Raw genomic sequence first — 55,237 nt, 5'->3', positions numbered from 1 at the left:
TACGTACAAAACGTGGCCAGTTTTCTGTGCCGGGAATAATCTCTGCTAAATTTGAGATCATTTGGCAACCGTTACAAATTCCGAGAGTTAGCGTATCTTCACGCGCAAAGAAAGTTTGGAATTGCTCACGAAGTGCGGTATTAAATAAGATAGATTTCGCCCAGCCACCACCTGCACCAAGAACGTCACCATAAGAGAAACCACCACAAGCTACTAACGCATTGAAATCTTTCAGATTACAGCGAGCATGGTGTAAATCGCTCATATGCACATCAATAGCTTCAAAACCGGCTCGGTCAAAGGCGGCTGCCATTTCAACGTGACTGTTTACCCCTTGTTCACGTAAAATCGCAATACGCGGCTTTTTGCCAGTAGCAATATAAGGGGCAGCTATATCTTGATCAACATTGTAAGTTAAATAAGCAGAAAGACCTCTATCGTCAGGATTTTTCTTAGCTGCAAATTCTTGATCAGCACATTCAGGATTATCACGCAAGCGTTGCATTTGGTGAGTAAGTTCCGCCCAAATTGCACGTAACTCCGAACGTTTTTCGTCCAGTAACACTTTATTACCACGAGAAATGATAAATTCATCATTTTCGGTCACATAACCTAATTCTTTGGTTAAATGAATCAGCCCATGTTGACTTAATACGTCACGTACTGCATTAAGATCGCTTTCACGTACTTGAATCACTGCCCCTAATTCTTCGTTGAAAAGCACACTAAGATCGTTATCACCTAAAGTACTAATATGTGCTGACACACCACAATGTCCAGCAAATGCCATTTCCGCTAAAGTAACAATTAAACCGCCGTCTGAACGGTCGTGATAAGCTAACAGCTTACCATCTTGAACTAAGGTTTGCATCGCATTAAAGAAGTTTTTCAACAAATCAACATTGACGACGTCTGCTGGTTTGTCGCCTAATTGTTTATAAACTTGAGCCAGTGCCGTTGCTCCTAAGCGGTTTCGCCCTTCACCTAAATCAATTAATAACAAGCGAGTTACCCCTTGATCAGTGCGTAATTGTGGGGTCACGGTTTTACGCACATCTTCCACTCTAGCAAAGGCACTAATTACCAATGATAACGGTGCAGTCACAGATTTTTGTTCGCCGTTTTCTTGCCAAGTGGTTTTCATGGACATGGAATCTTTACCTACAGGAATGGTTAAGCCTAAGGCAGGACAAAGTTCTTCACCCACGGCTTTGACTGCTTGATATAGCCCTGCATCTTCGCCATGGTGTCCTGCCGCTGACATCCAGTTGGCAGAGAGTTTAATGCGTTTAATATCGCCAATGTTAGTTGCCGCAATGTTGGTAATACTTTCCGCTACCGCTAAACGTGCGGACGCTGCAAAATCTAATAACGCCACTGGAGCCCGTTCGCCAATGGTCATCGCTTCCCCGTGATAGCTGTCTAAAGATGCAGTCGTCACTGCCACATCCGATACAGGAATTTGCCACGGGCCAACCATTTGATCACGAGCCACCATGCCTGTCACCGAGCGGTCGCCAATAGTAATTAAGAAAGTTTTTTCTGCCACCACAGGTAAACGCAACACACGGTGTAAAGCATCTTTTAATGTAATGCCATGTTGAGAAACGGCTGGATTTTGCACCGCAGTTGACTGCACATCACGAGTCATTTTCGGGGTTTTGCCTAATAACACATTCATTGGCAAATCAATGGGTTTGTTGCCAAAATGACGGTCATTTAAGGTTAAATGCAATGCTTCAGTGGCTTCGCCGATTACCGCATAAGGGGCACGTTCACGCTGACATAATGCTTCAAATAACGGTAATTTTTCAGGCGACACCGCTAAGACATAGCGTTCTTGCGATTCGTTACACCAAATTTCTAACGGTGACATACCCCGTTCATCACTGAGAATTTTGCGTAATTCAAAATTACCGCCACGACCGCCATCGTGAACAAGCTCAGGCATGGCATTAGACAAACCGCCAGCGCCCACATCGTGAATAAATAAAATCGGGTTATCGTCACCCAACTGCCAACAACGGTCAATCACTTCTTGACAACGGCGTTCCATTTCAGGGTTATCCCGTTGTACGGAGGCAAAATCTAAATCTTCTTTGGATTTACCTGATGCCATAGAGGACGCCGCACCGCCACCCAAACCGATATTCATCGCAGGTCCACCCAACACAATCAATTTTGAGCCAACAGCAATTTCGCCTTTTTGTACGTGTTCAGCACGGATATTGCCGATTCCGCCTGCCAACATAATGGGTTTATGATAACCACGGACTTCTTCACCAGCAAAGCTGTTCACTTTTTCTTCATAGGTGCGGAAATAGCCCAACAAAGCAGGGCGACCAAATTCATTGTTAAATGCCGCACCGCCTAAAGGACCGTCAAGCATAATATCCAAGGCGGAGGCAATGCGATTCGGTTTGGATAACGGATTTTCCCAAGGTTGCTCAAAGCCCGGGATCACTAAGTTAGACACCGAAAAACCGACTAAACCTGCTTTTGGTTTCGCACCCCGTCCTGTTGCCCCTTCATCACGAATTTCACCACCCGAACCTGTTGCCGCCCCTGGAAATGGCGAGATAGCTGTTGGATGGTTGTGAGTTTCTACTTTCATCAAAATATGAGCATCTTCATTGTGATAGCGATATTGCCCGTCTTGATCGGGGAAGAAACGCCCCACTTTTGAGCCATTCATCACTGCGGCATTGTCTTTGTAAGCGGACAGCACATAATCAGGGGTTTTCTCAAAGGTATTTTTGATCATTTTAAACAAGGATTTTTCTTGTTTTTCACCGTCAATCACCCAATCCGCATTAAAGATTTTATGGCGACAATGTTCCGAGTTGGCTTGAGCAAACATATATAACTCAATATCTACAGGATTACGCCCAAGTGCGGTGAAATTTTCCACTAAATAATCCATTTCATCTTCCGCCAAGGCTAAACCTAAATTCACATTAGCTTGTTCTAATGCCTGGCGACCACTGCTTAAAATATCCACGGTAGTAAAAGCTTTCGGTTCTTGTTGGTAAAATAATTTTGATGCATGTACCAATTCACGCACCACATTTTCCATCATTCGGTCGTGAATATGATAAGTCAATGTTGCTTGTTCATCCTCTGTTAAAGCACGTTCAAATTCAAAATAAAATGCTAAACCACGTTCTAAACGCACCACCTTGTCTAAACCACAGTTATGAGCAATATCCGTAGCTTTTGATGACCAAGAAGAAATTGTACCAACACGAGGAATCACAACATAACATTCTCCTTGCGGTTCATGCTGTGCCAACGTTGGACCATAATGTAATAATTCTTCTAATTTTTGCATTTCTTCGGTATTTAATGCTGCTTTCAAATGAGCAAAATGTACATATTCCGCATAGCAAGAATTAACCGGTAAGCTAGTTTTTTGAAAACGAGTGGCTAATTGATTTAAACGAAATTCAGACAAGGCTGGTGAGCCACGGAAAATTTGGAACATGGTGTTTTCCTTTGAAAATAGTGGGATGAATAAAATAAAACGGAGGTTATTATAAAGGAAAAAAACCTATAACGAAAACGTTTGCGTAAGAAATTAAAAATAAAATACTTGAATTTACCATCTAACAGCAACAAATAAAAAAAGTGTTCATCAACTTAATGTATTATTGAGTTACCACACAAAACAAACATTGAAAAAATGAACACCTCATACAAACATCTTACCTTAACCGAATGAGAAAAATAATAGTTCTACATACTCAAAAGCTTACTCTTACTGAAAAACAACAATAGGTTAACGCTTCGCAATATAAGTCTTTATCCCACTTTTTAGTAACCATTTTGTCTATTAAGCCAAAACTTATCAGAAAACAAAAAAGCCGTAAGCTATTGATTAACTTACGACTTCTCTAGAATTAAGTGGCGGAGGAAGTGAGATTCGAACTCACGGAGGGCGTAAACCCTCGCCGGTTTTCAAGACTTAGTTGATGTAAATAAAATTAAACACAAAATAATTTAATTTCAACGACTTGTATTTTTACCCTAGCGTGTTTTTTGTTTAATATATCAACTAATTTTTCCTTTTTGGTTTTGTTTGGGGATTGTTTTGGGTATGGGGAATGTTGTTATTTTAGTAGGGAAGAAGACCGCTGAACTGCGGTCTCTCTATCAATCCTTACACCCACACCCCACCACGTCACTGCATTCAAATTCTTTGTTGCAGATGGTTTCGGTGATGCCTTGTTTGGTGACTTCCCATTTTATGCAGCTGCCAGCGGGAAAGGCTTTGGCTTTGGTGTTGTCTTGTCCGCGTTCAATTTTGACTTGGTTGCCGTAACTGATGACTTTGATGATTTCTGCACCCGTGCCGTCATTGATGACGAGATAGCTGTGATCTTCACCTAGGCGTTGTGCCAGTTCTTTGGCATCTAAAATTGGCAGTAATTTTTTGCTACTGCTGATTGCTTCGCTTAAGGTGGTTTGGTAACCGTTTAACCATTTGTAACTCATTTTAACACTCCAAACATTCTTGTGAATAAAAATAACCGTTTTCGCTACTACCCATATTACAGTTGCACCCAATGTGAATCGGCACGCAAAATGGCTTACAGCCGTCTATGCGGATAATTCCTTGATAGCGTCCTGAACGGGCTTTGTATAATGCGTCGTCCCACATAAACACCACGCTGGAATCGGTGAGTTCTAAGGACGGATAAACAATCGTATCGCTTCCGCCCACTCGGGTAATTTCAATGGTTGCACTGTCTGCTTGACTGCAATTGTCAATGTGAAAGGTGGTTTTTGCTACCTTTCTGTCAATTTTAATCGGTTTCATTTGTTCTCCCTGTGATTAATTGTTGTAAAATCCACTACCAAATAATGACGGGGTAGCGGTGTTTGCCCCTTGGAAACTTGCCATATTGGCTGTCCCCATTGCTCCCCCAATGTGGCTTAAATTTGCCACAGCATTTGACCAGCCGTCATAAGGGTTAATTTGGCTGGCAGCAGCTGCCGCTTGTTGAGCGGTGCGAATGGCGTTTAGGCTGTCACCCACTCGTCCTTGGAATAGGGCATTCCATTTGTAGGTTTCTTCTCGGTATTGGCTTTCCCGTTGGTGTTTGCGTTCTTCTTCCATGCGGATGGCTTGATTGGTGGCAAGCACGGTGGCTCTGGCTTCGGCGATTTGTAATTGGCGTAATGCCGTGCGTGTTGCCCCCACACAATGAATACGACTTTCCCGTTGCACTTTATCTCTCGCACGGGAGAACTCACTACGAGCGGTGGCAATAGCTCGGTTTTTCGCCGTGTCATAATCCACTTGATAACCTGCTTGTTCCCTTGCCCTGGCTTCGTTTAGCATGTTGATTTCAATCGGTCGGCTGTGGTCATACCAATGATTAAACAGTTTGTCGCTTTTGTCCTTTTGGTTATTCCAAATCGCGTCAAAACGATTTTGTGCTTGCTTAGCAGTGTCATGTTGTTTGTCGGCAAAATAAAAGGACGCTGCCTGTTGAATCAGGGCAATAATCATATTGGCGTTGGCGTTTTGTTGCACGGCTTCAAAATATTTGCACGCATAATCTGCCATAGCCAAGGCACGGGCTTTAGCACTGGCGTTGGTGAGTTTATCCCCGTCAGGAATTGCTTCTATTTTATCTTGTACGCTTTTGCAGTCTATATCCTTGCCGAAAAAGGCTTCACTAATGGAATCCATCATGCTGGTTTCTTCTGCCATGTTTCCCCCTTAAATGTAATCATGTAAATGTCGGTAATGAAAAAGCTCAATTAAATCTTCAAATTGTTCAATCAATTCTTGGGTAAATTGAGCTTTTAATCCGTTGTTCGGTAACATCAGATAAAATTCATACAAGGCTTGTTTATTGCTGTCTTTATCTGATTGGTCACGCAATTGTTCGATAATTTCGGTGTATTGATTTGCCATGGTTCTCCTGATTTTGGGTAACAAAAAACCGCCCTAGTGGTTTAGATTTGGGCGGTTGGGTTATTTTAAGTAATCTTTCGTTGGTAGTCTAAATGGTGGGTGAGCGGATAAATCGACAATACGAACCATGTTAACTAAACGTTGATAATGAAGCACATACTCTGATGTTCGTCTGCCATAAGGCTTTGTTAGATCATATTGAATAATACCAATATGATAATGCCATAAACGATATTTCCTTGCATATTCTATCTTGCTAACATAATTAGCATCATTAAAATTGACATCATTTGATGATTTATTTTTACCTTCCAAACCAATAAATCCGTTTGTTAAGATATGCTCAACAAAATGTGTAATTTTATCTTTGTCTGCTGTCGGAAGATTTTTAAATTCATGTTTGAATTGTGTTGCAAATTCTACTTGTAAATTAGCCATTTAATAACCACGCTTTAATTTCTTTTGCTGTTTTAATATGGCTAGGCAATGCAATAAATTCCCCTTCCACTCGTTCTTTCATTCTTTCCAAATCAAAGTTAAAGCCTGATTGTTCAGGATATAGTTCTTCAATTTTATCAATGGTATGTTCCATATTATCCAATAACGCCATGATTTTAGAACCGTCTTGAAAAACGGTTTTAGTTTCAGTAATTAATTCTCTGTGTTTAATAAATAACAGTTTTAATTGAATTGGATCGACATAATCCCAAACAGTAGGATTTTGCTGAACTTCATTTAAAAAACTCATTAATAATTGATTCACCGCTGAAATACGAAAGTGTATTTCTTGTATTGGTGTGTCATTGTTAGAATCAAACAAAGAGTGTGGCAATAAATTATCAATCGCTGATGACATGGATAAGGTTAATGGTGACATAGTTTCCCCCTTTTAAAGATTGAGTTATGTTAAGCCGAAAGATTAACCCTGTCAAATCTCACACAAAATCCACCGCAGTTTTATCCTGATTTTCATTCAAAAACCGCGGTGTTTTTTCCCTGTGTTTTTCCTACGTTTTTACTCTGCCGTATTCAACCCTTGCATTTTTCGCCAGCGGTTTAACATGACGCGTTGATATTCATCTGAATGTTGATGGTAATCTCGCAAGCGTTGCTCGTAGGCTTCTTGGCTGAGTCTTCCTGCTCGCAAGGCTTTTGTTAGTTGGGCTTTTTGGCTGCGGATTTGGGCGGAACGTTTTTTGTCAAGTTCATAGAAAGTGACAATGTCCTTGCGTTCGTCCGTAAGCCAACCATCTAACTTGCCCCGTTCTTTACGAGAGTTGTATTCCCTTGCCACATTTGCCGCTTCGTGAATGCTTTCATAATAACGGCTGGCGTTAGCAAATTGATTTGGCGTGCCAATGAGCTGATTGATAAACGGAATGCGAGTGTCTAAGCCGTGTTTTTCTCGATTCGGATTTTCAATAAACATCGTGCTTAACTCTTTCAGTGAGCCAACAAAACCGCTGTAACCGTCAAACACATTTTTCACCTGTTCAGGGTGCATATCCACGCCAATGGTGTCATGAATCCCCAAGGCTAGATCTTGCCAAAAATCCGCCGTGGTAGATTTAGCTTGTTCCGCTTTGAGCTTGTCTTTGTTGACATATTCCGTGGTGATGCTGTTACCAAAAGCATTACGGTTTAAGGTAATTTGTGCAATGGGTTGTAGTAGCGTTGGGGTAAAGGTTAACGCCGCTTTCTCCAACGGATATTTGCCTGCTGAAATTTCACTTGGGGCAATGGGGGCAATGGATTTTGTACTTTGCACAAACATATTCACCGCTGCTTCGGAAACGGAAATATCCGACACTGCCGCTTTGACCATATTGGTGGCAAAGTTCCACGCCAATTGTGGCATACCAAACCCCACGGGGATTTTTAGTATTTTCTCGCCCGGTAACGGAATCGGAATATAACGGGTAATATCCCCCTGTTTGTCCAGTTCGTTACCCCCTTCGTCATCGTCCCACAAGGCACGCAACATCATATACAACGGCATCATCACCGCCATATACCCTAGGAAACGTTTTTGCCCTTTTGGCGTAGACAAATATTTCATCATGTTACGTCCGCCCATTGCCGTTGGTTGTGCAAAGGCATACAAGGCTTTGAAAAATGGCATCACCGACCCTGTTTTGCGGAAGTTGGTGAGTTCCAAAGTAATCCCTGCCGCTTGTTTTGGGTCAACCCCGTGTTCAATCAAGGCTTGATAAGACGCTAGCGATGACACTGTGTCAAAGATTTTGTTATAGCCTGCAATGACTTCTCCTGCTTGCAACAGTTTCTTGCTCACAACGGAATTTTCTTTTTGCAGTTTTTTCACCAAATCTTTTTCGGTGGTTTCCAAATAGGTGCGGTAAGTGGATAACGCCCCTTGGGCTAACATGTCTTTCAGCAGTTTTTCGCTTGGCTGACTGTCTCGCAATGTTTGATTAAAACCAAAACGCTTGGTGGCTTGCCAAATGCCTTTGCTTGGATTGACCGCATTGTTTAAAAAGGTGCGGGCGATTTTATCCATTTGTTGACTATCAAGCAGATTACCGTTTTTATCAAAGACTTTTTGAATACGGATAAACTCGGATTTCTCCCATACATCACGCATCATGTTGACGGGGGCAAAAGTAATATTCCATTGCGTCACCCCACGGGCAAACCAGCCCAACGGCTTGGAAACTGCACGCATAAAGCTGTTCGATTGCTCCACATTTTCCCGTTGAATGGCTTGAATTACTGCGGGCGGTAAACCGTATTCAAAATACTCCCCGCCTTGTTTGCGAATCAACACATTGTCACTGGAACGGGTCGTTCCCCCTAATCGTTTCTTGCTCAAACCTAAGGTTTTTTCCAATTGCTCACGGGCAGATTTTTCTGCTAAATGATTGATTTGTACCAATTCATCAAGTTTTTCTTGGTAAATGTCATCAATGCGATTTTTAAATTCCGCCCAACCGGAGTAAGTAGTGGTTTTGCCAATGGCTCGCCAAGACGCATCAATGCCGTCTTCTGCTTCCGACATTTTGCGTCCTTTCAATTGACGATCTCGGGAAATATTCACCGCAGTTTGCCCCGCCCCACTAATCCCATCAAAGTCTTCCTGTGCATTCGGATCGCCCGTTAACGGCACATAATGGGGGTTCTTTTTAAACTCCCTATATTGCTCTTCGGTGTAACGCCCTGACGCATGATCTAACACTAAACGATGTTGATTTAGGCGATATAAATGCCGTACGGCTTCTTCCAAATCCACTCTGGAAATATGTTTTTCAATATTGTCCATAATGATTTTGGCGTTAGCATTTGACCAACCGCCTGCCGTGCCAATTTTAAATTCCACATCAGGGTCGATAGATTCCACATCATGTTTACGGCGACGATATGTGCGATTGGCTTTGCGATAGACTTTGTCGGCATCTTCCACTGCTTTAATTAAATCAGGATTGGTCGGATCTTTCGCCCACTCGTTTTGTGCAAGCGATCTTTCCGCTTTCGCTTCCAGCATGGCTTTACGCTCACGGGCTAGAATTTCATTATTCTTCTCAATGGCATAACGAGTCGAAGCCCAATACCCCACCAACCGTTTAATAGTCAGTTCGTCTTTATTGTATTTCTTGCTTAACGCCACCAATTTTGCCATTAATGGTTTCAAGAATTGCTGTTCAATTTCGCTGTTTAATGCGTCCCGTCTGCCTGTGGCCAGATACAAATCATGGCGTAACATTTCAATTTCATGTTCGCTATATCCATGATCTTTCAACCCGTCAATCCAGTCATTCACCGGTCGGAGTTGGTCAGCTACTTTCTCGTCCACCTTGCCAATTAGCGTATTCCAACGTTCTCTTAAGCCTGCGAAGTTACGCCCCCGCACATCATCAAACCACCCCGCTTCCTGTGTCGCTTGCCCCTTTTGTGCAAGGTTAGCGGCGGATTGACGGCGAGAATAGCGAATGTCATTGTTAGCATTATCTGCTTCTTGCTGATTATCTTCTTGCAAAATTTGCAATAAGCGTTTATCATCAATGGCAGAGAAAGGTGAATTGCTTTCGGAATTTGGAGTTGTTATCCCTAGAGTAGAAAGTAGTTCGCCTTTTTCAGACGAGCTATTAGGGTTCTCCGCAGTTGATACGCGAGAGGTAAATTCTAATAGCTCGTCATTAGGCGAGTTATTGTCAATCCGCGAACTTGTTATTCGTGAAGCTATTGCAATTAACTCGCCTTTTTCTATAGGCGTAAGTTTATGGTCATAATATTTCTCACCATTACTATCTGTCGCAATAACGGCTCTTACCGTATAATCTTTCTTCCCGATATTTAACCCTGCCACATAATAATCATACTCTCTAATTTCAGGATTTTTCGCTTTATCTTCATTAGGTAAAGTATCTAAATACACAGCATTCTCAATAATTTGCGGAATAGCAGCAATACTTTGTAAATGTTCAGGATTTTTAAAGTCGTGATGTAATACTTCCAAAATACTACTACGAGTTAAATTAACTTTTCCGCCTGTATCCTTATTTGTATAAACCCCACGCAAAGATTTACCATAATTCAACGCATTGCGTTTATACTGCTTCATATCCGAACTTGCTTCAATCTCTTTGCCTGAAATATGAATACTTTCACTTTCACGCAATTTCTCTAGGGTTTCGGTTTTTGGACGACGTGAAAACAACACATTCCCACCGCTATTTTCATCTAGCTCATTGGTTGCCTGTTTTACCGTTTCCGCACGGCTATTGGTGTCATTAGGATCATACTCATAGATTTTTAACCCTGCTTTTTCCAATACGTTGTAGGCATTTTTTGGCAAGTTTTCTGGCACCACTGCACCGAGAAAATCGCTAAATTGCGTTACGTCTTTGGCTTTGGCCTCGAAATATTCCGTTGGCATCGCTTTTAATTTTGCCAACATATCCGCTACGGCTTGACGATTTTGTGGGGTATTTTCCACTGAAGAATAGACAAAGGCTTGTTCAATACTTTCATCTACCGCATTGTGCAATAAATTATAAATCTCATTGCCAACGCCTAATTGCTCGCCCAATGTTGCTACGTCATTTTCCATTTGTTCAATGGCTTGTTCTGACGTTTCCTTATCTACTAAGCGACTTTTATTCTTTTGAATATCAGGGACAGATTTAAATTGCGGTGTTACTTTCGCACGCAAGCTACCTGTTCCATAATCAAAACTTTCGCCACCACGTAGATTTTGTTTGAGCTTTTTCACCACATTTTCTAATGAGTGTTCAACATAGCGAGTTTCCCCTGTTCTTGGGTTTTCGCCATTTTCCAACTGCTCACGAATATCTAAAGGCGCAACAATATCTTGAACATATTGATTAAACGCATTTTGATAATGATGTTGGGTGATTTGCTCATTTAAAGCCGCCTTTGTTCTGCCATAATCCACATCTGTTGTTGGGTCTAACCCTTTGACTAACCGTTTAATATCGCCATTCAAATAAAAGGCTCTATTTTCTGCTGACATATTAATAATGTCTTGCATTTCAGCGATTTTACGTTCAGTGCTTTTTCTCACAATTGGGCTTGTGGTATTGCCTTGTTTGGCTCGTGCTTCTTCTAGTTTGGCTAATCTTTCTTTAGCAAAATCACGCAGAAAATCATCTGAACGCAACGCATCAATACCACCATTTGACAAGGCTTTTTGTACAGATTGATAATCCGCAAATTCATTGTGAGCTTTCTCTTCGTAAACGATATTTGGCTCAATGCCTTTGCTTTGTAAAAATTCATACTGCACTTCGGCAGAATCAGCCAAGATATTACTTACGCCTTTTTGTTCTAAATTTCCTGTGAAGTTCCAATCAAATCCTTTATCATTCAACAATTTCGCAGTGTCTTCAAAACGTTGATATAACGCACGCTGATCTTTCGCATTGAGTTTATAACTTACTTGCGGATAACGTGGACTGTAAATATCTGAACCAAAGACGTTCGCTTTATTTTCACCTTTCGGATCGATATGGTTACGGTCACCAATTAAAGTGACTTCACCAAAATCAATATTGGATCCTTGTTTGGAAATGGCAAGCGATGCCATTGGCAAACCACCCATTTTATCTGCGTGCATTATATTTTCCGCACTGAGACTGTGCGTCACCATTAAATCACGTTGGTAATTTTCTTTTCGGGGGGCTTTGCGACTAAAGCGAATATCATCATTATCAGGGTTAAATTCACCGTTGTTGTCAGTGGCGGATTTGATTTGGTTAGGATTGAAAACGATAAACACTTCTCCACTTGCTGACTTATCATTAAAAGTGAAACCGTCATATCCATTTCGCTCTAAATTTGAATTGATATAATCCTGATTTTTAGCGTGTAAATCTGTTATATCAAAGAATTTGTTACTCCCATTGCTTTCAGAATAACCAAATTTATCCGCAAAAAAGTTATAGAAATGCTTACTTGTCGCTCTAAAACCAAGTTCCCTTGCATCTAATGGTTTAGTTGATTTAATGAATACCGCTTTAATATCACCAGTTTCACCCGTAACATCATCAAAAGCATAAGTTTTAGCAACGCTTTCAAATGGCGTAAACCAAAAACCTTGATTACCACCATACACTGATTGTCCGTATTTGAAAGTGTAGCCCAAATCTTGTGGTGTACCACGATAAACCACCAACGGCTCACCCGTTCTCGGATTGATTACCTTACTCGCATTTTTAGGATCGTTTTCCCAATCTCCAAACCAACGTTTAAATTCAGGCGTGCGGACTTGTTTCCATTGTTCAAAAGTCAGTTCCGTTTTGCCGTCTGCTTTGGCTTGGTTGTAGTTTTCTTCTGTAAGTTCAGGGTGAACTTTACTAGCAGAGTTCACCCCTGAATCAGATTTATTTTCAGATTGGTATTGACTTAAGTCGGTTTCGGTTTTAATATTCCGCTCAGAAAGGGATTGATTTTGAGATACATATGCGGGCAATTGAAGCCCAAAGGTATCTGCAAAATCAGTCCATTTTGGGGAGCTATTTTCAGATAACGGTGATCGCAATTGAAGCGTAAGGTTATCTAGAAATTTAGCTCCTTTTTCTTTATTCCAATATAATAAATCATTTTCTAATCCACGTTGGATCTGTGAATTATTTCGACCATATACGCTAGCAATATTGATTAACTCAATACCTTGTTGAGTTTGTTTTAAGTGCAATGCAGCTACTACTGGTTTATTAACGCCATTCACATTTTCAGTTAATTCTGTTAATACAACATAACCATTTTCTTGTGTGCTAGATTTCATCACTGCAACAGGATTATTAATTTGTTTTGGTAACTGCTTTAATGTTTCAGGTGTAACATTATGCTTATCTTGCATTACTTTTTTGAAAGTTGAGCCGTGAATAGTTACATCTGTATCAGGTAATCCAATCATCTTAAGCACATCAGGCGTTGTACCAACATTTACATAACCTTGAACATTTTCACCGTTCGCCACTGCGTCAACCGCTTTTGCAAAGTCCGAATTTGGATCTTCACTTAAACTATATCGCACTTCCCCGCTGCCACTTTCCCCTTGCGTATCGCTTCCAATCCCACCTTGGCGGATCCCAGCTAACACGTCAAATACTTCTTGCGTGGTCATTGCCATTGAGTTTGGATCTCGTTTGAGAATGGCGTTGACCACTCGGCGTAACACGTTGGCATATTTCCGCAAATATTGACCGAATCCGTCTTTCCATAATCTGCCGATTTTCACGTTATAACGGCTTTCCAGTTCCGCCCAATTGCCTGTTTCAACCGCCGCATTGATTTCTGCTACGGCTTCTTCGACAGCCACGGTGAACGGCACTTCGCCATATTCCGCCCGTTCTTGTTGAATGGTTTTGGCGATTCTTTCTACCACGGGATGTTTGCCCATTCGGGTCACAATATCTTCAAATCTTGCCCCTAATGTTACATCCACCCCACGATGTGCCAATTCGTGCCACGCTACCCACGCCAACCGTTCTTCACGGCTCATTACGTTGTTAGCAGTGATATTGTCGCTGTAAATGTAGATTTTTTGCGTGGTTGAGTCATACCAACCTTCCACATTGCCATCCAACAAACTCTCCGCCGTTTCCCCTTTCGGCGGTTGAACAGTGTTTCTGTCTACCACTTCAATATGGCTTGCGGTTTTTTCCCCTAAAATCCGTGATAGGGTTTGTTGGTCTTGAGTGGCTTGGGTGTTGACGGATTGTTGGCGTTGTTGTATATTATTTATGCCATCCGCTCCCACTTCAGCACGAGAAGGTGTAGGGCTGTTAGTGCGTAGGTCAGATGAACTCACACCCGTTCCCTGATTCACCGAATGGCTTTCAAATGCGGTTAATAACCACGCATTTTTTCCTTGTTCTTTTACGAGATGAACGACATTTCCATTATGCTCAATTCTAATATTTTCAGATTGTTCTTCTACACGATGTTCTGTAATATCCCCATTATTAATAACACTAGGCAATTCTTGAGTTAGAAAATTTTCCACTTGCTCACGGCTCATATTATCAGCTTGCATACGCTTATTAATAATATGCGAAACCCCCTTTGCTCCCTTGCTTTTGCCATTTGGGCGAATGCGTCCTACTGTTCCCCAAATAAAATCAATCCAGCCAACACCTTGGCGGAACATGGCATTTTCCACATCAGAATGCTGTTGAATCACCATGTTCATTGCTTGTGAGCCACGAGCAATATTTTCTTGGCCAGATTTAATTTCTGAACGTGAAAATAACGTAGTTTCAGGCTCTGCCACCTTAGCTTGTTCTAGCGTTCCCACTTTATCAAACGGGGTGTCGTCAAATAAATTACCTTGGTCAATATTGCCTTGGTTTTGAGCTTGTCTGTAATAGGTATCTAAAATCTCGCCAATGCGTTTTGCACTGCGGTGATTTTCATTAAAGATGGTTAACACACTCTTGGCTTCAGGGGATAACTCGCTGACAAAATCTTGCTGAGCAAGGTATTCATTAATATTTCTGCCTTGGCTTCTAAGCTGATTATAAACTTCAACGGCACGCACAATATCGGCGGAAATATCCACATCACCTAACCGCCCATTTGCCATATTCTGCTTGGCTTGTGCCACGGCGGGACTGACTTTTACTAACGCATTAAGAATGTTTTTCGCCCCTTGGTCGGTGCTTTCTACCGCACGAGTTAACACATCGGTGTCGCCATAAGCGGTGTAAAGCAAGGCATTGCGTAAACGTTGTACGCCCGTTTGGCTTAATTGCCCTTGGCCATCTAATAACGCATTACGCATATTCTCAGACTGATTAGCGATAAACTGGTTGATAAATTGACGATTGGCCACATTGTTAAGCTCGCCATTTTCACCCACATTGAACATACCTAAACTTGGCAAACGTTGTGCGTCCACTTTGGCTTGCTCAAGGTTGCTCATTTGCATTCCGCCTTGTTCATTGGAGCGAATAGCAGTTTGTGCAATATCCACATCATTGCTTAAACGGCGAACCAACACAGGGTTTTTCATATTGGCAAGTTGAGCGGTATCAATGCCAAATTTCCCCGCATTATTGATAAGATACTGGCGGTAACTGTCCCCTTTGCCTTGTTGGTAGGCTTGTTGAATCGCCATAGACCGCCCATTGCCTGCAATAATGGTGTTGCCATTTTGTGCCACTAAAGGCGCACCCATATCCATTGTCGGGCTTTCGCCCAATTTTCTTGGGTCAAGATTGGCTGCCATACGTTGAATTTGCGTTTGGCTCGTCACTCGGTTACGGTCACGGAATTGATTATCCGCTTTATCTTGCGTAGGCGTGAGTACATCGGCTTCCACCACTTCATATTGGAATGGTTGATACTGGTTATCGCCAATATCCACTTCATCGGTTTTTCCCATCAACCCCCATTCTCTAGGTATAATTTGGGCTTGCTCTGCACTTTGTTTTGCTGAAAAATCTGACGGATTTTGCACCGCAGTTTGGCTTTCTGTTGGCGTGGCTTGGTCGGTGACATGGTCGGTGTGTCCCACTTCTGCCAAATAGGCTGCCGCTAATTTGCCGTAGCGGGTGTTTTCCTGTGCCACTTGTTCAATTACGCCGTCTTGAATATCCGCTTTTAATTCATCAAATAAATCATCACGGTCGCTCTCATTTTCAATGTTAGCCAATACCCGTTCAAGGGCTTGTTCATTGAGTGCAACCGCAGAAACAGGCGGATTTTGCACCGCAGTTTGGGCTTGTGTTTGGTCTGTTGGCTGTGCTGGTTGGGTGGCTTGTGGTTCGGCAAGGGAATTAATCAATTCATCATCTTGATTAGTTTCTTGTTTGCCACTGTTCATCATGCGTTGCATACCATAAGCAACGCCACCACCTAAGCCACCACCTAACATACCGCCAAAGGCAGCCGCACCGAGATTGTCGGTGAGCGAATGAGCGTTATCTATGTCACTAATGGCTTTATTGGTGGTCACTTGTTGTGCCATTTCATCGGCAGTCTCAGTGACAAATTCACGTCCAAATCGTCCACCTGCGGAATTTAACGCACTGCCTGCCCGTCCCACTGGCAAGAAACCGCCTAGGCGTTCCAATGCGGCACTGCTTAAGCCGTTCATCAACACTTCGCCACCATGTTCTTTCAAGCTGGTTGCCAATGCCACACGGGCAGATTCAGGGCTGTGACCTTGAAAGAGATATTGCAAATACAACGGGCTTGCGTCTAACGCTTCTTGTGGCATTGCCATAATGTGGTCGTTGATTTCGTTGCGAGTTTCGCCTGCCCCTTGAACACCACCTAAAATCATCGGTGCGGCAGCTGCTAAACTTACCCCGCCTGTTGCTGGAGCAAGGTAAGCTGCCCCAATCCCCACAGCAATTCCAGGTAGCACACTTTCTGCCACATCGCCACCTGTGGTTAACGGATTTTCAAAAAAGTTGGCCAGACTCGCCGTAAAACCCGTCCCACCTAATTGTTTATCCAAGGCAAGACGTTGGGCGTTTTGCTCACGGTTATAGCGGTTTTCTTCGGTTTCGAGATTTTGCCAGTATTGCGTAGCTTCATCGCCCCATTGACGTAATGCCCCTTGCGGGTCAATTAATCCACCTACCGAACTCACCAAACGAGTGGCAGATTTAGGCACAACCAAAGCGGCATCTTTCACATTCCCCCAAAATCCTGCACTAGGTGGTATATCGTTTTGTGGTGCAACCTGCACGGTTGGCGGTGCGTAAAGTGATGCTAGACCAAAGGCGGTATCAGGTTGTGCCGTCATGGCATTAGGAGCGCCATATAAATCGGCAAAGGCTTGTTGCACATTGACGGCGGGCGGATTATTTGGATTTTGAAAAAGACGGATTAATTCATCGGTTGACTGGCTCATAAAAACTTCCTATTTCTTAATTAATAAAACAGTTAAAATCTCAGGTAAATGCCATTTTCAGTCGTTTTCATATCACCACCACCGAATAACACTTATCAATGGTGCAATGCTCAAGGCAAAAATACTTAATGCCGTTAAGATAATCGCCAGACCAATTGATACTCGAATAAAAGGACTTGCATTTGTTTCCATTTCTAACCCCTTTTTTAGCTGTATTTTTAATTTTGTTTTGCTATAATTAGTCATCACTTATTTCTCTGTATGTGAGTTCATTTCTGTTAAGGTACTTTTAATGGGAATGAAAAACCCCGAAAGCGGCTAACTTTCGGGGTTTATTTTTGCTAACAAATTTATCTAGGATAATAAGACGCAAAAGGATAATAAGGATAATTTATCGCGCTATTATTTTTAATTATCTGCTGTAATTGACCTGTTCTATTTTTTTTCTTCATCTTCTCGCTGTCTATCCGCAATGACATGATTCAACGACTGCATCACCTGCTCAGGGGAATGGGTTTGTAAAGCAGTCGCCAGTGTTTGAATGGCTTGCTGTTCATTTAAGCCCAAGGCTTGTTGCCATTGGGTCGCCACATTGCCAAAATTTTCCCCGTAATGTTGCGTAAGTTGAGCGAGATTGCCATATTGTGCCGTTGGCTGTGCTTGTGGCTGTGGCTGTGCTTGAGCCTGAATAGGTGGTTGCGTATAACCTGTAATAATTGGCTCGGCATTTTGGGGTGGATTAAGGTCAGTAAAATAACCATTAAAACGAGAAAAATAACTACCAATATACTCCCCGTCATTGGGGTGTCTTGCATAGAGTGCTTTGGTGTGCTGATTAAATCGTTCAGGGTCAAAGGTGGTTATCTTATTGCCGGTGTTCGGATCGTAACTTTCCACAAAGGAATTTTTATATACGTCCGCCAATTCCGCATCCAAGTTTTTATAATGTGCTGCTTGAGCCTGTTGCTGATTGCCATAAAGCTGAGCGATTAATGCGGGGCTAAATTGTTTAGCAATCTCAGGGTTGAGCAGATACGCATAATCTGGGTTTTGCCCCGCAAGAATGGCTTGTTGTTGCACTTGGTTTAACTGGGCTTGGTCGTTGAGACCACTTAACGCCAGTTGGTTTTGTCGGGTGTTTAAGCCCAACTGGGACAAGCTGTTATCAATAGTGGCTTGTTGAGTGGCGTTACGAGTAGTGGTGTTCCAACCATATTGATTAATCAAATCCTGATTTTGTGCATTTAACGCATTCACTCGCCCGTTTTGCGTAGCGTAATTTTCTGCCAGTTTCCGCATGTTGTCTTCTGCCGTGGTGCGGTTATTTTGCGTAGCGGTGAATTGATTGGCAATATCAAAGGCTTGCTTCCATGCGTTTTGGTCAAATTCGGTAGGCTGGGCGTACATTGCCATGTTTCGTCCAATATCAGCGATTGCCATAATGTTCTCCTGTTGTAATTTAGACGGGTTATTGGGTTTTGTGGTTAGGCTTGATCATAAATACTTTTGACTAAATCCCCGATATAATCAGGCATGCCATTATTGGCTTGTGGGGTCACCCCAAAAGCAGCCGCCAGTTGGCTTTGATATTTCTGCCGATTGCTGGGCGTAGGGTTTTCCACTTCTTGGCTCAAAGGTTCAAGTGTGCCGTTAAGCTGATTGAAGTAATGACTAAAAGGGTTATTTTGTGCCGTTTGATTCCCTTGGGGATTGAATGCGGCGTAGATGTTGTTGTTAAGCGGATTATTTCCCTTTTTTACGGGGGAATCATAAGGATTGTCATATTGTGTAGGTAAAGGAATATTCGGTGCTTGCCCTTCGCCTACGCCTAAAAACATTTCACGCTCACGGTTTCGCCGATTGATTAAGCCTTGATTGTCTTTATCTCCTACTTTCCGCCATGCCATAAATTGCTCGGCGGCACCGTCCATATCCCCCGCATTCAGTTTTTTAACTAGCGTTGAATTAGAGAAAGCAGTTGGTCCAATATTGTAAGCAAGACTGACTAAAGCATCATACTGGTTTTGAGATAACGGTACATTCACATTATTTCTCACCGCATTTTCAAATTCAGGTAAACGAGATTTAAATAATTCTTCTGCTTGTTGTTCGGTGATTTCCATACCTTGCCTAACGGGAATATTCCCCACTTTGCCTGTATGACCGTAACCAATCGTCCATTTTCCTGCATCATCTAAATAGGCTTTTGTTCGCAATGCTTCATAACCTTTTAGGGCATTGATACCTTGCTCACTTATATTCCATTGATTTTCATTCATATTGACTCCATAAAAAAACACCCACAACGTGAATGTTATGGGTGTTTATTTTTCGTTAATGATTAATCCGCTTGCGTGTAAGGCGTAATAGGATAAGTTGAAAATAACCGTTCCAGTTCTTTTTCAAGTAATTGACAATCTTTATCGCCGTGAACAGTGATTTTATTTCGCTCTGTATCATTTATATTTTTTAAATCTAAATAATACTCCACCACATCATCACCATAAAAAATCGTCGTGGCATTTTCTTCACCAAAACTATCTGCTAATAAAGGATAATACAAAGATTGATAATATTTAAATAAACCGTTTTTTTCTGTATCATTCCGCCAGCTTTCTAAAATATTATTGCGTTCATCAAGGGAACTTGCATGCCATAAGTCAGGAAAAAAACAAGCAGTAATATTATTGCCTTTGACCACATAATCGTTGAGCTGTTTCTTGGTAATATCGCCTAGATTTGCCACACTCGGCAAGGCGATAAATAGGCTTAGAAGTAAGGAGAGTTTTTTCATTTTGATTCCAATTTCAGTTAGCAATAAGTACATTTTATGCTAACTCAATTAGAAATCAAATGAATTTCACAAACTCGCCAAAATCGTCTCCACATAGTCATCAAAGGCGTTGTCATGATTGGTTAAATCAATAAAACGGTGAATATATGGCTTGGTGACAAATAGCGGATTATCCAACAATAACACCATCACACAACCTTTAATCTGATTGTCTTCTCGGGCAGTGAACACCTTAATTTGAGTATAAGGGGTTTGTCCCGCCCACACTTGAAAAAAGTGTTGCCAATTTGACCGCAGTTGAGCGGTTTGGTCAAAGTTTTCGCCAATATAACTAAACAACTCACTTAATAACTGTTGTGAACTGGCAATATCACTGATATGTTCGGTTTGGTATTTCATTGTGTTTCCTATGAAAAAACCGCCATGGGGCGGTTAAGAAAATCTCGTGGATAACGGGTTGTTCGGATCTAACATTTTCGGAAAGGGAATATGTTTGGGCGAATACGCCAGTAATAAAATTTCCTGTGCGGTGATTTTTTGATAATGGATCACCGCTGATGATTTCAAGCCTTTTATGTTCCATTCTAAATTATAGGTATAACATTCAGGTTCACTTTCGGCATACTCGCCACTGTGGTAATGCCACGCATTATGTTGTTGATATAGCACTGTTTCAGGGATAATGTTGCCTTGGTTATCTTGCCACGATGTTTTGTTTTTGCCAACAAGGAGATTATCCGCTCTGACAGACGCAATAAAATCCGCTAACATGTCGACTTGAACATCATCAAAATAAGGAAAATCCCGAAATTCTAATGTATTCATCAAGCCGTTTTCAAACTGTTTGGAAAGGTGAACAATCATACGGTTCTCCGTAAACTAAACAATTTTTCACGGATTTCTTCCCTTGTTACACCTTGTTCAAAGGTTAAACCAATATTTTCTTTCCCCATTCTGGATAAAACAACATTATCCATTTCCTGTTTATATTTAGCGTATTCAAATAATTGCGTAAAGGCATTTAGCACTTTCTCAAAACTGGCTAATCTTTCAAGCAATATAGGGTGTTCATCGGTATATTGTCTCGTGGTAAACAGCAACCCTGCTGCTTCTCGCAACATACTCATCATTTCCTGCTTGTTAAATGTTTCAAGCAAACTCGGTTGCTGATAGGCTAACAGATAAAACGCTGACAACGTATGCTCTGCCATAAAAATACGGTTTGCCAATTCGCTCAAGGCTTTTTCTGTAGCAACATCTTCCATCTCATCTGATTGTGCTTTAGCCGAATCTACGACATTTTGCGCAATACTTATTTTACTTTGAGTATATATCGGCTGTGCAGAAATGGCGGCACTAATGGCAATGCTGACTAATGAAAGTAAGTTCATCTTTCTTCTCCTTTCTTCAATTTACCCATTGTGGCATAAAATCAGATGAAGTCAACCTATTCCCCCCCTAACTCTGCCACGCTACTGGCAATATGATATTCCCACACTTCCCCTTGTCCGCTGATTTCTACATCAAAAAACAAGGTGGCATAACCCGCTTTTAAGCGATGCGGTCGAGTGTCGTTGACAATTCTGTCACTTAATACCACAGGCTCTTGCACCATTTCATCTCGGTGGCGTTTGTAGGCAATATGGGTTACTCGGTTTGATTGATATTCTTGCACCAGTTTATAGGCTGTCATTGCCGTGTAACCGGGCAAGGCATTTAACCGCCCACGCCATTTAAAATGCTTCCAACTATTGCCGGCGTTCCATTGATAAATGCCGTCATCAAGGGCGAAAAATAACTGGTCTTGGTCGCTACGATACACCGCTTTCGGGCGAATGGATAAGGTGGTCAAGGCTTCAATTTGCACATCATCATGAATCGAATCAGGCACTTTAAAGCGAATGCCGATTTTATCGGTGAAACCAAAATAATACCCGTCATGCACCACGCCTGACATCTGCCACGGGGCAAGGGCTTGCCATTGGTCTTGAGTGAATAGGGCAGTGGTTATCACTTTGGCTGAATTGCCTGCCAGCATCACTAAACCGTCTTTAGTGGCATAAAAACACGCTCCATTATAAAGGCAAGCGGATTGATAGGATATGATTGGCAACGGCTCTTCTACAATGGAAATTGAACGGCAACCCTGCGATTGACAAGGGCTTTCCATTTCAATCATGGCAGGGTATTCGTCTGTTAAAATATAACCGACTTTCTCGCCACATAAAAAGCGAATCGGTCTTCCGTTGAAATTGCCGTAGCGGTAGGATTCGGGGAACGCATGGGGTTTCAGTGGTTCACTGAGCCATAATTCCGTTCCCACTAACCCGCCTAATTGCCCGTTGCCACAATATTGCAAATCTCGCATATTGTCTGCTGGCGGTGCGTATTCTTCAGTCAAGCATTCTTCGCCGTACACGCTGTGAGCCTGATGAACATAGCTTGTTGTGCCAACATCCACTTCATCGACCAACAAAAAATGAGCGTCATACTCCGCTTTCGGATCGCCATAATCCAAGGGGGTGACCGCACAATATAACCGCACTTTGGCGATAGAATAGGTGGGGAAATCTGCCCCAATCCCACTAATCACTACATTCTGATCGTTGTGAACATAAATAGGTTCACTGGGTAAACTGGGGGCGGATTCAAAACCCAATTCATCAACTAAGGTATAAATATACTGGCGTAACTCTTGATTAAAATCTTGGCTTAACGTGCCTAAAAATTGGGCGTTCGGGGTGGGAATTTCCACGGGAAAACCCAATCTCTGCCAGCGGTCATCACACGCATTTTGTCGCTGTTGAATCACAGGATAATCGCCAACCCCACTTGCCACCAGATAACCGCAATCTGTTTCCATGGGTGAAAAATTGGCGTGGCAATTCTCACTTGCAAGATAACAACATTTATCCACAAAAATCACCTTGCCTGTTTTATCACTGACTTTCTTATCCTTCCGCCATGGTCGCAATGTACCACGGCTTAAGTCCACATCTTCCGCCACTTGTGCCATGGCTTGATGTAAATTATTCGGGCGTTGTCTCGGAGCAATACCACCAAATTGGGTGAGTTTTAGACTAGGCATGTTAGATCCTTTTGAAAATTATCTATAATCATTCTTGATTATGGTTGCGTTTGTGTTATTATAATCTTATACGATTACAGCCTATATTCATTATGTTTACCTTACATCTCATTAAACAAGCTCAAAAAGAAATTTTGAAAATGCCTACGGCATTAAGGGAATCCACTTTTGAAGCCTTGAAACAACTTGAACAACAAGGCAATCAATTAAAAGAACCCCATGTTAGAGATATGGGGGACGGTTTAAAAGAGTTGCGTGCGTCATCAAAAGACGGAATTTCTCGTAGTTTTTTCTTTTTTCATATCGGTAAACAAATTTATGTAATCCACGCACTCCATAAAAAAACACAAAAAACACCAAAGCAAGATTTAGATCTTGCCAAACAACGAATGAAAGCGATTAAGGAGCAATTTAATGCAAAATGAAACCTACGAATTTGTGACCCTTGCCGAACTTGAACAAGAATTAATGCAAGATCCTGAATTTGTTGAATTACGCAAAGTGCGTGAAGTGCAACAAAAAATGATTAATGAACTCAAACAGTATCGTTTAACTAAACATCTTTCACAAAGTGAAATTGCAAAACGTACTGGCATGAAAGTTCAAAACATCAGCCGTCTTGAACGTGGGCTAGTCCGCCCAAGTTTTGAAACAGTAACTCGCTATGCTCAAGCCTTGGGCGGTGAAATTATGTTTCAACCAAGTGCGTAATTTTATTTATACTCTGCCCTATCCAACTCAAAATGCGGACCATCTTTAAAGGATGTCCAATCACCGCCCCAAACAATCGGCACATTCAGCTGTTTCGCCGCTTGTTTGACGGTGTCGGCGAGCTGTTTAAACTCGCTCCATTTGTCCCAGTTCACAGGATACGGCACTAAATCCACCGCATGCCCTGTTAAATGTCGGCTGTTTAGGGTTTTGCTTGCCCCTTTTGCCACTAATTCTTTTTGCCGTTCCAAGGTGCGTAAGCCTTCAATTACGCTAAAATCTTGTTTGGCCAAGGTTAAAGCAAGGCGAACCACCTTAACTAAATCAGGGTGAACTCCTGTTAAATGCTTTTCACTGCGTTGACTAAATTTAAATGTCATTCTCACTCCTTAATTTGCCATAAAAAAAACGACTGCATCACACAGCCGTTTTTGATTTTCGGTTAACTTATTTGTATTTTTTGTGAATTTGTTGAGCGTAATGTTTGGCAATAATACGGATTTGGTCAACCCCTAAAAACGCCACCCCCGCCCCAAAGGCAACGGACAGTTTGGTCGGCATATTAAAATATTCAAATACGCTTTCACTTGCCACCGCAATCAAGCCACAAATCACCGCTTCTACATAGCGTTTTAACCAGGGATGATCTTTACCAATATAATAAATCCGCAAATACGCCATAACAAATGCCATAAAAAAACTGTAAATGGCATTGATATGTTCTTTGCTATAATTTAACACTAATTCAACAACGGTATATTCTTTGTCTGCCATTGTTCATCTCCTAAGGTGTTTCCTTGACACTACCGCATTCTTCACACCTTGTTGCCAATTCCACAATTTCTCGCTCAATCACTCGTTCAGTCGGGCGTGGCACGCTAATTTGTTGGCTTAAACCGCTTTCATTATCAGACAGACAGCCACAAGGCGTTTTGCATTTTTCTATCACTTTGCAATAATCAGACATGTTAGATTCTCCCTTTAAACGCCAAACTAGACGGGGCATTCGTTGCAAAATGACTTTGCACATCAATTTTGCCTTGGGCGATACCTTGTTTGAACCGTTGCTCATAAACCACTGCCAATTGCGGGTCGGCAAAGTCATATTGTCGCATAAACAACAACTGGCTTAACGCCCCATTGACCACTACATCATGATAACGGTCAAATAACAGTTTATCCACATCGCATGCCGTTTGTGTCGGCTGAGCGAAATAATGCACCTGCAATTGATTCTCGCCGTCAAATTTAGGGGGCTTGCTGAGAATGATTTTATCATTTGGCTCAAAGGTAAAATGCTTGTGGCAAAAGCCGTGACGTGGTGAATGAAAATGTTCAAAAAAACAACGGCATTTTTCACCGCGGTTACCCAAATGCACCGACTGCACCACATGCACTTGCTCATTATCGCCTTGTTCAAGGTAATAATCTCGCACGCCCACTTGTACATCTAAACGCAATTCCCGTTTTAACAATCGGCTTTGCTGGCAAAAGGTTTGTGCTGACTGGCGTAAATATTCCAACGCCACATCATCGGGAACACCTTTTGCTATCAGTGTCACTCGGGGTAAAAACTCAGTGAGTGAAATAAATTCCACATCTCGCCCGTCATTATCACAAATCCACCCCGTCATCGGTTGATTGCCCCCTTTGGGTTTTAAGCAAGGGTGAGAACTAAAGCTAATGGGTTTGGCGGGGCTTTCGCATGGACAACTCATTTTTTACCCCCTGTATTTTTGCTTGCTTGTGCGTTGGCTTGTTGAGTAAATGCCACTCGCACTTGCTCTTGTAACAAGGTGCGATCTAAAAATTGCTTATAATATTGAGCGGATTTTTGTTGCGATGTAGCACTTTCTGTTTCCATAGCAAATAAGCGATACAGCACATAATCCACCAAGTTCGCATAGTTTTCCGTGATATTTTCATCAAGGGTGTCGCCTAGTTTAACTTTGTCAGGCTTTACCGCACAGGTCATTCGGGCGTAAATGTTTTCATCAGGGCTAACAGGTGGTTTCACGCTGAATTGATTATCCGTGCCGTTAACCTTGCTATAACTGCGTGTGTCGCTTTGACGATTAGCACAATTGCGTTTACCAAATGCCGTTTGGGCGGTGTCGTCTACTTCTTTCAGCTCTGCAATAAAATTGCCGTGAGCGTCCGTGATGGCATCGACCGAATACAACAAATCACAACAACAAGGCTGTTGCAAATCGCTCTCATCCAGTCTTGTCACCACGGTTTTGATAAACTTAGCGGGATTGAGTTTAAACATTTCTGCCACCGCTTCATTGAGATAATCCACAATCAGCGGATCTTCAATGCGGTCAGCGTCAATGTCGTTATAATCAAAACGAACACGCAGAATAAAATCTGCAATATTCATCAGCTAATTTCCTGTTCAATGTCGTTGCTATTGGCTTTGCTTCTGCGACTTGGTTTCGCCACAGACGGCTCACGGTGAATAATTTCTTTCTTTTCATTTTTGGAAAGTAATTCTGCCGTTAAACTATTTTGCACATCAAATTTCATGCCATTAATGGCGGAAACAAAGGTGTGTTTTTGTGGAATAGGTTGTGTCATGGTCATTGTCCTTGTAAAAAAAACGCCCTAGCCAGTGATTGACTAGGGCATCGGGTTACATCATAAAACCGTCTTGTTCAAAGCGGCGACCAATCAATAGCACCAAATCATTTAACTTGGTGAGATCTTTTGGCAAGGCTTTAATTTCAAGTTCAATCACGTCCACTTTTGGATTGTAACCTTGGGTTGGTTGAACCGTCCATTGGGTGCGTTCTTCCACTTGAGCGGTTTTGGCAGAATCAAAGTAACCCGCTTGGCTGACCACTTCAATTTCGCCCGCTTCAGAATAAGTGGCTTCGGTCACCATACCTGATAAATCCGTGCCATTCACACTGGTCAAGTCAAATTGAAAACCCGCCACAGGCTGGCGGAAGTCAAAGAAAACGGCTTTCACATTGGCGTGGTTTGGATGTAGGAAAACCCGCAATTTATCGCCTACTTCTAAATCTTCTACCGTTTTGCCATAGCGTTTGAGTAGCACTTTTAAAAGCTGTTTCCATTCCACCTTGTCACGATAGCCATAACCGCCGTCTGCGCGGTTATCAGGCTGAACCTTAACAGGTAACAGGTTTTCATCTACCACCCCGCAATCACGGCAAGGCTTGCCAAATTCAGTGGCATAACCGCCACGGAATAAATTATAAATCGCCATAATTAATCTCCTACTACAACAGCCGCAACGGCAATGGATTTATTGCTTAAGGCAGCCACATCAAAACGGTAATTCCCCACAAGGTAAATATCGTTTAACACGGTTTGCCATTCGAGATAGTCTAAACGACTTGGGGCAGCAATGTTTTCAGGATCGACCATTAACACATATTCCACCACTTTACCGTCTGCACGGCGATAACGTGGCATATGTAATGATGAGTAGATTTCCATTCCTAACATCGGGTGAACCATTCCCGTTACAATCGGGTTATCCGGTAAGCAGCACCCTGCACCAAGATGAGACTGCTCCGCACGCAAACGAGAATAAAACGCAGGACTTGCCACGATTTTTAACGCATTGCCACCACAGGTTACGCCGCCTTCTTGTAAGGCTTGCTCCATATTTTGCAATACATCCATGGCTCGCACGCCATTGGCTTTACTCACCACCACTGGGTTTTCTGTATCGCCAAGATTGATATTGCCACTTAATGCCCCTGCTCTCACGCCACGCAATAACGGGTGAGCAGACGCGGCTAACACAGTAAAGCCGTAACGCTCAGTTAAATCACGCAACGCACGCCCTACCGCAGTTTCATACCCGTCTTGAAACACTTCCCAGTTGTGACACATCAGTGTGGCTTCTTCACGAGAGAATTTCCGTTTCATCGGCACAGACTGGCATAAACGAATTTCACCACTACGGAAGGGATTATCAGGCTCCCAGGTTTCACCATTCCATGCACCGTCGTGGAAATCGCCCACTTCAATGTTGTCAATAATGGTGTAATGTGCCACAGGGGCGCAGTTTAGCCCTAACTCCACGATATTATGTTTTGGGTTGACAATTCGGGATAATGCGGAGCAGTTGTGCATTTCAGAAATCACAATCTGCGTGGCATAATCGGGAATATACAGCCCTTCGCTTGCACCGCCCAAATCGGCGGCTCGCATATTCTTAGCCATAAAGACTCCTTTTATTGTTTAAATTTTGCCAAGAATTTTCTCAGCTCAGCGGTTTTCCCTTGACGGGCTAACATTTCCGCTTGTACTTGATCTTTCTCGGTCATCTCTTTGGGAATAATTGCCTTTGCCTTAGCGGGTGCATTTTTTTGTGGTGCCACCGTCACAGGCATAGGCGCTTTGGTTTGGGATTGTTGATACTCATCTAACAAATTGCGAATCGCTGGAATCAAGCGAACGTCTTTTTCACCCCCCGCTTTAGCGATTAAATCAAGCCCCGTTACTCCCGTCCAATCGGTTTTACTGCGTGCAAATTCCATAAAAGCAGAATCGCCAAGTAATCCTTGCACTTCAGGAATTTCACGCTGAATTTCCGCATACCAAATCCGCTCACGCTCGGAAACCGTTGGCTGGGCTGGTGCTTTCGGTACGGACGTGTTGGGTTGGGTTTCTGTTTCTGTTTTCGGGGAAACAGGTGATGATTGCTGTTGAGTTTGTTGCTGAGCAAGTTGTGCTTTGAGCTTGAAATACAAATCAGGATTCACAATTTTTATTTCACCCAAATCGTCATCAGATAAGCCAGTCGGGTCTGGTTGATTTGGGGTTGGTGTGGTTGGCTGAGTGTGTTTTTCTTCCAATTCTCGCAAGCGTTTTTCTGCTCGCTCTCGGGCTTCGGCTTCTTCAATTAAACGGGCGTTGAGCTGTTGCCGTTCTGCCTGTTCTTTTTTCAATCGTCCTTTCCACGCATTGACATCGTTGTCATCTTTCACTGATTTTTCATCTTCGCCTGTAGAATGTGGCGCAGCAGGCGTTTTTGGCTCAAACTGCGGTTCTTTTTCAGGGGATTTTTCAGTGGTCTGTGACGGTTCGTTTGTCGGGTTGTCTTCCGTGGTTTCAGGGGCAATCTCCGTTGTGGATTCGGTTTGTTGTTCTTTTGCTAAACCATTGCCAGCTTGCTTTTCACGGGCTTTTATTAGCTCATCACGCAAGTAGTGGGGAATGTATTTACCAAAAGACTGAGTATCTTGTTGTTCCATTTGTCTTTCCTTAAAAGAGTGGAATAAAAAACTGCGGTGAAAAACACATCATTTTTTCACCGCAGTCCTATTGAGCGTTAAACCTTACACTAATGGTAAGATTTTCGTTGTCGTTTCAGGTTTATCAGGGCGGAAAATTAAGCCTGTGAGCTCAGCGATAGCGTGAGCGGCATGTTGATATTCCTTACGCATCGCATCATCAAGCTCCATACGAGCTTTACTGTTTAAATAAAGCCATTGCGCATACAGAAAATTTTCCAGTTCCTGTTTGATTTGTTCATTATGGGAAAGGCTAAAACGCAGTTCGGTCAGCTCATCATTAGGCTGATTAGGCGAACACATTCGCACCCACAATGGGGAATCTGTGGCTTTCATTAGCGTCCGCAACCTTTGCAACCGCCTTTCGCCGCACGACTGGCAGATGGCATTACGCCACCGCTAATTTCCTTGGCGACTTTATCGGTGCGGTCGGCAAAACGTACGCCACTGTTACCGTCACTGGGTTTTTGCACGTTGTCACGTCCTTTTAATGGGGTATAGCTCATCGCTTTCTCCTTATTTTTTAGGTTTAAAAAACGACTGAAACTAAATGTCGCAGTCGCAGAGTTGGTTTTTCGGGATGATTGGGTCATCGTAATGGTCAATAATTACCAAGTTTGTGCCGTGATATTCAAAGTAGTAAGTGCCTGCATCATCAATATGAATCGCAGGCTCATCAGCGGTTAACACCACCGCTTGTTTACGCTTTTTATACGGCATATGTTCCACATTCGCCAACACAGACGGCTCAATAGGAAATGGGCAACACTCATCAGATAACGCCCAATGGCGATTACCCAATGACTGCACCCGTGCAATATGCACCGTCACCGTTTCACTGCCACTCAATCCCCACGCAATCACGCGCAATGGATAGCGTTTAACTTCCACATTGCTGGATGTGGGGAATAATTCGTTTAGATTGAAATGCGGTTGAGACGGTTGTGCGTGGCGAATAAGGGTTGTGTGAGTTTGGATTGGCATGATTTGTCCTTATTGCATCTTTAAGTTAAGCGTTAATAAATCCAAGTGCCAACTTGCCAGTTTGAAATAGTTGGTGTAATCATCTCGACTAACTTCGCATTGCCATTTTCCACATATAAACGAGCGATTTTTTTTAACATAGGATAGGCTAAAATTTCCTGAGCTTCAGCAGAATCTAAATAACCACTAGGAGTGTCATCCAATACTTCACCTAAGTCAAAATCTGCAAAACCGGTAGTTTGATTGAACCCCATTACAAACTCAGACTGAGAATATTTTAATTCCCCGTTTGTTTTCCCAATTAGCGTAAATGTAGTCGTTGCATTAGTTGTATTACTAAAATTTACAACAAACAAGGAATAGTACCCATTTGGCATACCTGTTAATGTATTAGACGAAATATTATCCATTTCACCGTAGTATTTAGATACACCTGGAACAACTTGTTTATCTTCCACATCCAATATTGCTGAATGAGCGGTATGGGTTGGACTTGAGAATCCAATCGAAGCGCCTGGATTAAATTCGGGTACTAACCATAAATCAAGAATTGTTGCACCACTTTCACCTTTCCATTTAATATTCGCAATAAATTCCGCGTTAGTATTACCACCATAATCACCCACAGCTTGAATATTATCAGTAATTTCAGCAGGAATATCTGGCTCAGGCATTGGCGTTGGTTCAGGTGTTGGTTCCGGTGTTGGTTCCGGTGTTGGTGTACTATTACGACATTCTTCTAACTGAGCGTTCAGAGAACTAATTTGTGAATTGGCGTTTGCCAATTGAGACGATAACCCTGCGTTCTCTGCTTCCAGACTATCGTTTTTAGACTTTAGGGCGGTTAGTCTCGCATCAATTGCGTCAATATCGGCACAAGTGGCAAGGCAATCCCCTTGCATAACAGCGTTATTACTGCTGTCACGTCCTAACTTCATTTTAGTGCCATTCCCCGCCAACACATCAGCTAAATAATTATCTTGTGCCGTGTCTTTTTGTTGCAAGGCACTAATTTGATTGTCATGTTGCGTGTCTTTTTGTTGCAAGGCACTAATTTGATTGTCATGTTGCGTGTCTTTTTGTTGAAGTGCACTAATTTGATTGTCATGTGCCGTGTCTTTTTGTTGCAGGGCACTAATTTGATTGTCATGTGCCGTGTCTTTATTTTTCAACGCAGCAATCTCTTCATCTTGTGCTTTATCTTTAGCGGAATTTGCTGTCACTAATTGATTAATCAGCGTTTCGGTTTTTTCGTCTTGTTCAGTTTGTGAATTTTCAAACTGAGTGCATGTTACAAATGCCATAATACTCTCCTAAATTTTTGTGCCAATAAACACGGCTGTGTTATCATCATCGCCGTCAACACGAGTAAGGGTGAATTTTGTGCGATGATTACCAGGGACATTGATTTCAAAGGTGCAACCGTCCACCACATTAATAGTGGTTTGCCCAAATCTTTCTCTATAACGAACAAGATATTGCATACCCAATCCCACCTGATTCCTATCAAGAATGTCGATTGAAGCAAGAAGATTGTTAACCCAAATTGCATTAGGCTCAACAGTTGTGACTGAATTAGCAGCAGTGTATTCATGAGTTTTATTTTCATCAAAAAACACAAAAGACGCTTTAAAAGCGTTAAGGGTTTGTATCACCACTAAACCGCTAATCGTCCAGCTTGGCTCTACTACCGGTGGTTGTGCTGGCGTATTCGCTTGCATGGCTTCTTCACAATCCATCAAGTCTTTTTCCACCGCTTGCAGCTGTCGTTCTATAAACCTGATTTGTATCTCTTTGTGTTCAAGCTGAACTTGAACTGCGGTTAAATTTTCCGTTGTTTGTGAAAGTTGCTGTTCGGTTTCTGCTAGCGTTTGTTGTGTCTGTGCCAGTTCCTGCTCCACCGCTGAACAATCTGCGGTTTGTTGACAGCTCAATGCTTTCAATTTTTCTGCATAGTAAGGTTTTATTGCCATAATTAGCACCCCGTTTTAATAAGCTCTGGGGCAGTGGCGGAATGGTTAACCGCATAACCAATCACCCCATTTTCACATTCTGCAACCGGCACAGTATGTCCATCGTCTGCATTCGGATACGCATAACCATGAATATTGCCTTGACAGTCAATAATCGGCACTGTGGCATCAGGATCTCGGGTCTCGTTCGGATGAAACAAATAACCAATTTGTCTATCACCATTATGACAACCATCTCCACAACCTAACTCCAAATCAATCACAATCGGCACACTGGCGGAATAACCACAACGCTTATCGGTACGCGTCCAGCGTACATTTCCGCAATTGCTGATTTCTTCCACTTCCACAAAATGCTGATTACACCGCTCTGTCCCTGTGGTTTCCCATGTTTTATCGAGACAAAAACCGCAAGGCTCAATACCCAGCTCAACATCGCTAAATTCACGACCGCTTACCGCTTCCACTTCCACCACTAAATCCGCTTGGCTTCCATGCACCACCGGCATATAATTGCCCGCATAAGGAATAATAATGGTGTTACGGTCAGGGGTGAGACTGGGTACGCATGTGCCAATTTGATATTCAATCGCTGAACTCAATTCGCCTTTAGTTGGACTAATTAACGCACAACCATTACGCTCAAAGCGGGGCTGTGAACTGCAATAATGCACCCGTTGAAAGGTGATGATGTTTTCGTTAGTTAAACCATAAGCGGTCACTCGTACAGCCCCCTGTACTGAAAAACCTTGTGTATCCACCATATCAGGGGAAATCACGGTTAATACATTGGGATTACAACTCATTATTTGCCCCCATATAAATTATCAAACAACACTGACACTAAATCGTGAAACTTGCTGTAGTCTTGCCCTTTGCGTGGTGTAAATACAATCGGTTGTTGCCACCACAACACTTTAAGTCCACCGGCATAACCACCGTCTGTAAAGGTGAGTACCTTAGTGGATTCGTTAAATTTCACATCACAGGTATTCGCTTGAACACGCTGCACCACACCATAACCATATCGGTCGTGCCAAACTTGGTCGCCCTGTTTGACTTCATCTAAATCAATTTTCATTTACATTATCCTTAAACTCCGTCCGTCTAATCCGCTCGTTTGACTTGCCAATTGAGCATTATTCAGGTCAGACTGCACGCCACGACTTGGCATATAGCGGTCAGTGTCAATCCCTGCGGATTTTAAATAATCTCGTACCATATCTGTGACCAGCTGTTGTGGTACAAGCCCTTGTTGTACAAATTGACTGGCTTGCGGGACAAGTCCTGCCAATTCTTTTGCTTTTTCCAACTCAGCTTTCAGCCCTAAAAGCCCCGTTGGGATAATTTCTGCGTCCGCTTTTACGCTGTCATCATCGCCCAGTAAATTATGGGCGTATATCAACGTAATCGCTGGACGGATAAAATATTCATCAATATTAAACGCACAATCTTCCAACCCTAACACGGCGTTATCGGTCATCATCGCCAATCCACCCAGTGTTTGTCCCGCCCCTTGTAATCCTGCATTACCATTTAAAAATGACGGTAAACCGCATTCATCATCGGCAAGACGAATCTCATTGGTCATAAAGTTAAATAACTGCGGAAAGGTCAGTTGGATATTATGTTGCGTGATTCCCCGTCCGTTATTTTCTCGGCTAGGATTAGAGAAAATGCGGACATAAGGCTCAAAGGTGATTTTACTTGGGTCATTGAATTTATCCGCATCAATTTCCAACATCGGACCTGCCGCATAAAAAGCATTAAGCAACATGGAATATTGCGTGCGATTAATGGATTGCTGGCGGTCATAAATCATCATTCCCACGGAAATACCATAAGGCTCACCGGCAATGCGTTTGTAACTGGCGGAAAAGTAAGTGCGTTCCCCTTTTGGGTGTGCCACAATTTGACAACGAATCACACGGTTGTCGCACACTTCAATATCGGCGTTAAAAAAATCATGGCATTCACTGTCTTTCAGTTTCACGCCGTAATCGATTAAATCCTGCCCTTGAATCAACATCTGACAACGCAAGGTATGAATTTCATCTTCCACTAAGAAATAATCCAACACCCCTTTATCTTCCACATCTAGCCCTAACCAGTTAGCATCGCCATTCTCAATAATGGCTTTTAACACATCATCGTGATAACCTAATTCTTCCTTGCCAATAAATGACGACAATTGGGCTTTAGTGCGCTTGGTCAGCTCAATAAAATAACTGCCGTCTTGAGCATTGGTGCTATCAGGGGCAAAAAACGCATTCACTGGATTAATCCGCCGAAAAGTCGGGCGAATCACCGTGACTTTTTCAAACTTATTTTTATTCCACTGATAATCCACCACCGCTTCATTGTCATAACCCACCACCATAACGGGGAATAAGGCAATATCAAATAAGGCTTCACTTAGCACTTGGGTGAAATGACCTTCCACTAATTGGTCTTTAATCAACTTCACCATTTTAGCCGTAGCATCTGTGGCAATGTGCAACTCTTCTTGACGTAATAATTCTTTCGCTTCTTTGCTTTGTTGCTCAATGAACCTTACCACTTCAGGCAATAAAAAACCGTCTTCCCCCATAATGGCTTCAGGCGGTATCCCTACTTCAATGAGCTTACTTAATAATTGCCCTTTAACCCTTTCTAGCCCTTGTTCTTGTTTGTTCTCGGGTAACTCCACAATAGGCGTAGGGGAGATATTAAACGGCGGATTGGCAGGATTAGCGTATTTAGACCGCATATAACTGCCGACCGCATTAACTTTAATTTGGGTTAATCCAAAATAAGAACGCATATTCGGACGACCAATTAATTCTTCAGGGTCGTGAATCTTATGATAAGCATCATCAAGCCGTCTAAACCAATCATCTACGGTTTTTCCTTGCACCAACAAAGATGAGCGGTGACTTTTCGCTTGACGAAAATATTCCGTCACTTGCTCTGCCAGTGAATCGTGAACATCTTCTAATTCATCTTCATCATTCGGCAAATCAATTTGTTCTTTGTGTGTTGCCATTGGACATCCTTAAAAGAAAAACCGCACCTTTAAAAGTGCGGTTCAATTATATTTTATCAAAAATCAAAAAAATTACTTGGGCAATATTACTTTGTGCAATATAATAGTTTTCATCAGCAAGGTGCTGAGACAAGAAACCCCACCTTGTGGAAAGTGGGGCAATCTGAAGTAGGTGAAGTGATGAATAGAACTTTAGCGATCATCATTATCCTGTTAGTCGGATTGTTGGTAAGCCTGCCAGCTTACTAGACTAACTCAAAGGGGGATATGTAGCAGTCTCCCCCTGCGACTTCAATCTTAACCAATTCGTACTTTAAAAGCAAGGATTTATTATGGCAAATGCAATAACCGAACACAGTAAAAAATTGCGAGCCAAAACCGCTCACGAGTGGAATAAAAAAATGCTTGAGCAAGGCAAGGTTCAACGTATCAGTTTACAACTTGCCACTGACACTGCACAAGAATTTGACGCCATCTGTGCGGAATTAGGCGTTGCTCGTCCGCAAGCAATTAAAACCTTGTGTGAACTGTATCGTGCTACACATTCCCGTTAATCATACTGCCCCCATAAGTCGGAGCTTTGCGTAAGCCTTGGTAGTCTTCGTCTTGCTCCGACCTTGGTATCACATAATTTAATGCAAAAGTAAATGACAAGGCATCCGCCAAATCAGGCGAATGAGCCATTTCTTTTTTGCTCTGCATTTTCAGCCGTCTGGAACTGTCGTATTCTGCTGACAACATCAGCAAATCGCTTTCGAAAATATCGTTATCGGGAATATCTGCCCCATTTTCGAGCCATTGGTTCATTCTGTCCCACATTTCCGCCCGCTTGTTAACATAGGCATCAGGTTCATCGGCTTTACGGCTTGCCTTAATGTCCATCACTCGGTCTGAATAACCCAACTCCACCAAGCGGGAATAAACGCCCAAGCCTAGACCTACGGCATCTACAAACATCATGTCGACCTTGTATTCATGAATCACATCAACACAACGTCCCACAATCGCCATTAAATCAGGCTGTTTAAACCGCCACGCTTTCAGCACTTTCTGCCCTTGACGTAACACAATCGCTGTACTGTCTTTACCACCAGCAGCGGGGTCAACACCACATACAATCGCTCCGTAAGGTTTAAATTCTGCCTTGCGGGCTTCTCGTACGGCGACCGAATTAATAAACGCATTTTCGCTGGATTGAAAGGCTTCTTCAGGGGTAATCGGGTATTGCTCACGAAACAAGGCAAGCCGTTCTTCAGGTGAACCCTTAAACTCTCGCATTTTAGCTTGTCGCCACGCTAACTGCTCATCGTCAATGCCATACAAGACTTGATAATCCCGTTCTTCAGAACTAAACTCCACCCCCGTTGCACTTTGACGATATTCTTTCATCGCCGTCCACGGATAAAACACGGGTGTGTATTCATTTTCACCCCGTATGGCTTGTTCCCACGTTTGATGAAAATATTCACCTATGCCGTTTGCGGTAGATTCAAGAAAAATCATGGAGCCGTCACCACTGGGTACAGTTTGCATTACTCCAGCGGTCATCTCCGCTTGGTTTTTACTGCGTGACACTTCCGACCAATGCAAACATTGAATGGTCGAACCGTGTCCCACATTTTTACTACCTGCCGTGGCGGTTTTAAACGCACTATCCACATCGGTGAAGGCTAATTCATTGGTGCTATTGCGGTGAGCTTTCGGCTTAAATTCATCAGGGGCGTTATCATGGTAACGCTTAATCATCTCGAACAGCTCTTTAGTCGCACTGTCTAAATGCGTCAACACAAGGGCTTTCGTCCCCCTGTGGTAAATCGCCCACCAATAATACAACGCCCCAATAAAGGTGGATAACCCCATTTGCCGAGCTTTCAATACAATAAATCTTGCTCGATGTTGCATCTGCATTTGGTCGTAGAACTTATCCAACAAATCTAACTGCACCGAATTTAATACAAAGGGAATCACCCCTTGATTTTTGGTACGGATTTTCAAACAGTAATAGGCAAAAGCCTGAAAGTTACGCCGAAATTCATCACGCAGACGATCGACCTGTTCCGAGTTCGCCATTGTCAATACTCTCCAACCATTGGGAAAAATCCGTCGTCGTGCCTGTGGCTTGGTTTTCGGTACTGGCTCCTAATGCCAACCGATATACCTTTTGCAAATCAACCAATGAACTAGTGAGCGATTTCATATCCCCAGCTTTCTCACAAGTAGAAATCTTGATAATAATATCAGATTGAGCAATACGAATAGCCTTTAACGTTGTTGTTTCAAACTCAGATAATTCATCCGCACGGTTTTCAATAGATTTCTCAATGGATTTTGCTTCCAATTTACTTCCAATCTGCTTCCTTTCATTTTCCCATTGTTCACGCATCACTTTTTTAGAAAACGTGCTATACGGAATATCAAAGGCTTCGGCAAAATCACGAGTAGACAAAGAAGACTTTACAAATTCAAGTTTAATTGCAACCCAATCATAAGATTTCTTCGCCATAACCTACCCCAACCAATACCCAACGATACTACCTAACAGCAACCCTGCCATAATCCGATACCCCAAACAACATTGACAATTCGTTCCATATGCAAACAACAACGCTAACTGCTTCCCTTGTTTAAAGAGAAACGGCAATTCTTCCACCGGCTTTTCACATACCCACGCAATCTTTTGTTCCGCAAATGGATCTTCTTCCACTTCATCATAGCCCACATAGACTAATTCCGAACTCATCGACCTTGCTTTGGCTTTCGCTTCTCGCACTGTTTCCGCTAGAATCGCTAAGGTTTCTGTTTCACCGTGAAAAGGGTAAGTGAAATAACAATTCAACATTATTTTCGCTCTCTCTGAATTAAAAAAGGCGACCTTTCAATCACCTAAAACAAACTGCGGTTCTGTGCATCGTCATTTTGAGCAGTTGGTTTTTATTCGTTGCAATAAAAAACCCCAAGCATTGCTGCTCAGGGCTGTAAATTCTTTCGTGCATTTTAAATGTACGAAACCGCACTATAAGTGAAATGATACAGTTTATGTCTAGACAAATCAAGCATTTTTGTATATTAAACAGCCATTCGATTCACTTTTTCTTGAATTGCCGCTCCCACAAAGGCATTTAACGACATATCGCCAGCGGCTATCACCGCCATACGGTGTAATTCTTCACTAATCCGCACATTGAATACACCTTTAAAAGGCTTGTCAGGCGTTTTGCCTAATTCCGCACAATCACTCAAATACAAATCCACAGACGTACGAAATTCTTTTTCTAATTCAGGTAAAGTTTCCGCTTCATATGTGACCAAATCCCGAATATATGCTAATTTACCAAACAATACATTATTTTCTAAATCAGGCTCAATTGTGCCAACATAGCCTTTATAGTTTAACAACGTCATAATATACCTACCTGTTTTAAGGATTCTTTCACTGATTTTAATACACCGCCTTTAATATAATTTTCAGGGTGTGGCTTGTGCAACAAGATAATATGGTCAAGTTTTGTGTTAAAAAATCGAACTCGAGAACCTGCCATTTCTTGCTTCTCATATCCTTGTTGAGCAAGCAAAGTGACTAAATCCATCCAAACAAACGTACTTTTAGCCCCTGCCAGTTTCTCTAATAATTTTTCAGCTTTTCCCATAAACTCAACCTATATTATATTTAGTATCAATTATAGTTACATTTTTCTATTTTGCAACTATTTTTGCTACCATTATGCTAACATAATGCACTGATTTTGACTAAGCATTAACTTCAACGATGTTTCTGCTACTCTCATCAAATTAAAATAATGTGCTTTACTCACCCCAAATCTTGTTAAAATCCCCCTTTGCGTCACCACCTTATACTTATTCCGCAAATCATACACAGGCAACCGATACGCATAAGTCGCCATAAACAAATCATACAGCTCAGGCGTAACTTTTTTCATTACACAAACACAACGGTCAATTTCCATCGCCAACTCGTCCTTAATCGGTACCACTCGCTTTGATTTCATCACGGGCGGAACAGGAATACTTACCGACAAGCTCGGATATTCCGTACCTAATCTCGGTGTCGCCCAATATCCCCATTGAATACAAACATCTTTAAAACTCACATCAACCCCTTACACTTCACCTTATACACCCGAATCAATTTCTTAATCTCAGGAATCGTCAACTTCAACGGCTTATGGTCTTTTCTTTCCAACCATTCCACCCGCTCTAGCCCAATTTTCCGCACTAAATTAATCCGATATTCCGTAATATTCCCACTTAAATGTGTATTGCAAGGCTGACATTGCTTATGGCAATTGTCTTCATTAAACCGTAATTCAGGGCAAGCCTTGGTGGTGCGATAATGCCCTGCGTGCCATTGCCCCTGATGAAACCGTCCGCACGAAATACAGGGTAAATCCTTATCCCTTAAACGAATAAATTGATTGAAGACTTTCTGCAAATCTTTCAACCAATCTTGACGGCTTTTCAAATTCTCCCGAACTTGCTTAATCTTGGCTCGTTCTGCTTTCTCTCGTGCTTTCCGCTGCTTAATTTTCTCTTTTTCTGCTTGCTCCTTAGCAAACTGCATCGCACAAGCCACCGAACAGACTTTCGCAAAGCTACTGCGTGGCACAAAGTCCAGTCCGCAAATCTTGCATTTTTTACACCGCACTTTTTTCATTATTTCCCCTTAAAAGACAACCAACCCCATTTAAGAGACAATCATTTCAATAACAAAAACAAATCTTTACAATAAGCCAACCCATTTAAGAGACAACCACCATTTTCGTAACGTCACGAAAATGATCTATCGCCACCGTTCAGGCAACCATTTCCAATCATTAAACCGCACGCCATTTTCAACGCCCCAACTCGTCAGATATTCAATCAAACTCGCCATACGGCTAACGCTCATTTGTGCTGAACTTTCCCGAATATTGACAAATTCCCCCTCTAACCCTGCCACAATCTCAAAGCCCTGTTTAGTCGCTTGTGCGTGAGCGGAAATAAATAACACTTTCCATTGCTCCATACTGAGCTTTCTACCGTGAAATTCGCACTGATTCGCCACGTCTTGGCACATGGCATGGAACTTAGCATTCTGTTCAAGGTTACGAGTAATCGGCTTAATCTGCACCACTAACGGCTTTTTCTCATCAATTGGCAAAGTGCGAATAAACTCGATTAAATTGCACCGCACTTTTTCCGATTTAAGCTCAACGTATTTCATCGCTTAATCTCTCATTCCAAGCCAAAATATAAACGCCATAGTGGCGAAATAACCAATAGTAACTATTGCAGCATCAGACATTAATTCACCCTTACCCCTTTAAACATCGCTCTCATATTCGCAATGTGTTGGCTAACTTGTTCTTTGCTCGCAGGAATAATCACTTTTTCTGGCAAGGCTGGTTGTGGTTTGGGTACTTTCCAGCCTGCATCCAATCGTTTTGCCGTACGGTTTAATTCCTGCTGAATTTCTGACCGCAAGTCCTTATCCGTCCACTGGTTCGCACGCTCTTTGCAATACAACCCTGTAATCAAATACCGCTCTAAATCACTGTCAAATTTAAACCGGTCAATTTCTTCCATACCGTACGCCATAAACGCCACAATGCGTTGATATAGCTGGTCTTCCGTGGCTAATCCGTGCGGATTGTAGTTTTTCTTACACCACGCAATAAACTCACCCACACTCGGCAAATAACCGTTTGGCTTCGCTCTCGCTTCACGCATCCCGCATTTCACCATCTCAAAATTATTCACGCCCTGTTCCTGAAAACCCAAAATCCATTGCTGCTTAATGCGTTTGAGTTGAACAGAATCGATATTCAACAACACCGGACAACTGGCGATTAAATTTTTAAATAACTCATCCACCATACCTGCTACGTCATCATGAAAAACCTTGCCAACAGTGCTTGTTGTGGTAGCGTTTGAAACTTGATTATTCATGGTTAAAACACCCCTTCCCAATCTTCCGGACGATTCCACTGCATCGCATTTTTCTCCGTAAACGACATCTTCCGCTCCACTTCACCAAACTGAATTTGTGATTGCCGTTTCATTTCCAGCTGATCCCATTTTTCACGCAACTTGTGCGGACTTAAAATATTCGATTTCCAAAAGCCATCACGGTTCGCCCACTGGAATAATTCGCAAATTTCACGGTGCGACCGCCTGTCAATCTCTCGAATCAGGCGAACCTCATTCGCCCAGCGATTGATATTCGGGTATTTTATTTTCGGGTTGAGTTTTTGCAGTTGGCTAAACATCCATTCCGCTGTCGTCAAATCATCGTTAGAAAATTTTTCAAGTTTTCGCTTCGGCGACTTCGTCTGAACTTGTTCGGACGAAGAAGATATTGATTGGTTAATTATTGGTTCAAAAGAGTTATTGGTTCTGGGTACAGATTCTGACCCATCTAAGGGTACAGTTTCTGACCCATAGGGTACAGATTCTGACCCATCTAAGGGTACAGTTTCTGACCCATCTAAGGGTACAGTTTCTGACCCACTTGATTTAACACTTGAATTTTTAGTGATTTTGGTTTTAGTCAGAATTTTTTCCATGTTTAATTTATACAAATTTGAAGTATTTATGCCACTCTCTTTTTTGCGTTTAATGACCAAAATAAATCCTAATTCTTGTAATTTTGTTAACGCCAGTCTTATCGTTGTTTTAGATTTAATGGAACATTTATCTTGTAAATAGGCTAAAGACGGGAAACATTCTCCAGTTTCATCATTCGCATTATCCGCAAGGCGTAAAAGGATTAATTTTGTTGTTGAGTCGGGAAGATCTAAATCCCATACATGACCAAGTAGTTTAGAACTCATTTTCATTCTCCTGAATAAAAGTTTCCAACGTTGTTTTAAACGTAGTCCAATTTCTCGCTGTTTTTGCAAATTCCTTTAGTTCTTCTACGTCAAAACCAAGAGAAGTCGCTTTTTTCATAAGTTGCATGACATAACCAAAATTTACATACATTCGATTTTTCAAAATCCCTCGAATGTAACAAAGTTCTCTGTCAATTTCAGGCATGCGATTAACACTACAAATCTTCGGAATTAAATTAAAAAAATCATTGCTTTTTTCTTCATGAGATTTATCTTTTCCGAATCCAAAAACACTCTCAAATGCGGAATCAATGGCGTTCAAAATTTCTTCAAGAGAGAATTTCTTCAACCATGATTTAATCGTTTTTTCCCCATTCACATTAACTTCATGGGGTTCTATTAATTCGTTTACTTTCTTTGTAATAACCATAACAAGATCTTGATCTAAATTGGCGAGGCTTTCTCGCCATTGCAGCATCATTTCAAGTTGCTCGCGTTTTTCATTCAGCTCTTGTAATTGTTTTCTTTGCTTTTCAATAACGGAATTATCCGTTAGTAAAATATCCTTTTTACCTAAATTGCAATCTGAACAAGATGTAATCAAATTCATCAAATCATCAGATCCGCCCTTGCTGACAGGATTTATATGATCGACGTGTAAAACCACATCAGGTGCAGACTTACCGCAGTACTGACATTTAAAACCATCTCTTTTAAAAATCTCAAAACGGATTTTCTTAGATAATGGTTTTCTAGCAGTTTTTACGTCTTTTATCGGCATTTCACTTGCCTTTTTGTTTTTTTTAGTGGATAATCTACCCATACTTATTACTCCTTTATGGATTAAGTAACTAACCACCGCCCAACGGTGGTTTTTTATTTGCTAAACAAGTACCAACCAAGTAACATAAACGCTACCAAGTAAATGTAAAAAAACTGATCGCTGAGATAAAATCTTTTCAGCCGGTTTAAAAATTCTTTCACTGGAGTATTCATTCATTTTCCAAATATTTCTCATGCAAACGGCTATCCAAGCCATTTAACGCCAATAACAACAGCTCAAATTCCTTACGTTCAACGGCAATGTGCGTGGCTTTATCCACCAGCCCAAAACCATTCGCCGCAATGAAATTCAAGGCGGTTGTTAATTTCTCACCATTCTCACCTGTCAAACGGCAAAGCGTGGACGGGTCGCAGTCCATACGATCTGCCACATCTACTTGCTTTTGTGAGCGGTATTTTGTCATCAAAGGATCGGCAAGCTCCCTTGCAGATCTTGTTAACGTATTGCGTGCCATTGCATTTGCCTTTGGGTAAATTAGGTTTCAACAGGGAAAATATCTTCAAACGTGCAATTAACGCCGCATTGATTAAATACCGCAATAATCTTGCGTGCGGTATCTAATTTAGGGGTACGCCGTCCAGTTTCATAATGACCTAATGCCCCTTGTGTAATAGCAACACGTTTAGATAATTCCTGTTGGGTTAAATTGGCAGATTGTCTAAATTCTAAAATCTTGTTCATTTTTTAACTCCGTTAATATTAACCAAATAATACTATATGTAAATTTAAAGATCAACATAAATATACTATTAGTATTTTGCATATTTAATACTTTGCGTAATAATCAACATCTAAAATAAGGTAGGTGAATTATGAAAAAACCGTGGAATGACTACGTTCGTGAATTAATGGCAATCTCTGGCAAAAATCAAAACGATATAGCGGATGCAATGGGGAAAACCCAAGGGGCAATCGGTCACTGGCTAACAGGGAGAAGAACCCCAAACTTTGATGATGTTGCCCAAATATTAAAAATCTTAGGTGCGGAGAAAGTTATATTAAACAAAGACGGTACCGTTGAAGATTTTGATGTCAATGTAACGCCTGTTAGATTGCGTTCCCATAAAGTCCCCCTAATCAGCTACGTCCAAGCAGGCATGTGGACGGATATTAATTTACTGCAAGACAGCGAAGATTTTGAATATATCCTCACGGATTTAGACGTATCCGAAAATGCCTTTGCCCTGAAAATCAAAGGCGACAGCATGGAGCCTGATTTTATCGAAGGAGATGTGATTATCGTCGATCCAAAAATCCAACCTCACGCCGGTGAATTTGTAGTGGCTGTTAATGGTGATTATGAAGCAACCTTTAAAAAATACCGTCCGTTACAAGACTACGATAATTACGGTAATCGGCACTTTGAATTAGTGCCCCTCAACCCCGACTACGATAAACTCACCACCTTAAAACAGGCTATTCGCATTGTGGGAACCATGGTAGAACACCGCATTTATCGGCGGAAACGGTAGGGGAAATATGGCAACTATCAATGAATTAATCATTCCACAATGGGAAATTGATAATATTATGCAACAAAAAAAGATTGTCAATTTCAATCATGCCATATGGAGTAAAAAGCAATTTAATCAGCCAGAGCCAGCTTGGTTAAAATTGGCTTTACCTGTTTTTGATGAAAATCAACTCCCTATTACCCATTTAAAATTACAATGGCAATATCGCCCAGCAAGAAGAGCAGAGTTAATCCCTGAAATGAATTTTATGGCAATGTATAAAAACCGCCGATTATTTGCCGTAGATCAGGGGCAAAATATCGCTCACCACAACGCATTTACCGATGTTTTGCCTACACCGCCCACACGCATTGAAGGCTGTCACTATCACTTATTACACGAAAAACACAACCAAGAAACAGGTTATCCCATAGAAAAAAAGATTGAAAAAACAGATGACTTTTTCTTTTTTTCGGAGTATTTTTTAGAACAATTTAATTGTTCTTATACGGGGAAAATACCCCACCCAATTTATAGCAATAATGGACAAATGGAGTTAAGTTTATGATATGCAATAGTGTTTTATCGCATTTAGGCTATGATTGCCAACCGTTATCAAGCGGATTGGTAAGAATTAATACGCCATTTTTCCAAGATGATGGTGATGTTATTGGCGTGTATATTGAACAATTAGGTGATGATAAATTTTTAATTACTGATGATGCAAAAACCTTGATGAACTTAGAAAGTCGTGGCGTATCGCTTTCTCAAAAACGGTTTAACCACATTAAACAAAATTTATCATACAGGGGAATTGAACTCAATCAACGGGCGGAAATCAACAGCATAAGCAATTCAGCGACACTTGCTCAACAGTTACAAAAAGTAATCCAAAGCTCAATTATCACAGGTGGAATGGCTTCAGATTGGTTTAGTCTGCCTGAAGATAAATTTGAAAAAGAAGTGAAAGGTTTATTTCGCCAAAATAAAGGTAAATTCAGCCAACAACTTACTTTTGATAATAAATTCACAGGGTTAAGCGGTCATCTTGTTAATATTCCTATTTTGTTACAGGGGGCAAATAAACCTAATAAACAAATTTTTACAGTCAGTGTAAAAGCTCAAGGAAACTGGAATAGTGCCTATAGCGTATTAGGTAAAATGACGGATTTAACCGACCCAACAAACAACGCTCAAAATACGCAACAATTTGTCATTATTGACGACCACAATGTAGGCGACCAATTTAACAATCTTGTCTTACTTTTTAACGCACAAGCTCAAGTTTTACCATATCAAAAACAGAATATTTGGTTAAACAAGCTCGCAGCATAATCCAAACCGTCTCAACTCAAGGGGCGGTTAAACCCCATATTTCCCCGCCAAATACCGCACCCCGTCACTCACCAGCTCCGTTTGTGATTTGCCCGTTTTACTGCTTAATTGCTCCAGTAATTCAATCACCGATGAATGCAGTTTAAAGGATTTCAACTTCACCCCACGCTTTAAATCGCTTCTCTCTTGAATTTCTTTTTTCGTCATCGCCATAATAAAACCCTTGCTTTTTTCACCGCAGTTTATTAATATTTAGGAACTGCCTAGCGATAATTGCAGTTACCGCTAGGACTTGAAAGTTATCTAGTAAACTGGCACAGCCAACATTAACAAGATAACTAGGATTAAGATTTTAACGCACATAATCCAGTTCCTTTTGTAAGCCCCACTCTGAACAGCGTGGGGTTTGCTGTTTCTAGCTCCTTGCTAGATGTGATTATTATAGTATGTACTACACCATAAAGCAAGCAATTTATACAAATTTTCCAATAAAAAAGCCCTGAATTAACAGGGCTTGAATAATATTCACAGGGTTATTTTATTCTAATTTTCTATCCTAATTCCACTACTAAATCAGGGTGTTTATTAAGTAGTTTCAATAATGCTACTGCTGCTCCACTTGGATTACGCTGTCCTTGCTCCCACGATTTTAACGTATGTACAGAAATCCCCAACCGCTCAGCAAATTTACGCTGTGAAAGTCCTGTACGATTACGAGTTTCTGTCACGGGGGAAGTTTCAACATAAGTAATTCGCCCGTGCTTGCCTTGTTTTGCATCCATTAAGGCTTCGGTTAAACTTTCACGAATAACCACCGCATCCGGATCGTCCGCAATCACCGCATTAACCATCGCTTCAATATCCCAATTTTTCGTTTTGGCTTGAATTTTTTCTTGAATATCACTCATATTACACCGCCTTTAATTTTTTTATCTCTGATTGAGAAACATTTTCCTGCTGATTTTTGGCATACAAGTCCAATAACAACACTACACCGTCATCGAGCAAGTTAAAATAAATAATCCGCAACCCACCACGCTTACCCCGTCCAGAGCCTTGCCAGCGAACCTTACGCAAACCGTGAGAATTAGGGATAACATCGCCGACTAGCGGATCGCTCGCAAGATAGCTAAAAAATGCCGACCGTTCCTGTTCGTCCCAAATATTATCCGCTTTTTTCTTAAAGCGTTCCTGCTCAATAATCGTGTACATTATTTTCTCAATGATTAATAAGAATAAATGTATTATATGGATACAATGTATTATATTCAAGCATTTTTTATGGGTTATCCCCCCAAAATCCCCACCGCACTTTTCCAAAATTATCTCCTTTCAGTCACATCCTTGCTCAAAAAACAAGCAATCAAACAAATTCCCTAAAAATTTATTTCTTTTAAAATCAATAAAATAAAAATACAATATGTAATTTTATAAAATAAATAATACTTTTAGTATTTACAATCTTGATTACATTTTGTATTATACCACATCAAAACAAAACACCCTAACAATCAGAGCAGGCGGACGAAAGGAAGTCGAGAGATAAGCAGAGATGATTGTTAGCACCAACAGATGAAAAGGAAAAAAATGGAAATTAACAACGCCCAAGAATTAAAAGCCCTCATGATTACCGAAGTGCTTGAATATTACGCAGAAAAAACAGGGAAAGCCCTTGAATTTTTAGCAGACCTGCTTGAAACAAGTAGCGAATTTAGAGATTTAATCATGGGTGAAGTGGAATTTATTGCATTAAAACTTTTATAAGGCGTATCTAAACGCCTTCCCCCGAAAGGGATTGCTCTTTAACAATTTAATTCAGAACTTGCTATCAATGCCGAATGATTGCCCTTACTGGCAACAGGAGATAAGGTTAGTAAAAGCTCTCTCTGAGTGTAAGGTAACAGAGAGAAACGTGGAAGCCCATAAAGACCCACCGCCTTAACAGACCATGTGAAAGCCATGCCCGATTCATTTATTGGGGTTGTCCGATAGTAAGTTCAGGCGAAATCTGGGCGTGTACAGTAAGACACAAGAAAGTAACCGAAGAAAAATACAGGCTCTGGGGATTAGCCAAAAAATCCCCATTCAAAACCGCATTTATTGCTTTTTATCAACCAACTTAATGCAGATAAAGTGCGGTGTCAGTAAGTGCGGTTTTGAATAACATCTCAATGGTCGGAAAGAGATAAAATACCACCATCCGTCACTACTAATGACATACCCCACGCAAGTGGGGATTTTTTTCAAGAATCGTTTCTGATTTTTTCCAACAGAAACGCATAGAATTTAGGCGTGACGATATAAGACTGGAACACAGGATTGAACATTTTTAATTGAACAAGCCCTTTAGATAACAGGCTCGAACGGATTTTAACATTCGGAATCTCCGCAGGAGCAGAGCCGTAACTCACTAAATCCATTAACACTTTCCGTTCATCATCCGTTAAGGCTTGATAAATCCCTTCATACTGTTTGAAAGCACGCCAACGGTTAAAGCGTGGATAAATATAATCATCAATTTGTTTTCCAGCAAGAAAAAGCGAAGTGGATACAACAAACACGCACAAACCATACACAAAAAAAGGCTCTTCTCTCGGAGCAATCCATTGTAAAAATGTAGTGTACGGCACAAGAATATAAATCAACAAAACAATCGCAAGATAAAAAAACATAGCAATAAATGACACCTTTTTAGAGATAAGTTCTACGACTTTAAAGATAAAGTCCCACATATTGAAACTCCTTTGTTGAGTGAATGAATTTTGACACTTCTATTCTACTCTAACACCGAAAAGGCGCAAAGGAGTTTCAATATGGGGGCTTGACATCCCCCCCACTCCGCCCTATAATACCCCCACTTTCAATAGAAAGTCAGGATTGGCGTCCTGAAATTGTCAAGGCGGAGAAACACAGCACGCCTAAAGCGTGTTTTTTTATATCCGCAAAACAGCAAATCTACCTTTTCCATAAATTTATGGAAAAGTCCAATGATGAGCTGAATGGGAGATCGAAAGATCGCCGTGATCCTTGACTACGGTACGCCAATCTCGTTCAGTTCATCACCTATAAATTGGCGTTTATTCGTGATGAAGTTTAAAAACAAGTCAAGGAATAAACAAAATGACAAATGCAAATTTAATCCCTGTCTTCAACGGACAAATTGAAAATCAACCTATTCAACTTTGCAACGCACGAGAACTTCACACTTTCGTTGAAAGCAAACAAGATTATTCAGACTGGATAAAAAACCGCATCACCGAATACGGCTTTATCGAAAACGAAGACTACATCATCACAACCGTTCGCACCAACGGACGACCACGCAAAGAGTATCACATCACCCTTGAAATGGGCAAAGAACTTGGAATGGTCGAACGCAACGCCAAAGGCAGACAAATCCGCCAATATTTCATCGCGTGCGAAAAACAAGCCAAAGGCGAACAAACCGCGGTGAAAATCGCCCCACTTTCCAAACAGCACCAACAAAACATCAAAGAGTTAGTGATGGGCAGAGCCAAAAGCCTACCGAAAGACCAACAAGCGAGAGCCACCATCACCCAATGGTCAGCACTCAAAACCCATTTCGGCAAAAGCTACAAAGACATCAACGATGACCAATATCTCGAAGCCGTGAGCCTACTCGCACGCCTACCGCTAGACGGCGAAATATGGCTAGACGGCGAACAAGTGTTGTTAGATAAACCCCAACCCCAAGCCCCACAAACAGGCATTGTTCTCACCCCTGACGAACTCGCCCTACTGTTACGCTTATGGTCATCCAGCACCAACCTACACGAAAGCGGACACCACCTACTCCGCCGACTCAACGGCTTACTGGTCGGGCGTGAAGTGGACAGCCTACAATTCAACGTAAGGCTCCACACCGAACTACTTAAGGCAATCCATCCGTTAATCGAACGGCTAATGCCCCAGGTACAACAACCCCAAAAAACGTTGTTACTAGGACACGCAAAACACTAGGAATTACCACCGCACTTTACGCTTTGATTTTCAAAGTGCGGTGAGTTTTACTCGTTTTTCGTTTTGAATTTATCGGTAATGTGATTAAACGCAACTGGCAACAAAGACATACCCACTAAATTAAACAACAATTTCATAAAGAAATATTGTTCATAAGCCGTATCAATATCGGCTGAAAAATTTAGCCCAATATGTTTCATCTCATCAAAACTGAGAGAGCCAGCGGTAATTTGACTAATAATGGTAAAAATCAAATAGGCTTCAAACCCGACCACATTATTCAAATTAAATTTACTATCCACAAACCAATAGAAACAAGCCAAACACAAAACGAGTAAAAGATAAATCCAATATTGACAACGGAAAGATAAATCGCTTTGAACCACAAAAAGGTAATACCCAAATGGCGTAACCCATTGAACAAAAGCCAAATATTTTCCAACTTTTTCAATATTCATAACGCACTCCACGGAGAAAAAGAATGTTACACAAGATTAAACAATATATTACACGCTTTAAGCAAGCAAACCCAACAATAAGCGAATACTTAATCGGCATAACGCTGGCTATCACTGCTTACTATATCGCATTTTTCTTATATTACATCATTAACTAAATCGTACAAAAAGGAAACAGAAAATGACGCAAAAATACGAGAATGTATATAACTTCACTCTGCAAGATGGTGCAAGTTTAACGCTAAATATTTACATCAATTCAGCCCCCAAAGAACCGATTAAATGGACTCCGACGAATAACTGGGATGACACATTCATCACCCCAGCTAAAAAAGAAGAACCTTTTAAAGTGCGTTAATGTTTTTGCTCAATTATATAAGGAAACACTATGAAACTGCTCAAAACCTACTTACAAAACATCTTCACCGGCATTGCTCTAGCACTTCTCATTATGGTTGCCATTGCACTTATCGCTAGCTGCCACCCAGCCTTTGCCACCACACCACAAGAAACCTGTGCGGACAAAGGCGGTGTATGGCAACACGGACACTGTCTGGCACGAGATATGACAGACGAAGAAATTGAATACGCCAAGCAATGGGTAACGTTAAAACAGAGAGAAACACAGGAGCAAACCCATGAAAGATAATTTTAGAGCGTGCCAATGGTTACATGACCACATGGAACCACCTGATTTTTTAGTTAATCCTGAATTGACCTTTGATGATATAGACCAAGGTGCCTGCTATGACGAAGAAAAGCAGCAACTCATTGAACATATTTTTTGCAGTGCTGCCGTCGATACAAAGAAACTCGATGCGGTCTATTTCGCCATTATCCGCTTTGCTGAATGCCCGACAGGGACGTTAGGTAAATTACTTGCCGACATTGAAAAGGTCGCCCCAGATATTCGCCGAGAAATCCAAGTTGTCATGCAAGCAATCAATCAAACACATTAAGGGAATTGTTATGACCACCGAAACAACACCAACCGCACCAGCTAAAAAAACACATTTCCCCGTGAAAGAGTTTTTTGACAAGCCGGTTATTCAAGAAAAAATCAAATCACTGTTAAACAAAAATGCCGATGCTTTCACCACAAGTGTACTGCAAATTGTCAATAGTAATACCATGTTGCGAAATGCTAACCCAATGAGCATTTTTAACGCTGCATTAATGGCAGCAACCTTAAATCTACCACTACAAAATGGCTTAGGTTTTGCCTACATTGTACCTTATAAAGGTCAGGCACAATTCCAACTAGGCTACAAAGGCTTAATTCAATTAGCCCAACGAAGCGGACAGTTTAAACGATTGGTCGCCGTGCCAGTGTACGAAAAGCAACTGATTACCGAAGACCCGATAAACGGCTTTGAATTTGACTGGAAACAAAAGCCCGAAAAAAACGAAAAGCCAATCGGTTATTACGCTTATTTCAAGCTGATTAATGATTTTACTGCTGAACTTTATATGACCGAAAGCGACATCTATGAACACGCTGAACGCTATTCACAAACCTACCGCAGTTATATGAATGGTAATGGTAAAGGCGGTGTATGGGTCGAAAACTTTGAAGCGATGGCTCTCAAAACGGTGATGAAATTGCTGTTATCCAAGCAAGCCCCGTTATCCGTTGAAATGCAACAAGCGGTATTAGCCGACCAATCTGTAGTAAAAGATGCCGAAAAAGGCGAATTTGATTACCCAGATAACCAAATTGAAGATGCTGAATTTATCCTAAACGTCAATGAAGAAGACTTTGCAAAATGCAAACAAAGTATTCAAGCCGGCGAAACCACCTTACAGGACCTATGCGACAACGGCTTTGAATTTAGCCAACAACAATATGCCGAATTGGAGAAACTCGAAAATGAACTATCAGCTTAAAGTGCGGTGTTCCAGTATCGCTGATATTATCGGTACACCAAAAACCAAGGCACAGCAAAATGAACTAACCCAAACCGCCAAAAGTGCGGTGCGAAAAATGGCAAAATATGACCTTTTCGGCTATCAAGACTTTGACGGCAATAAATACACTGAAAAAGGCATACAGCTTGAAGATAAAGCCATTAAGTTAAGTGGCTTAACCCGTGGTCTTGCCTTAAAGAAAAACACCGAACGCAAAGAAAACGATTTTATTACCGGTGAATGTGACATATACGTCCCCAGTCGGAAACTCATAATTGATACAAAATGTTCGTGGGATATAGGCTCACACCCATTTTTTCCTGACGAAGCCCAAGAGAAAGCTGAAAAAGCAGGCTACGACTGGCAAATGCAAGGTTATATGTGGTTATGGGAAGCTGAAGAAGCTCAAGTTGACTTCATTTTGTTGCCGACTCCACCTGATTTACTCACCAGCTACGACGACCCCGAACGCTATATCGGCTTAGTGGAACAAATCCCACAACGCCAGCGGATTACCACAGTCACAGTTAAACGGGATGATGAGAAGATTGAGCGGATAAAGGAGCGTGTGGCAGTATCTCAAAATTATTATCAGCAAATTATTGAAACTTTAGGGAGAAATTAAATGGCAGGAATAAATCGTGTTACTATCGTAGGACGCTTAGGTAACGACCCCGAAGTCCGCACAATGCCAAACGGTGACGCAGTCGCCAATATCAGTGTAGCAACATCGGAAAGCTGGACGGATAAACAAACAGGCGAACGCAAAGAAGCGAACGAATGGCACCGTATTGTATTTTATCGCCGTCAAGCGGAAATCGTGGGGCAATACCTACAAAAAGGCTCACAGGTCTACATTGAAGGCAAACTCAAAACCCGAAAATGGCAAGACAAAAACGGCACCGACCATTACACCACGGAAATTCAAGCTGATGTAATGCAAATGCTTGACAAAAAAGAACAAGAAACCACTACATCATCACCGCCAGCAGCTCGAAGCAGAAACGCTTATGCGGAGCAGAAACAAGGCTATACCAAACCAACGACTTCTGCCCCGTCGCAAGAGCAGGACTTTGATGATGATATTCCGTTTTAGGGGGGAATAATGGCTAAATATTTTAGTTATTCTACAAATGATGACGATTTTTTTATTTTCGACACCTTAGAACAAGCCAAGCAAGCAACGCTAGAAAAAGCCCGTGATTTATATGAAAATTTCGGTTATGACGGTTTTTTAGATGATGAACAAATTGGGTGGATTGAAGATTGTTTCTACGGCGAAGTATTAGGGAAAATACATATCCCCAAAAGACAACCTGAAGATAGCGAAGAACAGAATTTCAAAGAGGCGTATGACCTGGAATATCTCATTGATAAGCCTGTTCTGGTTAAGGAGAAATAATGGCTAAATTCAAGAATAAAAAAGAAAATTCACTATCAGATGAATTTCGAAAAAAAGCCCATAAATATGAACGTTTTTTAAATGATAAAATTCCAATAATTAAAAATGAAGAAAATGCAATTGATGAAATTCTAAATTATTTTACCAAACTAGAAACAACTGAAAGATATTTGTTTACATATGTCTTGATTCATCAATTTGTAGCAATAGGTTTTGTAGCAAAAGAAGTTGGAAAATTTGTCCGAAAAATAAAAGAATTATCGGGAGAATAAAGGCTCTCACGAGCCTTTCACCTGTTTAAAACACTCCACCGCTTGAATAATCAACTGATTCTGCGGAATGCCGTGTTGTTGGCTCAACCGCTCAATTTCCGCAATCACTTCAAGGGGAAGTTTAAAGCCTTTTTGACGAATCCCACGCTTTTCATTGCTGCGGTTCACAATTTCGGTTCTTGACAATGCCATAATAAATTCCTTATAATTTGAAGAACTAGGGAGCCGGTAACTCCCTAGTAAATTATCAGATTAGTAAACTGGCATTGACCAGAGTAATAAAATGATAATCAGGATAATGTATTTGAACATTTGGTTATCCTTCTTCAAGCATAAGGATTAAGCCTTACACTCACTTTCAGGCTTCCCCCTGAAAGTGATTATATTATAAGTTGGTTTTCCAACTAAAACAAGCAAATTTTAAGAAAGCCTACAAGTTTTTGTAGGCTTTTTTATTTGACAGGAATCATCGCCGGCAAGGTAAAGGTATATTGCAAAAACAGCTGCGTAAACAGGCGCAGCTCTTGCAATTCATCAAGCGAAATATCATCGTGCGTGGCATCATTACCCAGCGCACGAATACGGTGCGCAAAATCGCCCATTGATTTTACTAGCAAGCCATTTTTCACTAACGCGTTAATGCGCCAATTTAGATTTTTATCAGTATTATCATCAAGCAGTTTCAGGGCAAATTCCAACGTTTTGCGAAAACCTAAACCTGAATAGGCAATCATTAAACGGTCGCCACGAGCCTGTAAAAATAACTGTTCAGCGCCTGTTAATTGCTCAGCAATATTGTTTGGTAAATGTGCAGGAACTTCAGGCTTAGGCGGTTTAGGCAACCATTCGGGATCGAAATCAAGCAAGTCAAACAGACTATCCTTTTCTCGCCAGTCTGCGTGTTTTCTAAATGCATCAATTGCTATCAGGTCAGCAGGGTTTTTCTCATTAAAGCCAAGGCTTGCCACAATGCCATGCCCACAATAATTGCAGGTTGCTAATATCGAATAGACATCAAAAGGTACGCTTTTCACTTTTCGCTGCACAAAGCCACCGACTTCAAACGCCACATCTTTCTTACCGCAATGCGGACAATCATAACCAAAGGTAATCATTATGGAATCCTTACAAATATTCACCCAATTTATTGACAACACGGTTAATGAACCGAACGCCAATAGCCTATTGCACACATTCTACACGAATTTATCCGAACACGAAAAAGAAATCTTTGTCATCGCCCTAATCGGACACGCCACCACCACGCACAAATTGCTGGAATACGAAAGAATGAAATAATTTGACACCCCACCGCTCTTTCGGTAAGATAACCGCACATTCAAGCCGTCCCAAACGGCTTTTTTTATAGGAGCTGAAAATGGCTGAACAATTCGATCTTGAATTATTTGAAAATGATGCACATCAAAACGGTATTCGTTATTGGATAGCACACGACTTTATGCAACATCTTGGCTATGAATCTTGGAACACCTTCAAAAGTGTTATCATTGACATCCTCCCCGCCCTAAAGGATGGGGATTCCTACTAGCTCCCCCTTTCGGGGGCTACTCTCGGTGGGTTCTTGCTGCTGATCTCTAATGAGATTCACTTCACAAGCTCTACGGGTATGTCCTA

At 41.6% G+C, this 55,237-nt stretch carries 71 protein-coding genes (1 of these 71 cut by a window edge); 19 read left to right on the top strand and 52 right to left on the bottom strand.

The genetic code is table 11. The annotated features are described in order from the left end of the window. From purL to E0709_RS02935, 15 genes are all read right to left on the bottom strand, one after another. Positions 1-3,484, bottom strand: partial view of a phosphoribosylformylglycinamidine synthase gene (gene purL, locus E0709_RS03005; protein ID WP_132301697.1) — the 5' portion only. It extends 410 nt beyond the left edge of the window; 3,484 of the gene's 3,894 nt are visible here — the first part of the coding sequence; the start codon lies at positions 3,482-3,484; its stop codon lies beyond the left edge, outside the window. 668 nt (positions 3,485-4,152) lie between these two features. Beyond that, positions 4,153-4,494, bottom strand: coding sequence for a hypothetical protein (locus E0709_RS03000; protein WP_132301699.1), 342 nt, complete (start codon positions 4,492-4,494; stop codon positions 4,153-4,155). 1 nt (position 4,495) lies between these two features. Next, entirely contained in the window at positions 4,496-4,819 is a 324-nt protein-coding gene (locus tag E0709_RS02995; protein ID WP_132301701.1) for a hypothetical protein, read from the bottom strand. A 15-nt stretch (positions 4,820-4,834) separates the two neighbouring features. After that, positions 4,835-5,719, bottom strand: coding sequence for a hypothetical protein (locus tag E0709_RS02990; protein ID WP_132301703.1), 885 nt, complete (start codon positions 5,717-5,719; stop codon positions 4,835-4,837). Positions 5,720-5,728: 9 nt separating this feature from the next. Next, positions 5,729-5,926, bottom strand: coding sequence for a hypothetical protein (locus E0709_RS02985; RefSeq protein WP_132301705.1), 198 nt, complete (start codon positions 5,924-5,926; stop codon positions 5,729-5,731). A gap of 60 nt (positions 5,927-5,986) precedes the next feature. Further along, on the bottom strand, positions 5,987-6,364 hold the full coding sequence (locus E0709_RS02980) for a hypothetical protein (protein ID WP_132301707.1): 378 nt from the start codon (positions 6,362-6,364) through the stop codon (positions 5,987-5,989). Continuing rightward, a complete protein-coding gene (locus E0709_RS02975) occupies positions 6,357-6,803 on the bottom strand; it encodes a hypothetical protein (protein ID WP_132301709.1) in 447 nt (148 codons plus the stop codon). Before E0709_RS02975 ends, E0709_RS02980 begins: the two co-directional genes overlap by 8 nt. Positions 6,804-6,941: 138 nt before the next feature. Beyond that, positions 6,942-17,270: a MuF-C-terminal domain-containing protein gene (locus E0709_RS12400; protein WP_132301711.1), complete on the bottom strand. Its 10,329-nt coding sequence runs from the start codon at positions 17,268-17,270 to the stop codon at positions 6,942-6,944. Positions 17,271-17,705: 435 nt separating this feature from the next. After that, complete coding sequence (locus tag E0709_RS02965) at positions 17,706-18,710, bottom strand: hypothetical protein (RefSeq protein WP_132301713.1); 1,005 nt, start codon at positions 18,708-18,710, stop codon at positions 17,706-17,708. Between the two features lie 44 nt (positions 18,711-18,754). Continuing rightward, a complete protein-coding gene (locus E0709_RS02960) occupies positions 18,755-19,549 on the bottom strand; it encodes a lysozyme (RefSeq protein ID WP_132301715.1) in 795 nt (264 codons plus the stop codon). Positions 19,550-19,611: 62 nt separating this feature from the next. After that, complete coding sequence (locus E0709_RS02955) at positions 19,612-20,064, bottom strand: hypothetical protein (protein ID WP_132301717.1); 453 nt, start codon at positions 20,062-20,064, stop codon at positions 19,612-19,614. Between the two features lie 66 nt (positions 20,065-20,130). Then, positions 20,131-20,463, bottom strand: coding sequence for a hypothetical protein (locus tag E0709_RS02950; protein ID WP_132301719.1), 333 nt, complete (start codon positions 20,461-20,463; stop codon positions 20,131-20,133). A 33-nt stretch (positions 20,464-20,496) separates the two neighbouring features. Then, complete coding sequence (locus E0709_RS02945) at positions 20,497-20,928, bottom strand: hypothetical protein (RefSeq protein ID WP_132301721.1); 432 nt, start codon at positions 20,926-20,928, stop codon at positions 20,497-20,499. Next, positions 20,925-21,455, bottom strand: a complete 531-nt coding sequence (locus E0709_RS02940; protein ID WP_132301723.1) for a hypothetical protein — start codon at positions 21,453-21,455, stop codon at positions 20,925-20,927. Before E0709_RS02940 ends, E0709_RS02945 begins: the two co-directional genes overlap by 4 nt. 56 nt (positions 21,456-21,511) lie before the next feature. Beyond that, positions 21,512-23,152 (bottom strand): hypothetical protein, encoded by a 1,641-nt coding sequence (locus tag E0709_RS02935; protein ID WP_132301725.1) that lies wholly within the window; start codon positions 23,150-23,152, stop codon positions 21,512-21,514. Between the two features lie 92 nt (positions 23,153-23,244). Between E0709_RS02935 and E0709_RS02930 the strand changes: the two genes are divergently transcribed. Continuing rightward, complete coding sequence (locus tag E0709_RS02930) at positions 23,245-23,577, top strand: type II toxin-antitoxin system RelE/ParE family toxin (protein ID WP_132301727.1); 333 nt, start codon at positions 23,245-23,247, stop codon at positions 23,575-23,577. Further along, the gene (locus E0709_RS02925; RefSeq protein ID WP_132301729.1) at positions 23,567-23,863 is read left to right on the top strand and encodes a helix-turn-helix domain-containing protein; all 297 of its coding nucleotides are present in this window, start codon (positions 23,567-23,569) and stop codon (positions 23,861-23,863) included. Before E0709_RS02930 ends, E0709_RS02925 begins: the two co-directional genes overlap by 11 nt. 2 nt (positions 23,864-23,865) lie before the next feature. Here the strand turns inward: E0709_RS02925 and E0709_RS02920 are convergent, their stop codons facing one another. From E0709_RS02920 to E0709_RS02845, 17 genes are all read right to left on the bottom strand, one after another. Then, positions 23,866-24,243: a M15 family metallopeptidase gene (locus E0709_RS02920; RefSeq protein WP_132301731.1), complete on the bottom strand. Its 378-nt coding sequence runs from the start codon at positions 24,241-24,243 to the stop codon at positions 23,866-23,868. Between the two features lie 67 nt (positions 24,244-24,310). Then, complete coding sequence (locus E0709_RS02915; protein ID WP_132301733.1) at positions 24,311-24,637, bottom strand: phage holin, lambda family; 327 nt, start codon at positions 24,635-24,637, stop codon at positions 24,311-24,313. Positions 24,638-24,647: 10 nt separating this feature from the next. Continuing rightward, positions 24,648-24,830: a hypothetical protein gene (locus E0709_RS02910; protein WP_132301735.1), complete on the bottom strand. Its 183-nt coding sequence runs from the start codon at positions 24,828-24,830 to the stop codon at positions 24,648-24,650. A gap of 1 nt (position 24,831) precedes the next feature. Continuing rightward, entirely contained in the window at positions 24,832-25,581 is a 750-nt protein-coding gene (locus tag E0709_RS02905) for a phage adaptor protein (RefSeq protein WP_132301737.1), read from the bottom strand. Further along, positions 25,578-26,246, bottom strand: a complete 669-nt coding sequence (locus E0709_RS02900; protein ID WP_132301739.1) for a phage adaptor protein — start codon at positions 26,244-26,246, stop codon at positions 25,578-25,580. Before E0709_RS02900 ends, E0709_RS02905 begins: the two co-directional genes overlap by 4 nt. After that, positions 26,246-26,443 carry a hypothetical protein gene (locus tag E0709_RS02895; protein WP_132301741.1) on the bottom strand — a complete coding sequence of 66 codons (198 nt, stop codon included), beginning with the start codon at positions 26,441-26,443 and terminating at the stop codon, positions 26,246-26,248. Before E0709_RS02895 ends, E0709_RS02900 begins: the two co-directional genes overlap by 1 nt. Positions 26,444-26,498: 55 nt before the next feature. Further along, the gene (locus E0709_RS02890; RefSeq protein WP_132301743.1) at positions 26,499-27,095 is read right to left on the bottom strand and encodes a hypothetical protein; all 597 of its coding nucleotides are present in this window, start codon (positions 27,093-27,095) and stop codon (positions 26,499-26,501) included. 2 nt (positions 27,096-27,097) lie between these two features. Further along, positions 27,098-28,063, bottom strand: a complete 966-nt coding sequence (locus E0709_RS02885) for a hypothetical protein (protein WP_132301745.1) — start codon at positions 28,061-28,063, stop codon at positions 27,098-27,100. A gap of 11 nt (positions 28,064-28,074) precedes the next feature. Further along, a complete protein-coding gene (locus E0709_RS02880; RefSeq protein ID WP_132301747.1) occupies positions 28,075-29,097 on the bottom strand; it encodes a hypothetical protein in 1,023 nt (340 codons plus the stop codon). An 84-nt stretch (positions 29,098-29,181) separates the two neighbouring features. Beyond that, a complete protein-coding gene (locus E0709_RS02875) occupies positions 29,182-29,472 on the bottom strand; it encodes a hypothetical protein (RefSeq protein WP_132301749.1) in 291 nt (96 codons plus the stop codon). After that, positions 29,472-29,642 carry a hypothetical protein gene (locus tag E0709_RS12240; RefSeq protein WP_165867216.1) on the bottom strand — a complete coding sequence of 57 codons (171 nt, stop codon included), beginning with the start codon at positions 29,640-29,642 and terminating at the stop codon, positions 29,472-29,474. Before E0709_RS12240 ends, E0709_RS02875 begins: the two co-directional genes overlap by 1 nt. A gap of 40 nt (positions 29,643-29,682) precedes the next feature. Further along, positions 29,683-30,120, bottom strand: coding sequence for a hypothetical protein (locus tag E0709_RS02870; protein WP_132301751.1), 438 nt, complete (start codon positions 30,118-30,120; stop codon positions 29,683-29,685). 32 nt (positions 30,121-30,152) lie between these two features. Further along, positions 30,153-31,424: a coiled-coil domain-containing protein gene (locus tag E0709_RS02865; RefSeq protein ID WP_132301753.1), complete on the bottom strand. Its 1,272-nt coding sequence runs from the start codon at positions 31,422-31,424 to the stop codon at positions 30,153-30,155. 9 nt (positions 31,425-31,433) lie between these two features. Beyond that, on the bottom strand, positions 31,434-32,093 hold the full coding sequence (locus E0709_RS02860; protein WP_132301755.1) for a coiled-coil domain-containing protein: 660 nt from the start codon (positions 32,091-32,093) through the stop codon (positions 31,434-31,436). Positions 32,094-32,095: 2 nt separating this feature from the next. Then, the gene (locus E0709_RS02855) at positions 32,096-32,899 is read right to left on the bottom strand and encodes a hypothetical protein (RefSeq protein WP_132301757.1); all 804 of its coding nucleotides are present in this window, start codon (positions 32,897-32,899) and stop codon (positions 32,096-32,098) included. Further along, entirely contained in the window at positions 32,899-33,174 is a 276-nt protein-coding gene (locus tag E0709_RS02850; RefSeq protein WP_132301759.1) for a hypothetical protein, read from the bottom strand. Before E0709_RS02850 ends, E0709_RS02855 begins: the two co-directional genes overlap by 1 nt. Continuing rightward, positions 33,175-35,118, bottom strand: coding sequence for a hypothetical protein (locus E0709_RS02845; protein WP_132301761.1), 1,944 nt, complete (start codon positions 35,116-35,118; stop codon positions 33,175-33,177). Positions 35,119-35,211: 93 nt separating this feature from the next. Between E0709_RS02845 and E0709_RS12235 the strand changes: the two genes are divergently transcribed. Next, positions 35,212-35,367 carry a hypothetical protein gene (locus E0709_RS12235; protein WP_165867217.1) on the top strand — a complete coding sequence of 52 codons (156 nt, stop codon included), beginning with the start codon at positions 35,212-35,214 and terminating at the stop codon, positions 35,365-35,367. A gap of 83 nt (positions 35,368-35,450) precedes the next feature. After that, positions 35,451-35,672 carry a hypothetical protein gene (locus E0709_RS02840; protein ID WP_132301763.1) on the top strand — a complete coding sequence of 74 codons (222 nt, stop codon included), beginning with the start codon at positions 35,451-35,453 and terminating at the stop codon, positions 35,670-35,672. Here the strand turns inward: E0709_RS02840 and E0709_RS02835 are convergent. The 13 genes from E0709_RS02835 to E0709_RS02775 all read right to left on the bottom strand — a co-directional run bounded on the left by E0709_RS02835 (position 35,656) and on the right by E0709_RS02775 (position 43,473). Next, positions 35,656-37,188: a terminase large subunit gene (locus tag E0709_RS02835; RefSeq protein WP_132301765.1), complete on the bottom strand. Its 1,533-nt coding sequence runs from the start codon at positions 37,186-37,188 to the stop codon at positions 35,656-35,658. The two genes, E0709_RS02840 and E0709_RS02835, sit on opposite strands and share 17 nt — an antisense overlap. Beyond that, positions 37,154-37,621, bottom strand: a complete 468-nt coding sequence (locus E0709_RS02830; RefSeq protein ID WP_132301767.1) for a hypothetical protein — start codon at positions 37,619-37,621, stop codon at positions 37,154-37,156. The genes E0709_RS02835 and E0709_RS02830 overlap by 35 nt, the downstream gene beginning before the upstream one ends. Positions 37,622-37,624: 3 nt before the next feature. Then, complete coding sequence (locus tag E0709_RS02825) at positions 37,625-37,957, bottom strand: hypothetical protein (RefSeq protein WP_132301769.1); 333 nt, start codon at positions 37,955-37,957, stop codon at positions 37,625-37,627. A 227-nt stretch (positions 37,958-38,184) separates the two neighbouring features. Further along, positions 38,185-38,520 carry a type II toxin-antitoxin system HicB family antitoxin gene (locus tag E0709_RS02820; RefSeq protein ID WP_132301771.1) on the bottom strand — a complete coding sequence of 112 codons (336 nt, stop codon included), beginning with the start codon at positions 38,518-38,520 and terminating at the stop codon, positions 38,185-38,187. Further along, positions 38,517-38,765: a type II toxin-antitoxin system HicA family toxin gene (locus E0709_RS02815; RefSeq protein ID WP_132301773.1), complete on the bottom strand. Its 249-nt coding sequence runs from the start codon at positions 38,763-38,765 to the stop codon at positions 38,517-38,519. Before E0709_RS02815 ends, E0709_RS02820 begins: the two co-directional genes overlap by 4 nt. Before the next feature lie 72 nt (positions 38,766-38,837). Next, entirely contained in the window at positions 38,838-39,227 is a 390-nt protein-coding gene (locus E0709_RS02810) for an antiterminator Q family protein (RefSeq protein ID WP_132301775.1), read from the bottom strand. Continuing rightward, positions 39,224-39,790: a recombination protein NinG gene (locus E0709_RS02805; protein WP_132301777.1), complete on the bottom strand. Its 567-nt coding sequence runs from the start codon at positions 39,788-39,790 to the stop codon at positions 39,224-39,226. The genes E0709_RS02810 and E0709_RS02805 overlap by 4 nt, the downstream gene beginning before the upstream one ends. Before the next feature lie 126 nt (positions 39,791-39,916). After that, entirely contained in the window at positions 39,917-40,339 is a 423-nt protein-coding gene (locus E0709_RS02800) for a recombination protein NinB (protein WP_132301779.1), read from the bottom strand. Positions 40,340-40,419: 80 nt separating this feature from the next. Continuing rightward, the gene (locus tag E0709_RS02795) at positions 40,420-41,064 is read right to left on the bottom strand and encodes a replication protein P (RefSeq protein ID WP_132301781.1); all 645 of its coding nucleotides are present in this window, start codon (positions 41,062-41,064) and stop codon (positions 40,420-40,422) included. Positions 41,065-41,066: 2 nt separating this feature from the next. Further along, a complete protein-coding gene (locus E0709_RS02790) occupies positions 41,067-41,948 on the bottom strand; it encodes a helix-turn-helix domain-containing protein (RefSeq protein ID WP_165867218.1) in 882 nt (293 codons plus the stop codon). Then, entirely contained in the window at positions 41,938-42,771 is an 834-nt protein-coding gene (locus tag E0709_RS02785) for an HNH endonuclease (RefSeq protein WP_207905233.1), read from the bottom strand. The genes E0709_RS02790 and E0709_RS02785 overlap by 11 nt, the downstream gene beginning before the upstream one ends. A 169-nt stretch (positions 42,772-42,940) precedes the next feature. Then, positions 42,941-43,246, bottom strand: coding sequence for a hypothetical protein (locus E0709_RS02780; protein ID WP_132301785.1), 306 nt, complete (start codon positions 43,244-43,246; stop codon positions 42,941-42,943). A gap of 20 nt (positions 43,247-43,266) precedes the next feature. Further along, positions 43,267-43,473: a helix-turn-helix transcriptional regulator gene (locus E0709_RS02775; protein WP_132301787.1), complete on the bottom strand. Its 207-nt coding sequence runs from the start codon at positions 43,471-43,473 to the stop codon at positions 43,267-43,269. Positions 43,474-43,604: 131 nt separating this feature from the next. Here E0709_RS02775 and E0709_RS02770 point away from each other — a divergent pair, with 131 nt between their 5' ends. The 3 genes from E0709_RS02770 to E0709_RS02760 are packed head-to-tail and all read left to right on the top strand — an operon-like array spanning position 43,605 to position 45,581. Next, positions 43,605-44,264: a LexA family protein gene (locus E0709_RS02770; RefSeq protein WP_132301789.1), complete on the top strand. Its 660-nt coding sequence runs from the start codon at positions 43,605-43,607 to the stop codon at positions 44,262-44,264. Positions 44,265-44,271: 7 nt separating this feature from the next. Further along, positions 44,272-44,814: a hypothetical protein gene (locus E0709_RS02765; protein WP_132301791.1), complete on the top strand. Its 543-nt coding sequence runs from the start codon at positions 44,272-44,274 to the stop codon at positions 44,812-44,814. Beyond that, complete coding sequence (locus tag E0709_RS02760; RefSeq protein WP_132301793.1) at positions 44,811-45,581, top strand: DUF1828 domain-containing protein; 771 nt, start codon at positions 44,811-44,813, stop codon at positions 45,579-45,581. Before E0709_RS02765 ends, E0709_RS02760 begins: the two co-directional genes overlap by 4 nt. A gap of 27 nt (positions 45,582-45,608) precedes the next feature. Here the strand turns inward: E0709_RS02760 and E0709_RS02755 are convergent, their stop codons facing one another. The 3 genes from E0709_RS02755 to E0709_RS02745 all read right to left on the bottom strand — a co-directional run bounded on the left by E0709_RS02755 (position 45,609) and on the right by E0709_RS02745 (position 46,793). Then, a complete protein-coding gene (locus tag E0709_RS02755) occupies positions 45,609-45,794 on the bottom strand; it encodes a ribbon-helix-helix protein, CopG family (protein ID WP_132301795.1) in 186 nt (61 codons plus the stop codon). A gap of 338 nt (positions 45,795-46,132) precedes the next feature. Next, complete coding sequence (locus E0709_RS02750) at positions 46,133-46,489, bottom strand: helix-turn-helix domain-containing protein (RefSeq protein ID WP_132301797.1); 357 nt, start codon at positions 46,487-46,489, stop codon at positions 46,133-46,135. Between the two features lies 1 nt (position 46,490). After that, entirely contained in the window at positions 46,491-46,793 is a 303-nt protein-coding gene (locus E0709_RS02745; RefSeq protein WP_132301799.1) for a DNA-binding protein, read from the bottom strand. Between the two features lie 375 nt (positions 46,794-47,168). On the opposite strand from E0709_RS02745, the gene E0709_RS12230 reads away from it, so the two are divergent. Beyond that, positions 47,169-47,345 carry a hypothetical protein gene (locus E0709_RS12230; RefSeq protein WP_165867219.1) on the top strand — a complete coding sequence of 59 codons (177 nt, stop codon included), beginning with the start codon at positions 47,169-47,171 and terminating at the stop codon, positions 47,343-47,345. Between the two features lie 479 nt (positions 47,346-47,824). Here E0709_RS12230 and E0709_RS02740 read toward each other — a convergent pair whose 3' ends face one another. Beyond that, the gene (locus E0709_RS02740; protein ID WP_132301801.1) at positions 47,825-48,313 is read right to left on the bottom strand and encodes a hypothetical protein; all 489 of its coding nucleotides are present in this window, start codon (positions 48,311-48,313) and stop codon (positions 47,825-47,827) included. Positions 48,314-48,701: 388 nt separating this feature from the next. On the opposite strand from E0709_RS02740, the gene E0709_RS12485 reads away from it, so the two are divergent. Beyond that, complete coding sequence (locus E0709_RS12485) at positions 48,702-49,562, top strand: antA/AntB antirepressor family protein (protein ID WP_243640862.1); 861 nt, start codon at positions 48,702-48,704, stop codon at positions 49,560-49,562. A 47-nt stretch (positions 49,563-49,609) separates the two neighbouring features. Here E0709_RS12485 and E0709_RS12225 read toward each other — a convergent pair whose 3' ends face one another. Beyond that, positions 49,610-50,020, bottom strand: coding sequence for a hypothetical protein (locus E0709_RS12225; protein ID WP_165867220.1), 411 nt, complete (start codon positions 50,018-50,020; stop codon positions 49,610-49,612). A 181-nt stretch (positions 50,021-50,201) separates the two neighbouring features. On the opposite strand from E0709_RS12225, the gene E0709_RS12220 reads away from it, so the two are divergent. The 8 genes from E0709_RS12220 to E0709_RS02695 are packed head-to-tail and all read left to right on the top strand — an operon-like array spanning position 50,202 to position 53,602. After that, positions 50,202-50,378 carry a hypothetical protein gene (locus E0709_RS12220; protein WP_165867221.1) on the top strand — a complete coding sequence of 59 codons (177 nt, stop codon included), beginning with the start codon at positions 50,202-50,204 and terminating at the stop codon, positions 50,376-50,378. A 30-nt stretch (positions 50,379-50,408) separates the two neighbouring features. Beyond that, complete coding sequence (locus E0709_RS02725; RefSeq protein ID WP_132301805.1) at positions 50,409-50,669, top strand: hypothetical protein; 261 nt, start codon at positions 50,409-50,411, stop codon at positions 50,667-50,669. Further along, on the top strand, positions 50,659-50,979 hold the full coding sequence (locus tag E0709_RS02720) for a hypothetical protein (protein WP_132301807.1): 321 nt from the start codon (positions 50,659-50,661) through the stop codon (positions 50,977-50,979). Before E0709_RS02725 ends, E0709_RS02720 begins: the two co-directional genes overlap by 11 nt. A gap of 10 nt (positions 50,980-50,989) precedes the next feature. Then, positions 50,990-51,907, top strand: a complete 918-nt coding sequence (locus tag E0709_RS02715) for a recombinase RecT (RefSeq protein WP_132301809.1) — start codon at positions 50,990-50,992, stop codon at positions 51,905-51,907. After that, positions 51,891-52,553 carry a translocation protein TolB precursor gene (locus E0709_RS02710; RefSeq protein ID WP_132301811.1) on the top strand — a complete coding sequence of 221 codons (663 nt, stop codon included), beginning with the start codon at positions 51,891-51,893 and terminating at the stop codon, positions 52,551-52,553. The genes E0709_RS02715 and E0709_RS02710 overlap by 17 nt, the downstream gene beginning before the upstream one ends. Then, positions 52,554-53,024 (top strand): single-stranded DNA-binding protein, encoded by a 471-nt coding sequence (ssb, locus tag E0709_RS02705; RefSeq protein ID WP_132301813.1) that lies wholly within the window; start codon positions 52,554-52,556, stop codon positions 53,022-53,024. It begins immediately after the preceding gene. 9 nt (positions 53,025-53,033) lie between these two features. Continuing rightward, positions 53,034-53,330 (top strand): hypothetical protein, encoded by a 297-nt coding sequence (locus E0709_RS02700; RefSeq protein ID WP_132301815.1) that lies wholly within the window; start codon positions 53,034-53,036, stop codon positions 53,328-53,330. Further along, positions 53,330-53,602, top strand: a complete 273-nt coding sequence (locus E0709_RS02695; protein WP_132301817.1) for a hypothetical protein — start codon at positions 53,330-53,332, stop codon at positions 53,600-53,602. Before E0709_RS02700 ends, E0709_RS02695 begins: the two co-directional genes overlap by 1 nt. 6 nt (positions 53,603-53,608) lie before the next feature. Here E0709_RS02695 and E0709_RS02690 read toward each other — a convergent pair whose 3' ends face one another. After that, positions 53,609-53,794, bottom strand: coding sequence for a ribbon-helix-helix protein, CopG family (locus E0709_RS02690; RefSeq protein WP_132301819.1), 186 nt, complete (start codon positions 53,792-53,794; stop codon positions 53,609-53,611). A 260-nt stretch (positions 53,795-54,054) separates the two neighbouring features. Next, entirely contained in the window at positions 54,055-54,717 is a 663-nt protein-coding gene (locus tag E0709_RS02685) for a DUF4145 domain-containing protein (protein WP_132301821.1), read from the bottom strand. 1 nt (position 54,718) lies between these two features. On the opposite strand from E0709_RS02685, the gene E0709_RS02680 reads away from it, so the two are divergent. Beyond that, complete coding sequence (locus E0709_RS02680) at positions 54,719-54,901, top strand: hypothetical protein (protein ID WP_132301823.1); 183 nt, start codon at positions 54,719-54,721, stop codon at positions 54,899-54,901. Between the two features lie 79 nt (positions 54,902-54,980). After that, positions 54,981-55,151 (top strand): hypothetical protein, encoded by a 171-nt coding sequence (locus E0709_RS02675; RefSeq protein WP_207905234.1) that lies wholly within the window; start codon positions 54,981-54,983, stop codon positions 55,149-55,151. The last annotated feature ends 86 nt before the right edge of the window (positions 55,152-55,237 follow it).

The sequence above is a fragment of the Lonepinella koalarum genome (assembly GCF_004565475.1).
GTDB lineage: Bacteria > Pseudomonadota > Gammaproteobacteria > Enterobacterales > Pasteurellaceae > Lonepinella > Lonepinella koalarum.
The sequence above is the reverse complement of the archived record's forward strand: the minus strand, read 5'-3'. Positions and strand labels throughout refer to the sequence as shown.

Bases quoted from the DNA above. Each gene is read 5' to 3' on its own strand.
- E0709_RS03000 (WP_132301699.1), bottom strand. From the start codon at position 4,494: ATGAGTTACAAATGGTTAAACGGTTACCAAACCACCTTAAGCGAAGCA.
- E0709_RS02995 (WP_132301701.1), bottom strand. From the start codon at position 4,819: ATGAAACCGATTAAAATTGACAGAAAGGTAGCAAAAACCACCTTTCAC.
- E0709_RS02990 (WP_132301703.1), bottom strand. From the start codon at position 5,719: ATGGCAGAAGAAACCAGCATGATGGATTCCATTAGTGAAGCCTTTTTC.
- E0709_RS02985 (WP_132301705.1), bottom strand. From the start codon at position 5,926: ATGGCAAATCAATACACCGAAATTATCGAACAATTGCGTGACCAATCA.
- E0709_RS02980 (WP_132301707.1), bottom strand. From the start codon at position 6,364: ATGGCTAATTTACAAGTAGAATTTGCAACACAATTCAAACATGAATTT.
- E0709_RS02975 (WP_132301709.1), bottom strand. From the start codon at position 6,803: ATGTCACCATTAACCTTATCCATGTCATCAGCGATTGATAATTTATTG.
- E0709_RS12400 (WP_132301711.1), bottom strand. From the start codon at position 17,270: ATGAGCCAGTCAACCGATGAATTAATCCGTCTTTTTCAAAATCCAAAT.
- E0709_RS02965 (WP_132301713.1), bottom strand. From the start codon at position 18,710: ATGGCAATCGCTGATATTGGACGAAACATGGCAATGTACGCCCAGCCT.
- E0709_RS02960 (WP_132301715.1), bottom strand. From the start codon at position 19,549: ATGAATGAAAATCAATGGAATATAAGTGAGCAAGGTATCAATGCCCTA.
- E0709_RS02955 (WP_132301717.1), bottom strand. From the start codon at position 20,064: ATGAAAAAACTCTCCTTACTTCTAAGCCTATTTATCGCCTTGCCGAGT.
- E0709_RS02950 (WP_132301719.1), bottom strand. From the start codon at position 20,463: ATGAAATACCAAACCGAACATATCAGTGATATTGCCAGTTCACAACAG.
- E0709_RS02945 (WP_132301721.1), bottom strand. From the start codon at position 20,928: ATGATTGTTCACCTTTCCAAACAGTTTGAAAACGGCTTGATGAATACA.
- E0709_RS02940 (WP_132301723.1), bottom strand. From the start codon at position 21,455: ATGAACTTACTTTCATTAGTCAGCATTGCCATTAGTGCCGCCATTTCT.
- E0709_RS02935 (WP_132301725.1), bottom strand. From the start codon at position 23,152: ATGCCTAGTCTAAAACTCACCCAATTTGGTGGTATTGCTCCGAGACAA.
- E0709_RS02930 (WP_132301727.1), top strand. From the start codon at position 23,245: ATGTTTACCTTACATCTCATTAAACAAGCTCAAAAAGAAATTTTGAAA.
- E0709_RS02925 (WP_132301729.1), top strand. From the start codon at position 23,567: ATGCAAAATGAAACCTACGAATTTGTGACCCTTGCCGAACTTGAACAA.
- E0709_RS02920 (WP_132301731.1), bottom strand. From the start codon at position 24,243: ATGACATTTAAATTTAGTCAACGCAGTGAAAAGCATTTAACAGGAGTT.
- E0709_RS02915 (WP_132301733.1), bottom strand. From the start codon at position 24,637: ATGGCAGACAAAGAATATACCGTTGTTGAATTAGTGTTAAATTATAGC.
- E0709_RS02910 (WP_132301735.1), bottom strand. From the start codon at position 24,830: ATGTCTGATTATTGCAAAGTGATAGAAAAATGCAAAACGCCTTGTGGC.
- E0709_RS02905 (WP_132301737.1), bottom strand. From the start codon at position 25,581: ATGAGTTGTCCATGCGAAAGCCCCGCCAAACCCATTAGCTTTAGTTCT.
- E0709_RS02900 (WP_132301739.1), bottom strand. From the start codon at position 26,246: ATGAATATTGCAGATTTTATTCTGCGTGTTCGTTTTGATTATAACGAC.
- E0709_RS02895 (WP_132301741.1), bottom strand. From the start codon at position 26,443: ATGACACAACCTATTCCACAAAAACACACCTTTGTTTCCGCCATTAAT.
- E0709_RS02890 (WP_132301743.1), bottom strand. From the start codon at position 27,095: ATGGCGATTTATAATTTATTCCGTGGCGGTTATGCCACTGAATTTGGC.
- E0709_RS02885 (WP_132301745.1), bottom strand. From the start codon at position 28,063: ATGGCTAAGAATATGCGAGCCGCCGATTTGGGCGGTGCAAGCGAAGGG.
- E0709_RS02880 (WP_132301747.1), bottom strand. From the start codon at position 29,097: ATGGAACAACAAGATACTCAGTCTTTTGGTAAATACATTCCCCACTAC.
- E0709_RS02875 (WP_132301749.1), bottom strand. From the start codon at position 29,472: ATGAAAGCCACAGATTCCCCATTGTGGGTGCGAATGTGTTCGCCTAAT.
- E0709_RS12240 (WP_165867216.1), bottom strand. From the start codon at position 29,642: ATGAGCTATACCCCATTAAAAGGACGTGACAACGTGCAAAAACCCAGT.
- E0709_RS02870 (WP_132301751.1), bottom strand. From the start codon at position 30,120: ATGCCAATCCAAACTCACACAACCCTTATTCGCCACGCACAACCGTCT.
- E0709_RS02865 (WP_132301753.1), bottom strand. From the start codon at position 31,424: ATGGCATTTGTAACATGCACTCAGTTTGAAAATTCACAAACTGAACAA.
- E0709_RS02860 (WP_132301755.1), bottom strand. From the start codon at position 32,093: ATGGCAATAAAACCTTACTATGCAGAAAAATTGAAAGCATTGAGCTGT.
- E0709_RS02855 (WP_132301757.1), bottom strand. From the start codon at position 32,899: ATGAGTTGTAATCCCAATGTATTAACCGTGATTTCCCCTGATATGGTG.
- E0709_RS02850 (WP_132301759.1), bottom strand. From the start codon at position 33,174: ATGAAAATTGATTTAGATGAAGTCAAACAGGGCGACCAAGTTTGGCAC.
- E0709_RS02845 (WP_132301761.1), bottom strand. From the start codon at position 35,118: ATGGCAACACACAAAGAACAAATTGATTTGCCGAATGATGAAGATGAA.
- E0709_RS02840 (WP_132301763.1), top strand. From the start codon at position 35,451: ATGGCAAATGCAATAACCGAACACAGTAAAAAATTGCGAGCCAAAACC.
- E0709_RS02835 (WP_132301765.1), bottom strand. From the start codon at position 37,188: ATGGCGAACTCGGAACAGGTCGATCGTCTGCGTGATGAATTTCGGCGT.
- E0709_RS02830 (WP_132301767.1), bottom strand. From the start codon at position 37,621: ATGGCGAAGAAATCTTATGATTGGGTTGCAATTAAACTTGAATTTGTA.
- E0709_RS02825 (WP_132301769.1), bottom strand. From the start codon at position 37,957: ATGTTGAATTGTTATTTCACTTACCCTTTTCACGGTGAAACAGAAACC.
- E0709_RS02820 (WP_132301771.1), bottom strand. From the start codon at position 38,520: ATGACGTTGTTAAACTATAAAGGCTATGTTGGCACAATTGAGCCTGAT.
- E0709_RS02815 (WP_132301773.1), bottom strand. From the start codon at position 38,765: ATGGGAAAAGCTGAAAAATTATTAGAGAAACTGGCAGGGGCTAAAAGT.
- E0709_RS02805 (WP_132301777.1), bottom strand. From the start codon at position 39,790: ATGAAAAAAGTGCGGTGTAAAAAATGCAAGATTTGCGGACTGGACTTT.
- E0709_RS02800 (WP_132301779.1), bottom strand. From the start codon at position 40,339: ATGAAATACGTTGAGCTTAAATCGGAAAAAGTGCGGTGCAATTTAATC.
- E0709_RS02795 (WP_132301781.1), bottom strand. From the start codon at position 41,064: ATGAATAATCAAGTTTCAAACGCTACCACAACAAGCACTGTTGGCAAG.
- E0709_RS02790 (WP_165867218.1), bottom strand. From the start codon at position 41,948: ATGAGTTCTAAACTACTTGGTCATGTATGGGATTTAGATCTTCCCGAC.
- E0709_RS02785 (WP_207905233.1), bottom strand. From the start codon at position 42,771: ATGGGTAGATTATCCACTAAAAAAAACAAAAAGGCAAGTGAAATGCCG.
- E0709_RS02780 (WP_132301785.1), bottom strand. From the start codon at position 43,246: ATGGCACGCAATACGTTAACAAGATCTGCAAGGGAGCTTGCCGATCCT.
- E0709_RS02775 (WP_132301787.1), bottom strand. From the start codon at position 43,473: ATGAACAAGATTTTAGAATTTAGACAATCTGCCAATTTAACCCAACAG.
- E0709_RS02770 (WP_132301789.1), top strand. From the start codon at position 43,605: ATGAAAAAACCGTGGAATGACTACGTTCGTGAATTAATGGCAATCTCT.
- E0709_RS02765 (WP_132301791.1), top strand. From the start codon at position 44,272: ATGGCAACTATCAATGAATTAATCATTCCACAATGGGAAATTGATAAT.
- E0709_RS02760 (WP_132301793.1), top strand. From the start codon at position 44,811: ATGATATGCAATAGTGTTTTATCGCATTTAGGCTATGATTGCCAACCG.
- E0709_RS02755 (WP_132301795.1), bottom strand. From the start codon at position 45,794: ATGGCGATGACGAAAAAAGAAATTCAAGAGAGAAGCGATTTAAAGCGT.
- E0709_RS02750 (WP_132301797.1), bottom strand. From the start codon at position 46,489: ATGAGTGATATTCAAGAAAAAATTCAAGCCAAAACGAAAAATTGGGAT.
- E0709_RS02745 (WP_132301799.1), bottom strand. From the start codon at position 46,793: ATGTACACGATTATTGAGCAGGAACGCTTTAAGAAAAAAGCGGATAAT.
- E0709_RS12230 (WP_165867219.1), top strand. From the start codon at position 47,169: ATGGAAATTAACAACGCCCAAGAATTAAAAGCCCTCATGATTACCGAA.
- E0709_RS02740 (WP_132301801.1), bottom strand. From the start codon at position 48,313: ATGTGGGACTTTATCTTTAAAGTCGTAGAACTTATCTCTAAAAAGGTG.
- E0709_RS12485 (WP_243640862.1), top strand. From the start codon at position 48,702: ATGACAAATGCAAATTTAATCCCTGTCTTCAACGGACAAATTGAAAAT.
- E0709_RS12225 (WP_165867220.1), bottom strand. From the start codon at position 50,020: ATGAATATTGAAAAAGTTGGAAAATATTTGGCTTTTGTTCAATGGGTT.
- E0709_RS12220 (WP_165867221.1), top strand. From the start codon at position 50,202: ATGACGCAAAAATACGAGAATGTATATAACTTCACTCTGCAAGATGGT.
- E0709_RS02725 (WP_132301805.1), top strand. From the start codon at position 50,409: ATGAAACTGCTCAAAACCTACTTACAAAACATCTTCACCGGCATTGCT.
- E0709_RS02720 (WP_132301807.1), top strand. From the start codon at position 50,659: ATGAAAGATAATTTTAGAGCGTGCCAATGGTTACATGACCACATGGAA.
- E0709_RS02715 (WP_132301809.1), top strand. From the start codon at position 50,990: ATGACCACCGAAACAACACCAACCGCACCAGCTAAAAAAACACATTTC.
- E0709_RS02710 (WP_132301811.1), top strand. From the start codon at position 51,891: ATGAACTATCAGCTTAAAGTGCGGTGTTCCAGTATCGCTGATATTATC.
- ssb (WP_132301813.1), top strand. From the start codon at position 52,554: ATGGCAGGAATAAATCGTGTTACTATCGTAGGACGCTTAGGTAACGAC.
- E0709_RS02700 (WP_132301815.1), top strand. From the start codon at position 53,034: ATGGCTAAATATTTTAGTTATTCTACAAATGATGACGATTTTTTTATT.
- E0709_RS02695 (WP_132301817.1), top strand. From the start codon at position 53,330: ATGGCTAAATTCAAGAATAAAAAAGAAAATTCACTATCAGATGAATTT.
- E0709_RS02690 (WP_132301819.1), bottom strand. From the start codon at position 53,794: ATGGCATTGTCAAGAACCGAAATTGTGAACCGCAGCAATGAAAAGCGT.
- E0709_RS02685 (WP_132301821.1), bottom strand. From the start codon at position 54,717: ATGATTACCTTTGGTTATGATTGTCCGCATTGCGGTAAGAAAGATGTG.
- E0709_RS02680 (WP_132301823.1), top strand. From the start codon at position 54,719: ATGGAATCCTTACAAATATTCACCCAATTTATTGACAACACGGTTAAT.
- E0709_RS02675 (WP_207905234.1), top strand. From the start codon at position 54,981: ATGGCTGAACAATTCGATCTTGAATTATTTGAAAATGATGCACATCAA.